The following is a 55297-nucleotide window of genomic DNA, read 5'->3' on the forward strand; positions in this document are numbered from 1 at the left end:
CGCCGCCGCGCCGCCCGCTTCGGGCGTGCCGCAGGCCGCGGCCCAGCTGGGCAGCCCGGCGCCGGCTGCGCCGGGGGGCGCCACCGCACCCGCGGCGGCCGTGTCCGCGCAGGGCGAAGTGGTGCAGATCGACACCGACCTCGTGAGCGCCAGCTTCGACACCCTGGGCGGCAGCCTGGTGGAGCTGAAGCTGCTGAAGCACGGCGACGACACGCCCGAGCGCGCCCCGATGAAGGTGCTGGAGCGCCAGCGCTTCTACGCGGCGCAATCCGGCCTGGTGGACGTGCCGGGCGCGCCCAATCACACCACGGTGATGCGCCTGGTCTCGGCCGAGCGCAAGCTGGCCGATGGCGCGCAGCAGCTGAACGTGCGCTTCGAGTCGCCCGAGCTGGCGGGCCTGAAGCTCATCAAGACCTACACCTTCGAGCGCGGCAGCTACGCGATCAAGGTGCGCCATGAGGTGCAGAACGTCGGCACGGCGCCGGCAAAGCCGCAGCTCTACCTGCAGCTGCAACGCGACGGCAGCCAGCTGCAAGGCGGTGGCCCGGCCGCTTTCGGCACCGGCACCTTCACCGGCGGCGCGATCTATCACGACAAGATCAAGTACACCAAGGTCGCCTACACCGATCTGGACAAGAAGCCTTTCGAGGGCGAGCGCGTGGCCCAGGACGGCTGGGTGGCGATGGTGCAGCATTACTTCGCCAGCGCCTGGCTGCGCACGGCCGATGGCCCGCGCGAGTTCTATGCGCGCCGCATCGCGCCGCATCTGTACACCGTCGGCGTGGTGCATCCGCTCGCCCAGGTGGCGCCGGGCGCCAATGTGGTGGCCGATGACGTGCTGTTCGTCGGCCCGCAGGAAGAGAAGAACCTCGCCGCGCTGGCCAAGGGCCTGGACCTGCTGAAGGACTACGGCTGGTTCCACATCCTTGCCAAGCCGCTGTTCTGGCTGCTGGACCAGATCCATGCGCTGATCGGCAACTGGGGCTGGGCCATCGTCATCCTGGTGCTGCTGCTGAAGGTCGCCTTCTACAGCCTGAACGCGAGCGCCTACCGCTCGATGGCCAAGATGAAGAAGGTCAATCCGCGCATCATGGAAATGCGCGAGCGCCTGAAGGACAAGCCGCAGCAGATGCAGCAGGAAATGATGCGTCTGTACAAGGAAGAGAAGGTCAACCCGCTGGGTTCCTGCCTGCCCATCGTGCTGCAGATCCCCTTCTTCATCGCGCTGTACTGGGTGCTGCTGTCCACCGTCGAGATGCGCCACGCGCCCTGGATCGGCTGGATCACCGACCTTTCCGCCAAGGACCCCTGGTTCGTGCTGCCCGCGCTGATGACGCTCTCCAGCCTGCTGCAGGTCTGGCTGCAGCCGGCCCCGCCGGACCCCATGCAGGCCAAGCTGATGTGGATCATGCCGCTGATGTTCAGCGTGATGTTCTTCTTCTTCCCCGCTGGCCTGGTGCTGTACTGGCTGGTCAACAACCTGCTGTCGATCGCCCAGCAATGGATGATCAACAAGCAGCTCGGGGTGCAGAACTAGTTCACGCATTCGCGGGGTGAACCCGCGCTCGGGGGGTAGAGGCGCGGGCCCGCTGCGCCTTTAATCCACCCCATGCGGGGCGTGCCACCGCAGGACGCCCGAAGAAAGGCGGTCCGCAGCGGTCGCCAGGTGCTTGCAGGGTTCCACGAGGAACAGCTGCGGACCTTCCCCCGCGCCAACACTCCAACGCCGTGCCCACCCCGGGCACGGCGTTTTTCATTCCGGACAATCGCGCGATGCTCGCCCGTCATCAGGATCCCATCGTCGCCATTGCCACCGCCCCCGGCCGCGGGGCGGTGGGCATCGTGCGCGTCTCGGCGCGTGCGCCGCTGGAGGCGCTGATCCACGCGCTCTGCGGCCAGGCACTCAAGCCGCGCCATGCCCATTACCTGCCGCTGCGCGCGGCCGATGGCACGGTGCTGGACCACGGCCTCGCCCTGCATTTCCCAGCGCCGCACAGCTACACCGGCGAGCAGGTGCTGGAGCTGCAGGCGCACGGCGGCCCGGTGCTGTTGCAGCTGCTGCTCGCGCGCTGCCTGGAAGCCTTGCCGGGCGCGCGCCTGGCCGAGCCCGGCGAGTTCACCCAGCGCGCCTTCCTCAACGGCAAGCTGGACCTGGCCCAGGCCGAGGCCGTCGCCGACCTGATCGACGCCAGCACCGAAACCGCCGCGCGCAGCGCCGCGCGTGCGCTCGATGGCGCGCTCTCCACCGAGGTCAACGCGCTGCGCGATGCGCTGATACATCTGCGCATGTTTGTCGAGGCCACGCTGGACTTCCCCGAGGAAGAGGACGTCGAGTTCGTCGAGCAGGAGAACGTGCTCGGCCAGCTGGGCGGCCTGCAGCAGCGCCTGGCGCAGATCCTCGCGCGCACGCGCCAGGGCGCGCTGTTGCGCGACGGCCTGCAGGTGGTGCTGGCCGGCCAGCCCAATGTGGGCAAGAGCTCGCTGCTGAATGCGCTGGCGGGGGCCGAGCTGGCCATCGTCACGCCCATCCCCGGCACCACGCGCGACCGCGTGAGCGAGCAGATCCAGATCGAGGGCGTGCCCCTGCACATCGTCGACACCGCCGGCCTGCGCGAGGCCAGCGACGAGGTCGAGCGCATCGGCGTGGCGCGCAGCTGGGAGTCCATCGCCAGGGCCGACGTGGTGCTGTTCCTGCACGACCTGACGCGCCTGCACGAGCCCGAGTACCAGCGCGAGGACGAGCGCATCCGCGCCCAGCTGGCCGCGCATGACGACGCCGCGCACCTGGAGGCGCGGCTCCTGCACGTCTACAACAAGGCCGATGCCGCGGCCGCGCCGGCAGGGGGCCTGAGCCTTTCGGCCAAGAGCGGCGCGGGGCTGGACGCCCTGCGCCGCGAGCTGCTGCAGCGGGCCGGCTGGCAATCGGTGCCGGAGGGTCTGTTCATCGCCCGCGAGCGCCATGTGCGCGCGCTGCGCGCCACGCTGGAGCATGTGCAGCAGGCTGAAGCGCAGGTGCGCCTGCCGGCGCTGGACCTGGTAGCCGAAGAACTGCGCCTGGCGCACGAGGCGCTGAGTGCCATCACCGGTCAGTTCACGGCCGATGACTTGCTCGGGGAAATCTTCGGGCGCTTCTGCATTGGAAAGTAGCGCTCCCGCTGCGGGAGCAAAGGCCCGCTGACCCCAGGGTGTGTCTGGAGCGTGTGCCTGCCGGGCTTTGGCAAGATCGGCGCCATGCAAGAACCCCACTTAGCCGCTGCGCCGGAGTCCTGGGGGCGCACACAGTGGCTGCTGCGCCTGCGTCACGCCTGGTTCTGGATCGCCGCGGGTGGGGTGGTGGTGGCGGCCTCGGGGGCGGCTTGGATGCAGCAGGCGTTCGATGCGCGCGCCCGTGCAGGGTTCGAACGCAAAGCGGAACGCACGGCCGAAGACATTCTGGAGCGCTTCAATCGCGTGGAGGCCGGTCTGCGGGCGGTGACCTCCTTGCAGAGTGCCGGCCAGTCCGTCCAGCAAGACAGTTTCCAGATCTTGGTGGAGGGCCTGCGCCTGCAGCAGGAGCTGCCGGGCGTGCGGGAACTGGGTTGGATCGCTCCACAGCCTGCGGACCATGGGCCCGCCAGCGCGCCCACGCCGGCCCAGGCGGCACTGCAGGCGATGGCGGCCCTGAACGCCGGGGCCGTGCGCTGGCGGGCGGTGCAGGCCAGCCCGGGTCTGGATACCGCGGTGGCTCAGGGCCTGGATCTCTCGGCGCAGCCTGGGTGGGACCAAGCCATGGCGCGGGCGGCGGAAGTGGGGCTGGCCACGCTGAGCGGCCGTTTGCCTGGCCCCCCGCAGGACGCCCAAGACCGCACCCAGCAGGGCGCCCCGGCGCCGATGCTGGCGATGGTGCTGGCGCAGCGTCGCAAGGAGGGTGGGCGCGAGGTGGTGGTGGGCATGGCGTTTGCCACCCTGGCGCTGGATGAGTTGCTCGACCGCCTGCGCGATGTGGACGACGGCTGGGTGGCGGTGGAACTGCGGGATCTGGGCGAGCGCGGCCGCTCGGCGGCGCGCGGCGAGCGACTGCTGAGCTTGGGGGCGAGCCGCCCGGCGGGTGAGGAGGCGATGAGCAGCGAACTGCAACTGGCCCTGCAAGGGCGCGAGGCCCAACTCGTGGTGCGCAGCACGGCGCAAGAGGACGCCGAGCATCGCACCTGGGTGCCAGAGCTGTTTTTCCTGGCCACCAGTTTTGCCAGTTGCATCCTGGGGCTGCTCTTGCGGGTCCAGGGCAGCCAGCGCCAGCGGGCGGAAGAACGGGCCGCCAGCCTGACCGACGAGCTGCAGCGCCTGGCGCTGGTGGCGCGGCGCACCACCAATGGCGTGCACATCACGGACGCGCAGCGCCGCATCGTCTGGATCAACGAAAGCTTCAGTCGCCTGACCGGCTATGAGCCTGCGGCGGCTCTGGGCCAGGCGGCCCGGCAGCTGCTGCAGGTGACCGCCGCCCCGCACCTGTTGCAGCGCCTGGATGCGGCCATGGGGGCGGGGGAGTCCTTCAGCGGCGAGCTGCAGATCCGCAGTCGCGCCGGCGCGCAGTTGTGGGTCGAGGTGGACATCCAGGCGGTGCGCGATGCCGAGGGGATGCTGCAAGGATTCATCACCGTGCAGACCGATGTGACGGCGCGCAAGCATGCCGAGCTGGCACTGGCGCGCGAGCGCCTGAACCTGGCCCAGATCATTGAAGGCACTGCCGTAGGAACCTGGCGGCTGGACCTGGACAGCGGCCGACTGGAGGTGAACGAGCGCTGGGCCGAACTGGTCGGTGAAGACTTGGAGACGCTGGGGCCATTGGGCCTGGACGTGTGGCGGGAGCGCGTGCACCCGGACGATGCGCCGGCCTTCGAGGCCGCCCTCCAGCCCTGGCTGGCGGGGCGACAGCACGAGCTGGATCGCGAGCTACGGCTTCGTCATAGCGATGGACACTGGGTGTGGGTGCTTCTGCGCGGCCAGCGCTTCGCGGCCGAATCCGGCCAAGAGGGCGGCAGGGCCACCGGCACGCTGCTGGACATCAGCCAACGCCATGCCCTGGAAGACGAGCTGCGCCGCCAGACCACGCTGCTGAACACGGTGCTGGAGCACTTGCCCGCCGGCCTGAGCGTGTTCGACGCCGAGCTGCGTCTGGTGATCCACAACCATGCGTACCAGACCCTGCTGGGCTTCCCGGACGAACTCTTCACGCCCGAGAGACCGGATTTCGCGTCCTTCATCCGCTTCAACGCCTTGCGCGGTGAGTACGGCGAGGGCGATGTGGACACGATCGTGCAAGGCATCGTGGCGCGTGCGCAGGGCGTGGTGACTCCGCACCAATTCGAGCGCCGCCGCGCCAACGGCATGGTGCTGGACGTGCGTGGCGGCCCGCTGCCGGGTGGCGGCTTTGTCACCACCTACACCGATGTCACGGCGCAGCGGGTGGCCGAAGAAAAGGCGCAGCAGACTGTGGAGTTGATGCGTCACGCGATCGACGCGCTGGACGAGGCCTTTGTGCTGTTCGACCCCGACGACCGGCTGGTGTTCTGCAACGAGCGCTACCGTCAGGCCTACCCCATGGTCGCAGACCTCATTCAGCCTGGGGTCCAGTTCGAAAAGCTGGTGCGCACGGGGGCCGAGCGGGGCGAATACCAAGCGGCCTTGGGGCGGGTGGATGCCTGGGTGGACGAGCGCATGGCCGTGCATCGTGCGGCCAACACCACGCTGCTGCAGACCCTGACCGATGGCCGCACGCTGCGCATCGTCGAGCGCCGCCTGCCCGATGGGCACACGGTGGGCTTCCGCATCGACCTGACCGAGTTGGTGCAGGCCACCGCTGCAGCCGAGCAGGCCTCGCGGGCCAAGAGCCAGTTCGTGGCCAACATGAGCCACGAAATCCGCACGCCGATGAACGCGGTGCTGGGCATGCTGGCCTTGCTGGAGCGCAGCCCCTTGTCGGCACGCCAGCAGGAGTACGCCCACAAGGCCGTCGGCGCCGCGCGTGCGCTCCTGCGATTGCTGGACGACGTGCTGGATTTCTCCAAGGTCGAGGCCGGCAAGCTGGAGCTGGACCCGCAGCCTTTTTTGCTGGACCACATGCTGCGCGACGTGGCACTGGTGCTGGCCCAGAACCTGGGGCCCAAGCCAGTTGAATTGGTGGTGGATGTCGACCCCGCGCTGCCCCGCCGACTGGTGGGCGACGCCCTGCGCCTCCAGCAGATCCTGATCAACCTCGGAGGCAATGCCGTGAAGTTCACAGCGGCCGGACAGGTTGTGCTCGCCTTCGACGTGGTGGCGGGCACGGGGCCCGGCTTGTGCCTGCGGGTGCGTGTGGAGGACACCGGCATCGGTATCCCGGCCGAGCAGCACCAGCGCATCTTTGCCGGTTTCACACAGGCCGAAGCGTCAACCACGCGGCGCTTTGGCGGCACCGGCCTGGGCGTGGCCATCAGCCAGCGGCTGGTGCAGCTGATGGGCGGCGAACTGCAGCTGCAAAGCGCGCCAGGCCAGGGCACCTGCTTCACCTTCGAGATCGAACTGCGACGCGACGAACGGCCCGCTCCGGTAGAGGCGTTGGGAGCGGCACCAGCCCTGGGCCTGCAGGTGGTGAACCCACGTCTGCGCACTGCCCTGCAGCGTGCCGCCCAAGAGCTGGGTTGGCCGCTGGTGGCGCCGGGGGGGGAGGGAGCTGATGCGGCTGAGTCGACTGACTCGGCTGGGGGGCGGCCATCTGCCGGAAGTGCGCAGCCCGCGGCACCGGAGGGGCTCTGGCTGGTGGACGAAGCGTTGGAGGACGCCTGGGGTGTGGCCCGCGCCCTGCGTGCGGCCCATCCCAAGGCCCGGCTATGGCTGCTCGCCGCCCTGGCCGGGCGCGAGCGCTGGGAGCAACTGAGCGAAGCCAACCCGGGTGTGCTTGACCTGGTGCTGCCCAAGCCCGTGCTGGCTGCCGGCCTGCGCGAGGCTTGGCTGGGGCGCCACGACAGCGCGGATGCCGCCCACGAGCCCCGCCTGGCTGGGCTGCGACTGCTGGTGGTGGAGGACAACGCCACCAACCGGCAGGTCATCGAAGAGCTGCTGGAGCAGGAGGGGGCGGCGGTGGAACTGGCCGAAGACGGCGCGGTGGCCGTCGCTGCGCTGCGCGAGCAGCCCGAGCGCTTTGCTGCGGTCCTGATGGACATGCAGATGCCGGTCATGGATGGTCTGGATGCCACGCGCACCATCCGCCAGGAGCTGGGGCTGCGCACCCTGCCCATCATTGCCATGACCGCCAACGCCATGGCCAGCGACCGCGAGCAGTGCTTGGCCGCCGGCATGGACGACCATGTGGGCAAGCCCTTCGACCTGGATCACCTGGTGTCCATGCTGTGCCAGCGGTGCCGCCCGCCCGAGCTCGATGCGCGTTCGGGCGCAGCGGCAGCGGGCCCAACGGGTCGTGGAGCAGGGAGCGAACGCGTGGCGGCTGCCGTGGCCGCGGTGCAGGTGCCCGCCGGTTGGTTGGCCCAGGGGCAGGCGCTGGGGGTGGACTTGCAGGTGGCTCTGGAACGCTACCTGGGCCGTGTGCCGCTCTATTCGCGCAGTTGCCAGGGGCTGCTCAAGGCGGCCCTGGGCCTGCGCGCGGTGCTGGAACGGGGTGAGCCGCTCGAACAGGCACAGGCCTTGCACAGCCTCAAGGGCCTGGCCGCCATGGTGGGCGCCACGCCCCTGGCCGCCCTGGCGCTGGCCGGGGAGCAGCGTGCCAAGGCGGGGGAAAGGCTGAGCCCGGAATCGCTGCCTGCGCTGTTGGAGTGTGCCGAGACCCTACCGCAGGCGCTCGTCGACCTGGTCAGCCGCGGCGAGTGAAGTCCGCCAGCAACTTCTCCATCGTGCTCAGGCGCTCCTGCGGGCGCAGCAGATCCTGCGCATTGAGGTTGACGGCACGCAGCAACGCGTCGCCAGGGCCGCCGAGGTCGACGATGTTGATGCAGGCCGGGTCCTGCTGCCAGCCCGGCAGCAGCAGGCGCTGGCCGCCGCTGACCCAGTGGCTGAGCAAGGCGGCGTTGACGACGCCGTGCAGCACCCACAGGGCGCAGTCCCAGGGTTCGGCCAGCAGGCGCTGCGTGGCGGGCAGGGCGCGCGCCCACAGCTCGCCCAGGCTCTCGCCGCCCAGGAAGCGGGTGTCGTCCGTGAGCGGGCCGCGCTGCAGCGTGGTGAAGACGGCGTCGAGCTCGGCCGGCGCGATGTCGCGCAGGCGGCCGCCGTGGATCTCGCGCAGGGCGGGCACTTCCTCGATGGCCGGCTGCGGGCCGGGCAGTTCAGCAAGCACGGCGGCGGCCGTCTGGCGCGTACGCGGCAGGCCGGAGCAAACGACGCGATCAAAGCGCACGTTCTGGGCTGCGAACAGCAGACCGGCCGCGCGCGCCTGATCCTGGCCAGCGGCCGTCAGCGGCACGGTCTCGGCCTGCAGCGGCGCGCCGCTGACGGGGTCGAAGTAGCTCACGGCGCCGTGGCGCATGAGGTAGAGGCGGCGGCGGGTCATCTCGGGCTCCCCAATCGTTCTAGTGGCCCGCAGATCGCATGAAACAGGCGCCACCAAGTGCCACCGCGGAACCGGCTTTGCCGGGCCGCTGGTGGCGCCCCCTGGGGGGAGGCACCGGAGGTGCTTCGAGGGGGACTCATTTCAGCAATCGTTCCTCGGCACGGCCCAGGCTCTCAGGCGTGCCGCTCAGCACCAAGGTGTCGCCGCCCTGCAGCAGGGTGCTGTCCTGCGCCGCCACCACCACGCCGTCGGCGCGGCGCAGCGACACCAGGGCCAGCCCTTGCGCTGGCAGCAGCAGGTCGGCCACGGTCTGGCCGGCCCATTCACTGGCCACGGGCAGGGTGAAGGGGCGCAGGCGCACCTGCTCGCGGTCGTCGCTGAGGTCGTCGTCGGCGCCGTGGAAGTAGCCGCGCAGCAGGCCGTAGCGGGCGTCGCGCGCCTGCTGGGTGATGCGCAGCACACGCCGCATCGGCACGCCCACCAGGGCCAGCGCGTGGTTGGCCAGCATCAGGCTGCCCTCGATGGCCTCGGGCACCACCTCGGTGGCGCCGGCGGCGCGCAGCTTGTCGAGGTCGGCGTCGTCCACGGTGCGCACCACCACCGGCACCTTGGGCGCATGCGCGCGGATCTGGCGCAGCACCTTCAGGGCTGAGGGGGTGTCGTGGTAGCTGATGACGACGGCGCTGGCGCGGTTCAGGCCGGCGGCCATCAGGGCCTGCGGACGGGCGGCGTCACCGAACACCACCGACTGGCCGGCTGCGGCGGCCTGGCGCACGCGGTCGGGGTCCAGGTCCAGCGCCATGTAGGGAATGCGCTCGGCCTCCAGCAGGCGCGCCAGATTCTGGCCGCTGCGCCCGAAGCCGCAGATGATGACGTGCGCGTCGCTCTTGAAGGCCTTCTTGGCGATGGTGGTGAGCTGCACCGACTGCAGCAGCCAGTCGCTGCTGGACAGCTTCATGACGATGCGGTTGCTGTACATCACGATCAGCGGCGTCACCAGCATCGAGAGCACCATCGCCGCCAGCACGGGCGATTCCCACTGCGGCGCCACCAGGCCCTTGTCGGCGCCCAGGCCCAGCAGCACGAAGCCGAACTCACCCGCCTGCGCCAGGTAGAGGCCGGTGCGCAGCGACACCCCCGAGGGCGCGCCCAGCAGCTTGGCCAGCGCCGCCACCAGCAGAAACTTGGCCAGCGTGGGGCCGAGTAGCAGCATCAGCACCAGGGGCCATTGCTGCACCACCGGCTGCCAATCGAGCTTCATGCCGATGGTGATGAAGAACAGGCCCAGCAACACGTCGTGGAAGGGCCGGATGTCGGTTTCCACCTGGTGCTTGAACTCGGTCTCGGAGATCAGCATGCCGGCCACGAAGGCGCCCAGGGCCAGGCTGAGGCCGGCGTGCTCGGTCAGCCAGGCCAGGCCCAGGGTGACGAGCAGCAGGTTGAGGATGAAGAGCTCGTCGCTCTTGCGCCGCGCCACCAGGGTCAGCCACCAGCGCATCCCCTTCTGGCCACCCCAGAGCAGCAGGCCGAGTACGACGACGGCCTTGAGTCCGGCCCAGCCGAGGTCCTGCGCCATGTCGCTGGCGCTCGCGCCCAGGGCGGGGATGAGCACCAGCAGCGGCACCACGGCCAGATCCTGGAACAGCAGCACGCCCATCACGCGCCGGCCATGCTCGCTTTCCAGCTCCAGGCGTTCGGCCATGAGTTTGACGAGGATGGCGGTGGAGCTCATGGCCATGGATGCCCCCAGCACCAGCGCGCCGGCCCAGCCCAGCTCCCACTGCACCCCCAGCCAGCCGAACACCAGGGCCAGCAGCTCATTGCCGATGACGGCGCCGAGCAGCGTCAGCAGCACCTGCAGCAGGCCCAGGCCAAACACCACGGCGCGCATGGCGCGCAGCTTGGGCAGGTTGAACTCCAGCCCGATGGCGAACATCAGGAACACCACGCCGAACTCGGCCAGGTAGCGCAGGCCGGCGGAATCCTTAGTCAGCGCCAGCGCGTTGGGGCCGATCAGCACCCCCACCGCCAGGTAACCCAGCATGGGCGGCAGCTTCAGGCTGCGGCAGGCCACCACGCCGAGCACGGCGGCCACGAGGTAGAGCAGGGCGAGGTCCAGGCTGGTCATGGGCGGGCCGATGGTATCGGGCCCGTCCGCCATAGCATCCCGCGGTGGACGAAGGGGGGCTTGGCATGGCAGGGCGAACCGGTCTGGGCATGTGGATGGCGGTGGGGCTGGCCTGCGGGTTGGCTGCGGCCCAGGCGCGCCCGCCCGCGCTGCAAGATGTGGATTCGCGCGGCTTCTCCCCCTGGCTGGCCCAGGCCCTGGCGAGCCCGCACATGGAAGACCTGGATTGGGCGGCCCACCTGCTGCTGTTCTGCGCCGAGCCCGAACGCTGGTTGGACAGGGTGCGCTCGGCCGACTGGGCGGCCTACGCCCGCCCTGGCGTGCGGGTGCGCGTCGTCAGCCTGAACGAACGCGCCGCCCGTCTGTGCCAGACCGTGGACGCGGATCAACTGGCGCAGCTACCCGAGTTGGCGACCCGCCTGGAACAGCGCGGACACCCGACCGACAGCCTGCGGGCGCTGGCCATGAGCCCCGCCGAGCGGCAGGCCGCCCGCGAGCGGGCCCAAGAACGCTCGCCCCAGCAGCGCCAGACCCTCTGGCATGGCGAGGATCGGAGCTACTGGGTGCTGTGGACCCTGCGCCTGTGTGCGCCTGATCGCGTCCAGGCGGACCCCGACTGGCAGGCGGTCTGGGAGCGTTTGGAGGCTACGCGCCAGGCGCAGCAGCTGCCCGCGCCGGCCGTGCCGCTGGATCGCACACGCCGTCCTCGCGTGTCGCCCCATGTCCTGGAAGACCTGCGCCTGTTGAGCGCCAGCCAGGAAAAGATGGAAAAACAGCTGCTCCAGCATTGCCCAGCGGCGCGAGACAGCGGCCGCTGAGCGGCTGGGCGCCTCAGCGAATCTCCAGCCCCGAGGCGTCCGGCAGGTCTCCGGAGGTCAGGCGCACGCGCAGCGAGAGGTCGGTGCGCGAGTCGGCGTTGTCCAGCGCCTCTTCCAGGCTGATCTTGCCGGCGCGGTAGAGCTGGTAGAGCGACTGATCGAAGGTCTGCATGCCGAGCTCGTTGCTGTGCGCCATGGCGTCCTTGAGCTCGTCCACATTGCCCTTGAGGATCAGGTCGGACACATGGGGCGACTGCAGCAGCACCTCGACGGCGGGCACGCGCCCGCCCTGCAGGCCGGGCAGCAGGCGCTGGGCGATGACGCCCTTGAGGTTGAGCGAGAGATCGAGCAGGGCCTGATGGCGCGCCGCCTCGGGGAAGAAGTTCAGCACCCGGTCGATGGCCTGGTTGGCGTTGTTGGCGTGCAGGGTGGAGAGGCACAGATGCCCGGTCTCGGCATAGGCCAGCGCGTGGCGCATGGTCTGCTCGTCGCGGATCTCGCCGATCAAGATCACGTCCGGGGCCTCGCGCATGGCGTGGCGCAGCGCCTCCTCGAAGCTGCGCGTGTCCAGCCCGACCTCGCGCTGGTCCACCACCGAGAGCTTGTGGTTGTGCACGAACTCGATCGGGTCTTCGACGGTGAGGATGTGCCCCGGCGTGCTGCGGTTGCGCCAGTCCACCAGCGCGGCCAGGGTGGTGCTCTTGCCCGAGCCGGCCGCGCCCACGCACAGCACCAGGCCGCGCTTGATCAGGGCCAGCTCCTTCAGGTGCGCGGGCAACTGCAGGTCTTCCAGCGACGGGATCTGTGCGCTGATGTAGCGCGCCACCAGCGAGACCTCGCCGCGCTGCATGAAGACATTGAAGCGAAAGCGCCCCAGGCCTTCGAAATTGGTGGCCAGATCGCACTCCAGCGTGGACTCGAACTCGCGGATCTGCGCCTCGCGCATCACCGAATAGGCCAGCGCCTTGGCCTGCATCGAGTTCAGCGGCGGCAGCTTGAGCGGTCGCACCACGCCCTGGATCTTCACCGCCGGCGGCGAGCCGACCGAGAGGAACAAGTCCGACGCCTGGTTCTGCACCATGAAGCGCAGATAGGGAGCCAGGTTGCGCGGGTCGCCGAACTCGTGTGTGTCCATGGGGCGGCTCAAGGCGGGGGTGACGGACCCAGTCTACGAGCCGGCCATCGACGCTCCCGCTTGACCTGGAACAAGCTTCGGGGCCCACGATGCGCGGCCCGCATGAGGGGATGCCCAAGCGGCGTCGGTTCACTTGTCCATACAAGGTTTCTTCGGGTTACCGTGCGCCCCACTAAAAATTCTTCGGAGGCGTCATGCCGAACCTGTCTTTTGTTTCGCCCACGCGCAACTCGCCTTGGGGCACCTATCTGAGCCAGATCGACGCGGTGGAGCCCTATCTGGGCAATCTGGCGCGCTGGGTCGAGACCCTGCGCCGCCCCAAGCGCGCGCTCATCGTGGACATCCCCATCGAGATGGACAACGGCAGCATCGGCCACTTCGAGGGCTACCGCGTGCAGCACAGCCTGACCCGCGGCCCCGGCAAGGGCGGCGTGCGCTACCACCCCGATGTGACGCTGGAAGAAGTGATGGCCCTGTCCGCCTGGATGACCATCAAGAACGCCGCAGTGAACCTGCCCTACGGCGGCGCCAAGGGCGGCATCCGCGTCGAGCCCAAGATGCTCAGCAACAAGGAGCTGGAGAAGCTGACGCGTCGCTACACCAGCGAGATCGGCATCATCATCGGCCCGCAGCAGGACATCCCCGCGCCGGACGTCAACACCAATGGCCAGATCATGGCCTGGATGATGGACACCTACTCGATGAACGTCGGCGCCACCGCCACCGGCGTCGTCACCGGCAAGCCGATCCCCCTGGGCGGCTCGCTGGGCCGCGTGGCCGCCACCGGCCGCGGCGTGTTCGTCGTCGGCCGTGAAGCCATGCGCCGCCTGAACATCAACATGGAAGGTGCGCGCGTGGCCGTGCAGGGCTTCGGCAACGTCGGCTCGATCGCCGCCAAGCTGTTCGCCGCCAACGGCGCCAAGATCGTCGCCGTGCAGGACCACACCGGCACCATCCAGAACGAGCATGGCGTCGACATGCAGGACCTGCTCGACCACGTGGCCAAGCGCGGTGGCGTGGAAGGCTTCAAAGGCGCCGACGCGATCGCCAACGAGAACTTCTGGGACGTCAAGACCGATGTGCTGATCCCGGCCGCGCTGGAAGGCCAGGTCAATGAAGAGCGCGCCCGCCGCATCCACACCCGTCTGATCCTGGAAGGCGCCAACGGCCCGACCACGCCGGACGGCGAGGCCGTGCTGGCCGACCGCGGCATCGTGGTGGTGCCTGATGTGATCGCCAACGCCGGCGGCGTGACGGTGTCCTACTTCGAGTGGGTGCAGGACTTCAGCTCGTTCTTCTGGACCGAGGACGAGATCAATCTGCGCCTCGACAAGATCCTGATCGGCGCCTTCAAGGGCATCTGGGAAACCAGCGAGCAGCACAAGATCCCGCTGCGCACGGCCGCGTTTACCGTGGCGTGTACGCGGGTCTTGCAGGCGCGTGAGGAGCGCGGTCTGTACCCCTGAGCCTTCGCTGCTTCCCCAACGGAAAGGGCCCGCTTCTGCGGGCCCTTTTTCATGGGGTGCGGCTGGCGCCATGGTTTCAGCCCCGCCGCCGGCGCAGCGCCGCAAGGCCGCCCAGGCCGGCGAGCATCAGCAGGGCAGAGGCGGGCTCCGGCACCGCCAGGGTGGGCACGGTGTCGATCAGCAGGCCGTTCAATCCGACGGTCTGGATCCCGCCGTCCTGATCGATGTTGAAGTGCACCGCGGTCACGTTGTGAAAGGCGAGGGCCTGGAAGCCGTTCTGGTCGAGCGTCAGGGTCTGGCCGTTCGAGCCCCGCAGGGTCATGGAGCGGGCCTCATTGGCAAAGGCGGCAATGTCGACGCCCAGCAGATCGAAGGCGGCGCCACCGAAGCTCAGCGTCCAGCCGATGTCGTCCAGATTGGTGGGGCCGTTGTGAAAGCCCAGATCACCGATGAAGCCCCGGTCGAAGTGGTTGCCGGCCTGCGCCATCTGCAGGCGAAAACCGTCCTCGTCGTAGGTGTCCCTCAAACTGGGATTGGCGACGGCCACATTGCTGTCCAGGCCGCTGGTCAGGTCCAGCGTCACCGGCGCGGCGAGCGGGGCCAGGCTGGCGCAGCCCAAGGCCAGGCCGGCAAGTTGTTTGCAGATGTTCATCGGATTTCCCGGGATGGGCTTGAAAGCGACGGACGAAGCAAGGTCTGCGCCACCGGGCCGAAAGCCCAACCGGCTCAAGACCTCAGCGCCCGCGCCCGGCCCCCGCTACCGAGGGGCCGTCAAGCGCGCCGACACTGGGTTCATCACCAGGCCGTGCTCAGGCTGATCGCCAGCAGCCGCCCCGGCCGTTCCGCATAGCTGCCGGCGCCGCGCAGCTCGAAGCTGCGCTGGTTCGTGGCGTTGGTCAGCAGCGCGCGCAGCGTCAGCGGCCGCGCGCCGATCTGCAGCGGCCAGCGCAGGCCCAGGTCCAGTTCGGTCAGGGCCGGCAGCTCCACCGCGTTGTCGCGCGTGGCGGCCATCGCTCCGGTGTGCGAAAGGCCAGCGTCGAAGCTCGGGCCGCCGAGCGACTTCGGGGTCCAGACGGCGTTGAGCTTGAGCACGCGCTCGGCCTGGCCCACCGGGCGCTCGCCCACGCGGCCCAGGCGCACGGCCTCGCCGCGCACCTCGGGCTGCATCAGCACGGCGCCGGCCACCACGCGCACTTCGGCGCTGACCTGGCCGGCCAGCGAAAGCTCCAGGCCGCGGTGCCGCACATCGCCCAGCTGGGTGTAGAGCTGGGCGGCGTCCAGATTGAAGTAGGGCTTGCGCACATCGAAGAGCCCGGCCACCAGGCGCAGGCGCGGCGCGATCTGCCAGCGCAGCCCGGCGTCGAACTGGCGCGTCAGGATGGCGGGCAGGGCCTGATTGCGGTTGCTGGCATTGCCGGGGGCGATGCCGCTCTCTTCCAGCCCGCGCGTGAAGCCGCCGTAGGCCACCAGGCCGGGGGCCAGATGCCATGCGCCGCTGAGGTTGTAGAGCCAGGGTTGGGCGCGGTCTTCCACTTCCGGCTGGCCGGGGCGGGCGAAGCGCTTGCGGTAGCTGCTGCGCTGCAGGCCGGCGTTGGCCTCGAAGCTGCGGCCGTGGCGCAGTTCGTAGGCCAGGCCCAACCAGTGCTGGTCCACCTCGTCGCGCGTGCGCGGCCCGAATTGGAACTGCGGCTGCGCCAGCGTGACGGGGTCGCCCATGCGGCTGGGGCCCAGGTCCAGGGTCTGCGAGCCGCCGTTGCGGCGCTCGCGCAGGCGGCCGGCCGCCTGGGCATGCAGGCGCTGGCGCCAGTCGCCCTCGCCGAAGGTCCAGGAAAGGCGCAGCTCGCCGCTGTCGGCCGCGGTGCGGCTCGGCGGGTCGACGATCAGCAGGCGCCGGCCGCGGCCATCGGGCTGCACGTCCAGCAGCAGATGCGTCACCGACTGCCGGTCGTCGAACTCCGAATGGAACAGGCCGGCACGCAGCTCCCAGGCGGGGCTGAAGCGGTGGCGCAGCAGGCCGCCCCGGTTCAGGCCGACGCCCGAGTAATACGCCCAGTTCGGGCCATCGAACTGGCGCGGCGTGCTCAGCGGCGGCAGGCCCGGCGTGGCGGTGGAGAGCTGCGGGCCGATCTGGTCGTGCGTGGTGTCGTGGCGCGAGAAAAAGGCCATGGCCTCCGTGTCGGCGCCGGGCCGCCACCACAGGGCCAGGCTCGCGTTCCAGGCATTGCTGTCGGTGCCGTTGCCGTACTCGGTGTGGATCAGCGAGGTGCCGCCGCTGAGCGCGAACTGGCCGTTCAGCGGCTGCGTGAAATCGACATCCAGCACGCGCCCGCCCCAGTGGTCCACGGTGCCCACCACCAGGCCATGGCCTTCTTCGCCGGGCCGGCGCAGCTGATGGTCCACGATGCCGGTGGGCGCCGGGAACACGAAGCCCTGCGCGGTGAGCCCCACGCGCACCACGCTGGCACTGCGCAGGCGCGCGCTCAGGTTCCAGACCTGATCGAAGTACAGGCCATCGATGCGCACATTGCCCGCCGCCGTGGGCGAGAAGCCGCGCACGCTGCTGCTGTTGTACAGACCAATGGTTTCCCGGCCCACGCTGGTGCCGAAGGCATCGCCGGCGGCTTGCACCGCGCTGCCACTGGTGTTCGCGAGGGCGGCACTGGCGCCGAGAAGGGTGGCGCTACAGGCCAGCACACGCAGAGACAACAAGGGGGGGCTCCAGATGAGGGGCGCGCAGTGTAGGCAGGGGGCGGTGGGCAGTCGGCAGTCATGACTACACTCCGCGTCCGCTCCGGGGTGCCCTGCATGGGCTGAGATGGTGCTGTTGAGACCAAACCCGAGAACTTGATCCGGTTCGTACCGGCGTAAGGAGAGTCGTGAATCCGCCCTGCGTGCATCCGTGCGCCGGGCGGGGCGCCTTCCGGAGCACTCACCGCTGAAGGACGCCTCTGATGAGCACCACGCCCCCGGATTTCGACGCCCTGCTGGCCTCCACCTGCCAGCCCTTTCCCGCCTCGCGCAAGATCTACCTCGAAGGCTCGCGGCCCGACCTGCGTGTGCCGCTGCGCGAGGTGCTGCTGACGAACGGCGAGCGCGTCTCGCTCTACGACTGCTCGGGCCCCTACACCGACCCGGCCGTGCGCATCGACCTGCAGCGCGGCCTGCCGGCCCTGCGGGCGCCCTGGATCGAGGAGCGCGCGGATACCGAGTCCTATGCCGGCCGCATCGTGCAGGCGGCGGACGACGGGGCGCGCCGCGACGCGAGCCGGCTCGACCCGCTGCACGCCGCGGCGCGCAAGCTGCAGCGCCAGCCGCGCCGCGCCAAGGCCGGTGGCAATGTGACCCAGATGCACTACGCGCGCCGCGGCATCGTCACGCCCGAGATGGAGTTCGTGGCCCTGCGCGAACAGGGCCGGCGCGAGTGGATGGCGGCTTACCTGGGCGATGCCGCGCGCGAGGCGCGCCTGGCCGGCAACCCGCTGGGCGCGCAGATCCCGCGCGAGATCACGCCCGAGTGGGTGCGCCAGGAGGTGGCGCGTGGCCGCGCGGTGATCCCCGCCAACATCAACCACCCCGAGCTGGAGCCGATGGCGATTGGCCGCAACTTCCTCGTCAAGGTCAACGCCAACATCGGCAACTCGGCGGTCAGCTCAGGGATCGCGGAGGAGGTCGAAAAGCTGGTGTGGGCGACGCGCTGGGGCGCCGACACGGTGATGGACCTCAGCACCGGCAAGCAGATCCACACCACGCGCGACTGGATCCTGCGCAACTCGCCGGTGCCCATCGGCACCGTGCCGATCTACCAGGCTCTGGAGAAGGTCGGCGGCATTGCCGAAGAGTTGAACTGGGAAGTCTTCCGCGACACCCTGATCGAGCAGGCCGAGCAGGGCGTGGACTACTTCACCCTCCATGCGGGCGTGCGTCTGCCCTTTGTGCCGATGACGGCGCGCCGGCGCACCGGCATCGTCTCGCGCGGCGGCTCCATCCTGGCCAAGTGGTGCATTGCCCACCACCGCGAGAACTTCCTGTACGAACACTTCGAGGAGATCTGCGACATCATGAAGGCCTATGACGTGGCCTTCTCGCTGGGCGACGGCCTGCGCCCCGGCAGCCTGGCCGATGCGAACGATGAGGCCCAGTTCGCCGAGCTGCGCACGCTGGGTGAGCTGACGCAGCGGGCCTGGCAGCACGACGTGCAGGTCATGATCGAAGGCCCCGGCCATGTGCCCATGCACCTGGTGCAGGCGAACATGGGCGAGCAGCTGCGCCATTGCTACGAGGCGCCGTTCTACACGCTGGGCCCGCTGCTGATCGACTGCTCGCCCGGCTACGACCACATCGCCAGCGCCATCGGCGCGGCGCAGATCGCCTGGGGCGGCACGGCCATGCTGTGCTACGTCACGCCCAAGGAGCATCTGGGCCTGCCGAACCGCGAGGATGTCAAGCAAGGGCTCATCGCCTACAAGATCGCGGCGCACGCCGCCGATGTGGCCAAGGGCTTCCCGGGGGCGCGGGCGCGCGACGAGGCCATCAGCCAGGCGCGCTTCGAGTTCCGCTGGGAAGACCAGTTCAATCTGGCCCTGGACCCCGACACCGCGCGCGCCTTTCACGACGAGACCCTGCCCAAGGACAGCGCCAAGGTGGCGCATTTCTGCTCGATGTGCGGGCCCAAGTTCTGCTCGATGAAGATCAGCCAGGACGTGCGCGAGTACGAGGCGGCGCAGCGCGGCATGGCCGAAAAGAGCGCCGAGTTCCGGCGTGCCGGCTCCGAGGTCTATGTGCCGCTGGTGAAGGCATGAGGATCGGCATTGCCGGTGCCGGCCTGCTGGGCCGGCTGGCGGCCTGGCGCCTGGCGCGCGCCGGCCATGAGGTCGAAGTCTTCGACCCCGCGGAAAGTCCCGAGCCGCGCTTCGACGGCCAGGGCGCAGCCGGCTTCACGGCGGCGGGCATGCTCAGCCCGCTGGCCGAGCTGGATGCCTGCGACGCCGACACCGCGCGCCTGGGCTGGCATTCGATCGCGGCCTGGGCGCAGATCGTGCGCCAGCTTGGGCGCGGCCCGGGCAAGGCGCCGCACTTCGAGGCCGAGGGCAGCCTGCTGGTGGCCCATGCGCAGGACCAGGGCGCGGCGCGGCGCGTGCTGGCGCGCATCCAGGCCGGCGCACAAAGCTGGCCGCAGCAGCCGCAGGCCTTGGACGAAGCGCGCCTGCGCGAACTGGAGCCCGCCCTGCACGCCCCCGGCCTGCAGGCCTGGCTGCTGCCGGGCGAGGCCAGCATCTGCACCATCCGCACCCTCATCGCGTTGCGCGTGCAGGCGCCGGGCGTGTGCTGGCACTGGGGCACGCCGGTGCTGGACCTGAAGCCCGGGCGGCTGCAGCTTCCATCCGGCTGGCGTGATTTCGACTGGGTCTGCGATCTGCGCGGCCTGGGCGCCCGCCCTGAGCTGCCGCTGCGTGGCGTGCGCGGCGAAGTGATCTGGCTGCACGCGCCCGAGGTGGCGCTGCGCCGCCCCCTGCGGCTGCTGCACCCGCGCCACCGGCTCTACCTGGTGCCGCGCCCGGGCGGGCTGCTGCTGCTGGGGGCCAGCGAGATCGAGAGCGAAGACCGCTCGCCGGTGTCGCTGCGCAGCGCGCTGGAGCTGATGAGCGCGGCCCAGGGCCTGCTGCCCGCGCTGGCCGAGGCGCGCATCCTGCGCCTGGACCGCAACCTGCGCCCCGCCTTGCCCGACAACCGCCCGCGCGTCGAGGCCGAGCCCGGCCTGCTGCGCATCAACGGCCTGTACCGCCACGGCTGGCTGCTGGCGCCTGCGCTGCTGGACCAGGCCCTGGCCGACACCGCGTTGGAGGCCGCATGAAAGTCACCGTGCTGACCGATCAAGGGCCGCTGCAACTGGATGCGCCCGCCACCCTGCAGCAGGCGCTGCAGGCCCTGCTGCACGGGCGCGATCCCGAGCTGGTGGCCAGCGCCGTCAACGGCCGCTTCGTGCCGCGCGGGCAGCGCGCCGGGTTCGCCTTGAAGGACGGTGACTGCGTGCAGGTCTTTTCTCCAATCACGGGGGGGTGAATCCATGTCACTTCACATTGGCGCCACGGCGCTCTGCAGCCGCTTCCTGCTCGGCACCGCCGGCTACCCCTCGCCCGAGACCCTGCGCCAGGCCATCGCCGCCAGCGGCGCCCAGGTGCTCACCCTGGGCCTGAAGCGCACGCTCGGCACCGGCCAGCCGGACAACGGCTTCGTGCAGATCATTCGCCACGCCGCGCAGCAGCAGGGGGCGCGCCTGCTGCCCAACACCGCCGGCTGCCGCACGGCGCATGAGGCCGTGCAACTGGCGCTGATGGCGCGCGAGCTCTTCGGTACCGACTGGATCAAGCTCGAAGTGGTGGGCGACGAGCAGTTGCTGGCCCCCGACCCCTTCGAGCTGCTGAGCGCTGCGCGTGAGCTCTGCGCACAAGGCTTCACCGTGCTGCCCTATTGCACCGACGACCTCGTGCTGAGCCAGCGCCTGCTGGACGCTGGCTGCGCCGCGCTGATGCCCTGGGGCGCCCCGATCGGCTCCGGCCAGGGCCTGCTCAACCCCTTTGCGCTGCGTGCGCTGCGGGCGCGTTTCCCGCGCGCCACCCTGATCGTCGACGCCGGCCTGGGCGCGCCCTCGCAGGCCGCACAGGCCATGGAGCTGGGCTTCGACGGCGTGCTGCTCAACTCCGCCGTGGCCCAGGCCGCCGACCCGGTGCGCATGGCGGCCGCGTTTGCCGCCGCCATCGAAGCCGGCCGCCAGGCCTACGCGGCCGGGCTGATCGCGCCGCAGGACCTCGCCATTCCCTCCACCCCCGTGTGGGACCGCGCCGCATGAACGCCGCCCTCGAAACCCGCCCCATCGTCTGGAGCGTGGCCGGCAGCGACAGCGGCGGCGGCGCCGGCATCGCCGCCGATCTGCGCGCCTTCGACGCCCTGCGCGTGCACGGCTGCACGGCGCTGGCCGCGCTGACCGCGCAGAACTCCGTGGCCGTGCAGCGCGTGCAGGCGGTGGACCCCGACCTGCTCGATGCCCAGCTCGCCGCGCTGGCGGCCGACCTGCCGCCGGCCGCCATCAAGACCGGCATGCTGGGCAGCGCCGCCAACGTGCGCGTGCTGGCGCGCTGGCTCAAGCGCTTGCGCGAGCAAGCGCCCGTGGCCCTGGTGATCGACCCCGTCTGGCGCGCCAGCAGCGACGGCGGCAGCCTGGCCGACGCCGAGCTGCGCCGCGCCCTGCGCAGCGAGCTGCTGCCGCTGGCCACGGTCTGCACGCCCAACCGCCGCGAGGCCGCCTGGCTGCTCGATCTGCCCGCCTTCGCCAGCGATGGCCACCTGCTTGCCGCCGTGCCGGCGCTGCAGTCCCTGAGCGGCTGCAGCTGGGTCGTCACCGGCGGCGATGAAGGCGGCGAGCGCGCACGCGACCTGTTGCTCAGCCCGCAGTTCCAGGGCTGGCTCAGCAGCCCGCGCCTGGACACGCCGCACCACCACGGCAGCGGCTGCACCTTTGCCTCGGCACTGGCCGGCGCGCTGGCGCAGGGCTTCTGCGCGGCCGATGCCGCCGTGTTGGCCAAGATGGCGACGACCCAGGCGCTGCGCGCCGGCGGCCCGGCCGGCCAGGGCGCCGGCCCGGTGCGCGCCGAGCCCGGCTTTGCGCACCGGCTCGACAACCTGCCGGCTGCCGAGCCCCTGCAGGGCCTGCCCACGCTGCCCGCCTTCGCCCCCTGCGAGCTGCAGGGCCTGTACGCGGTGGTGGACAGCGCGGCCTGGGTCGAGCGCCTGCTCGCCGCCGGCGTGCGCACCCTGCAGCTGCGCATCAAGCGCGCGCCCGCTGTCGTGTCGGATGCGGCACTCGAAGCCGAGCTGCAGCGCGCCGTGCAGGCCGCGCGCGCGGCGGGGGCGCGGCTCTACGTCAACGACCATTGGCGGCTGGCGCTGCGCCATGGCGCCTACGGTGTGCACCTGGGCCAGGAAGACTTGCAGGCGCCGGACCTGGATCTGCCCGCCCTGCAGGCCGCCGGGCTGCGTCTGGGCCTGTCCAGCCATTCGCTCTGGGAGCTGGCGCGCGCGGTGGCACTGCAGCCCAGCTATCTCGCCTGCGGCCCGGTCTACCCGACGACGACCAAGGCCATGCCCTGGCGACCCCAGGGCGCGCACAACCTGGCTTGGTGGGCCGGCCTGCTGGCGCCGCTGCCGGTGGTGGCCATCGGCGGGCTCACACCCGAGCGCGCCGTCAACGCCGCGCGTGCGGGGGCAGGGACCGTCGCCATCGCTTCCGGGCTGACGGCGGCGGCGGACCCCGAGGGGGCGGTGGCGGCCTATCAGGCGGCGTGGCAGGCCGGGCGGGCAGGGGTGGGGCTGGCGATGCCGGAGTTGCCGCGGCCGAGCATATGAGGCAGCCGATTCCCAGCGGGCTCTAATGGCACGCCAAGGAGCAGCGATGCCGAATCGATCAATATGGTGGGTCCTTGCTCTCTGGCTCTGGGCTGGCTGGATTGGCATGGCCGACGCAGCGTCACATCAACCGCTGCAGCCGGGCACCTTCATTCGCATCGGTGAAACCGGGACCTTGATGCTCCGGCGCGCCGGCACGGGTGCACTCGAGTTCGAGCTGGAAAGCTTTGGCGCCAACGGCAATATCTGCACGGCCAAAGGGCGGGTGTCTGGTCGCGTTGCCACTGCTGTCGCGGACGACGAAGAGCAGGCGCAGGACCCTTGTCGTCTGGAACTGCAGCCGCGGGGCGACCGTTTGCGCGTGAACGTGCTCACCGGGGCTTGTGCAGCGCACTGTGGCTTGCGAGTGACCTTGGATGGCGACTTTCGAAGCCCCGCGGCGGGTTGCAAGCGCGCCGCCATCGCGCAACGCCGTGGCCAGTTCCTGAAGCAGTACCGCGCCCAGCAGCATGCCGAAGCGGTGCGCACCGCTCAGGCACTGCTGACTGAGTGCGAGGACTTCCTGTTCTGGATCACGCAGGACGCCATCCGTAGCGATCTGGCCTTGGCCCAGCTTCGGGCCGGGCACCCACAGGCCTGCCTCAGCACCCTGGCCCAAACCGCCGCGGGAAAGGTGGACGATGAGGCCGGGCTGCGGCGCGCCCTTTCCCCCAATGCTTACGAAAGCTATGAGTGGGCCCACGCGATCTGGCACAACCGCCGGCTGTGTCAGCAGGCCATTGGCGGGGGCGTCGGATCGCAGGCGCCGGTCAAAGAGCGGCCTGAACCTGACGTCGCGCCGCAATAGGTTGCGAGGGTGTGGTGTGCACTGCGCGCCTCGGGTTCGACAGAGAGGCGCTGGAGTCTGCGCTGCACACCGGGTGGCGCACCTTGCGGAAGTTCGATGCGGACTGCTTGCACCTGAGCCTGCTCAGTTCCCCGCATTTGGAGTTGGCGCGCGCCGACACCACGCCCCCGTTTGCATCGCCACCGCAGTGGACGCTCGGGCCTCTAATGATGAGCCCAAGGAGATGGAAATGCTTGCCGTCATGAGACTGCTGATCTGGGCCATGTTGCTTTGGACCGTGCCGCTGGCCGTGGCCGGCGCGGCGCCGGATAAGGCTCTGGAGTCAGGTACCTACATCCGCACCGGCGATACCGGGACGCTGACGCTGCGCCGTGCGCGCACGGGCGCGCTTGAGTTCGAGCTCGACACACTGGGGGCCAATGCCCATGAGTGTTCGGCCGCCGGGCAGGTGAGCGGCCGCATCGCCACGACTCTCGCGCTGAGCGATGAGCGCCCCAATGAGGTCTGCCGACTTGATTTCCAGATCCAGGGCCCGCACATTCGGGTGCGTGTGCTCACCTCGGACAATTGCTCCAGACACTGCGGGGCGCGAGCCGCGTTCGAAGGCGACTACAGCAAGCCGCCGGCGAACTGCACGACCACGGCCGTCGCGCAACGGCGGGCCCAGTTTCTGAAGCAGTACCACGCCAAGCAGCATGCCCTGGCGGCGCAGTCCGCCGAGGCGCTGCTAAAGGATTGCTCTGACTTTCTGTTCTGGTTCACCCAGGACAGCATCCGCAGCGATCTGGCCCTGGCCCAGCTGCGGGCCGGCCAGCCGAAAGCCTGCCTGGCCACGCTGGAACAGACCGCAGCGGGCAAGGTGGCAGACCAGGAGGGCTTGCGCGCTGCCCTGCCGCCAGTTGAGTACGACAGCTATGAGTGGGCCAACGCGATCTGGCACAACCGCCGCCTGTGTCAGCAGGCCATCAGCAGCAGCGTCGTGCGGCAGGACCAGGGGAGAAACGGACCCGGCGCCGCGCGGCCGTAGGCCTCGCGAGGGGAGCAAGTGCCCGGCGCACGGTGCGCGAAGGCGCTGCCGCCCGGCTCCCCGGCGAGCCTCGATCGCTTCGCCGTGCTCACGCTCAGCCGCTCAACCGCCGCACCACCTGCTCAGCCTCGTTGGGAATCTCGTTCAGGTGCCGCCCGAGCTCGCCCTGGAAGTCCTCAAAGCGCCAGTGCATGGCCTCTTCGCACAGGGCGTCGAAGCGCGCGCCCAGCAGCCTGGAGTGCGGGTCCAGGCGGGTGACGACGGTCAGGCCGCTGGGGTAGGTGGGCAGGGTGAAGACCTGCAGATCGGGCCGATGCCGCTGCAGCAGCACGATGGCCTTCCAGGTGTCGCCGCACCAGAAGATCGACTCGCGCTGCCGGCTCGCGGTCAGCGGGGCGAGGGGAAAGGTGTCATGGAACAGCACGATGGTGTGGCGCTGGGCGTGCTGCTCGATGTGGCGGAAATCGATCAGCGCCTGGTCGAAGGTGTGCAGGCCGTCGATGAAGGCCAGTTCGATGCCCCGCCCTTCGAACACGGCGTCCAGGTCCGGCTGCGCAAAGAAGGCGCCGCTGGTGAGTTGGAACAGCTTGCTGCGGGCCCGCAGGGCGTACTGGATGTCCAGCTGCGGGTCCACGCCCACTGCCAGCGTGGGCGCTTGGGCGAAGGCGAACGAGGCGCCGGTTTCCACGCCGATTTCCAGGTAGCTCGCCGGTGCAGCGAATTGCTGGAAGAACTGCAGCCACTCCAGATAGCCCGGCCCAGGAAACCGCGCCCGGGCCTGCGCGAAGTGCTGGCGCAGCAGCGACTGCTCCGCGCCATCGGGCTCGAAGCGGCCCGCGCACGCGGGCGCTGCGAAGAGCCTGCGGTCCTGCAGGGGCGCGCGGGCCAGCGGCTGCGGGCCCTGCAGCCAGCGCCACGGCAGGGCGGGTGGGGGCAGGCCCGGAACGGGCGGCCTGCGAAGGAAGAAGCGTGTCAGCGGCATCGCGAAGGGCCGGTCGAAGGACCGGCGCGCGCAGTCTAGGAGGCTCTCAGCGCTCGGGCGGCAGAGCGGCTCTGCGCGCCAAGCCCAAGGCCCCGCCCAGCTCCACCTTGTTGCGCACCTGCAGGGCCAGATAGGCGTCGCGCAGATAGGTGCGCACGGTGGCCGGCGTCAGGCCCAGTTGGCGGGCGATCTCCTTGTTCGACTGACCCTGGGCGAACAGTTGCGCCACCTGGCGACGGCGTGGGGACAGCGGGACTTCTTGCGCGCCTTCCTCGTCCAGCAGCAGCCAGAGCTGGCCCCCCTGCAGGCTGCAGCGCAGGCCGGCGGCCGCCGCGGGCAGGGCGCCGCCTTGCAGGGCGGCGCTGAAGTCGGGCGGCAGGCGCAGGCCGTCCCAGCCCGGCCAGCGCGCCAGCAACCACTCTCCCAGCCGCGTGCCGACGTAGACCAAGCGGCCGCTGCGATCGGCGCAGGCGGCCCGCGCGGGTGCGCCACCCGGCCCGGCGCGCAGCGCGTCCTGCAGCGCGAACTGCCAGAGCTGCAGCAGATGGCGGGCCCACACGCCGAAGCAGCGTGCGTCGGTGTCGCTGAAGGGCTCGTCCGCCGGGCCGCGGTAGAGGCAGATGAAGAAGCCATGGCCGGTCGCGGCGTCTTCCAGCGCCAGGCCCATCGCGTGCTCGATGCCGTGGCGGCGGTCGAAGGCGCGCACCGCCTCGGGCAGGGGCAGGCCGGCGTCACTGCCGCGCTGCACCTGGCCCGGCTGCGCGCGAATCGCGTCGCCGAAGTGGTCCTCGGCCGCAATCGACAGCCAGTCGGCCGCGAAGTGCTCCGGCAGGCCCAGGCTCTGGCTTTGGTAGATGGCGGGCGGCCCGCTGCGGTCGGCGTCCAGGGCCAGGCCCCACCAGCCGCTGCGAAAGCGCAGCAGCGTCTGCAGCGTGTGCAGGGCCTCGCCCAGGAATGCGCCCGCCGGCGGGCGCCGCGCCAGGCCACCCAGCGCCAGCAGCTGCTCGCTCAGCTGTTCGAGGGTCGGTGCGGGGCAGGGCATCGAAGGCGTTCCGAGAAGGGGCGGCGGCCGATGCTAGGCCTGGGCCCAGCGTGCCCGCCAGTCTGCATTTGCGGATCTGGTGGTGCGTGGCCGCCCTCCCTAGGCTTGCGGCCCTTCATCCACCCCTGCGAGCACCCGCCATGCGCCACCCGACGACGAGACGACACCTGATCCAGCTGCTGGGCGGCGGCGCAATGGGCAGCCTGCTGGCCGGCTGTGGCGGCGGCGCCGATGAGCCGCTGGCGCCGCCCGATCCCGCCGAAACCCTGGCCACCAACCTGCTGCTCACCACCCCCGCGAACCAGGCCGCCACCTACCGCAACGTCGACCGCATCGCCCCCACCCGGCGGGTGCGCCGCGGCGGCGCGGTGCGGGCGCTGCCGGTTCATGCGCGCTCGCTCGGCGGGCTGAAGTTTGACTTCGCTGGCCAGCAGGTTGGCCTGGACGACTACCTGGCGCGCAACCGCGTGGCCGGCCTGCTGATCCTGAAGGACGGCGCGGTGGCGCTGGAGCGCTATGGCCTGGGCAACACGCCGGCTTCGCTGTGGACGAGCTTCTCGGTCACCAAGTCCATCACCGCCACCCTGGTGGGGGCGGCGCTGCGCGAGGGCCATCTCGCCAGCCTGGACGAAGGCGTGGCACAGCGCCTGCCCGCGCTGCGCGGCACGGCCTACGCGGCCAACACCGTGCGCCAGCTGCTGCGCATGAGCTCGGGCGTGGCCTGGAACGAGGACTACGCGCTGGGCGCCGGCTCGGACATCGGCCGCCTGGTGCAGGCCGTGCAGGCGAACCGGCGCGGCGCCGTGCTGGAGCTCATGGCCAGCCGCCCACGCGCCGCCGCGCCCGGCACGGTCTTCAACTACAGCACCGGCGAATCCTTCGTGCTCGGCGCGCTGGTGGCCGCCGCGACCGGCCGCTCGCTCAGCGACTACCTGTCGGATCGGATCTGGAGCCGCGCCGGCATGGAGGCCGACGCCTACTGGATGCTGGAAGCCGCCGATGGCCTGGAGATGGGCGGCGACAACCTCAGCGCCACCTTGCGCGACTACGGCCGCCTGGGTCTGTTCCTGCTGCAGGAGGACGGCAGTCGGCTGCCGCCGGGCTGGCTGCGCCAGGCCAGCCAGCCCGAGGGCACCCCCACCGCCTGCGGCAGCCTCTACTCCGGTTACCCGCTCGGCTACGGCTACCAATGGTGGGCCTTCCCCAGCGGCGCCGAAGCCCTGCCGGGCCACGACGGCGCCTTCGCGGCCATGGGCATCTTTGGCCAATTCCTCTACCTGAACCCGCGCGAGAACCTGGTCGCCGTGGTCTGCAGTGCCTGGCCTGCGCCCTGGGTGGATGCGGCCGAGCTGGAGACCTTTGCGCTGCTCGGTACCGCCGTGGCGGACCTTGGGCAACGCTGAACAAGTCCCTCGTGCGTTGCGCATCCCTGTCTTGGGCGGGCTGCGGCGTTGCAAATGCTCGCCATAGCTGCGGCTATGGCTGTGCTTTGCGCCTTGCATCCCATCCCAAGCCAGGGCGCGCGCCGGCACGGGGACTCATTCAGCCTTGCCCTTGCGCTGAACCGGGCTTAGGCCGCCAGCGGCCAGGCCAGCCCCAGCGGCAGCTCGGCCGGCCCGAACAGCAGATGCAGCACGCGCCGCCGGCTGCTGCCGCGCGCCTTGGACGAGGCATGCAGCAGCAGCGGGCGCAGCAGCAGCCCATCGCCCGGTGCGGCCGGGCAGGGTTTCAGCGCGCGCGGCAGTGCGGCAATCTGGGCGTCGCTCAGCACCCCGCTGCGGTGCGTGCCCGGCAGCACCTGCAGCGGCCCGTCCGCCACTCCGCAGGGGTCCAGGTGCAGGCGCAGGGCCAGCAGTTCGGCCAGCAGCGCGGCCGGGGGCTGCACGAACAGCAGGCCTTCCTTCTCCGACCAGGGCCCCAGGCCCGCGGCCGCCACGCGGTGGGCCACCGGGATGCTCAGGTCCTGGTGCAGCGGCACCAGCCAGTTGCGCTGGCCAGACTTTTCAAACAGCGTGCATTGCACGGCGCGGTGCGCGGGAGGCAGCAGGCCCTGCAGCGCCGGGTGTGCGCGCAGGCGCGCCACGAGCTGCTGGCACCAGGGCTGGCTCAGCAGGGTGCGGCTGCCCGCGGCACACGCGGGCAGCGCGGCGCAGGCGGCGGTCAGTTCGGCGCAGGCGGAGGTGTCGAGCAGGCCGGGCAGCGCCAGATGGCCGTCGCGTTCGAGCGTCATCAGGCCGGACGTTGGGGTGGGCGAAGGCTCCATCGTCGCTCAGGCCTGCAGCCTGAGCTTCAGCAGTCGCTGGCCCGGCAGCAGTACCTGGGCCTTGTCCTGGCCGATGGCGCGCCATTCCAGCAGGCCGATGGGCGACACCAGCGCGGCGCGTGCCAGGCCGGGGGCCAGGGCCAGCACGCGCAGGCGTTCGCGGCGCGGCTGCGGTGGGGCATGCAGGCGCGTGGCCAGGGCCTCGGGCAGCTCCAGCTCGCCCTGGCAGTGGCCCGCCACGCGCACAAAGCGCAGCCGGCCTTCGAAGGCCTCGTCTTGCAGCTCGGCCTGGAAGCGTGTGTGCCCGGTCGGGCAGTCGGCCGCCACCAGGTCCTTCGGCAGCGGGCGGAAGGGCGCGCTGAGCAGTTCGGCCGTGCGCTCGATGGCGGAAGTCCACAGCGCGTTCGACAGCAGGCTGACGCTGAGCTGCTGCTCGGGCCACAGCAGCAAGACGCTGCGCGCGCCGCTGGTGACGCCGGCATGGTGGCGCAGCGCCTGGCCTTCCAGGTCCTGCCCCAGGCGCCAGCCAAAGCCCATTTGGAAGTCGCGCTCGCCGGACGGTTCGCCGCTGTTCAAGCGCTGGGGTGTCCACATCCAGTCGCGCGTGGCGGCATCCACCACGCGGCCCTGCAGCACCCGGCCGCCCCATTCGGCCAGCGCGCCCGGCGTGGCCGCCAGGCCGCCGCCGCCCCAGGTGTAGCTGTAGTCGTGCGGCGCGGCGGGCTGAGGGCCTTGCGGCGTCAGCGTGTAGGGGCGGCTCATCGTCCGGTCCTGCGCGTCGTCGCTGCGGTCCACGCCGATGGCCAGGCCGGGCGTGGTGTGGCGGGCCAGGAAGTCCAGGTAGTTCAGGCCGCTGCGCGCCTCCACCACGGCGCTGAGCACGGTGTAGCCCCAGGAGGAATAGTGGAAGCGCGCGCCGGGTGCGCCGACGAGTTGGCGCGCCTGCAGATGTGTGGCGGTGGCCTCGCGCGCGCTGGCATGGGCCTGGTGGCCGCGCCCGCTGTCCTGCGCCTGGTAATGCGGCACGCCGGCGCTGTGCGCAGCCAGCTGCGCGCTGCTCAGCGGCGGCCAGTCGGGCGGCAGGGCCTCGCCCAGCAGCGGCTGCACCGGGGCCTCGGGGTCCAGCTGGCCCTGCTGCACCAGCTGCGCGGCGGCGGTGGCGGCAAAGAGCTTGGACACGCTGGCCAGGCGAAAGCGTGTGTCCGCCTGCACGGGCAGCTGCTGCGCCAGGTCGCGCAGCCCGCTGCTGCCCTGCCACACCAAGCGCCCCTGCTGCCACACGGCCGCGCCCAGGCCGGGCACGCCGCTGCTCTCGCGCAGGGCGTCGAGCAGGGCCTGGGACTGCAGCTGCGGCGCGGGCGCGCTGAGGGCGGTGGCCAGCGTCAGCAAGGTGGGGGCCAGCAAGAAGCTCATGGGCGAGGGGCGGAGCGAAAAGCGTGCAGTCTGCGGGCTGGCGGCTCGGGGCCCATCCGTCATGCCCGGGCGGCCGCGCGTACGCTGGCGGGCCTGCTGAACCCGAGCACCGCATGAACCCGACCGATCTGCTGACCCCCCGCCTGCGCTTGTGCCCGCCGCGCGCCGAACAGGCCGAGGCCGTGGCCGCCTTTCTGGCCCGCAACACCGCCCATTTCGAACCCTGGGACCCGCCGCGGCCCGAGGGCCTGGCCACCGCGGCCTACCAGCGCGATTCCTTGCCGCGCCAGGCCGAGGCCTTCGAGCAGGGCAGCTGCTACCGCTGGTACGTCGAGCCGCTGCAGCAGCCGGGCACGGTGATCGGCAAGCTGGAGGTCAGCGGCGTCTCGCGCGGCCCGCACCAGAGCGCCTTCTTCGGCTTCGCCATCGACCACGCGCACGAGGGCCAGGGCCTGATGCGCGAGGCCGCTGAGGCCGTCATCGCCGCCGCCTTCGGCCCCGGCATCCAGCTGCACCGCCTGCAGGCCGCGCACCAGCCGCAGAACCGGCGCAGCGCTGGCTTGCTGCAGCGCCTCGGCTTCACGCCCATCGGTCTGGCGCGGGGGTATCTGTTCATCCACGGCGAGTGGCGGGACCACCAGTTGGTGGAGCTGCTGAATCCGGCGTTCAGCTGGTAAGGCTCAAACCATGGGTCCGGCGGGCCGCCAGCGCTGGCGCAGCAGGGCCCACAGCTGTGGCGCTAGCGCGGCCACCATGCCGGTCAGCAGCAGGGGCATCAGGACGCCCGCCAGGCTGAACGGGGCGGCGTACAGGATGGCCCATGCCAGGCCTGCCGCAGCGGCCTGTGCCAGCAGGGTGCGCCCGATGTGGAGCTCTTCCCGGTGCAGCCGGCGAAAGAAGCCTGCGGTGCCATGCACCCAAAGCAGCAAGGCAGGTAGGGCACCGGCTGCGCTCAGCCCATCCTCCACCCAGACTGCGCGACGCGCGGCTCGGGCCCTGTCTTCGATCTCCTGGCGCAGGGCTGCCAGGCCTTGCTGCGTGGGCTCCAGGTTCAGACGGTGCAGCCGGGGAGCAGCACTGCGGAACACAGGCCTCCAGTCCAATCCGTCCACGCGTTCGAGCTTGTCCAGCAATGCGTCTGGAGTTACTTCGGACGACTGCAGCTCCAAGCTGACCCGCAGCTGCTCCATGAAGGCCTGGGTCGTCGGTTCCATCGGCTCCCAATAGCCCTGCGAGATGCTCAGCACATAAAGACCGGGCTCGCCCTGCAGGCCTGCCCGTGCGGCGAAGCGGGCCGTGAACGCGGCTTGCGCCGGCTCGACCGGCAATAGCGTCAGCAGCCGCCTGCAGCCTCGATCCGCTTGCTCCAGCACCTGGAACTCCGTGCTGCATGCCTGGTGCTGGCCGGCGCAGTGCAGCACCGTGAGGCGCCGAAGCGCCGAGCAAGACAGGGCCTGCGCCGCGCCGGTACCGATCAGCAACAGGGTGACCAACAGGGTCCGCAACGAGCGGGCAAGCGGGGCGGCTTGGGCATGGGGCATGGCCCCGATGGTGCCCGAACCAAAGCCCCGGCATTTCCGCCGGAGGCTCGACCCTGGCAAGCTGCCACCCCATGAGCCTCTCCCTGCCCTTCGACAACAGCTACGCCCGCGAACTCCCTGGCCTGTACGTGGACTGGCCGCCGGCTGCCGCGCCGGCGCCGCGCCTGCTGTTCCTGAACCAAGCCCTGGGTGCCGAACTGGGCCTGCCGCCGCTGGCCGAAGACCAGGCCGCCGCCCTGTTCGCCGGCAACGCGCTGCCCGCCGGTGCCCAGCCGATTGCGCAGGCCTATGCCGGCCACCAGTTCGGCGGCTTCTCGCCCAGCCTGGGCGATGGGCGCGCGCTGCTGATCGGCGAGCTGATCGATGCGAGCGGCCAGCGCCGCGACCTCGCCTTCAAGGGCTCGGGCCGCACGCCCTTCTCGCGCGGGGGCGATGGCAAGGCGGCGGTGGGGCCGATGCTGCGCGAGGTGCTGATCGGCGAGGCCATGCATGCCTTGGGCGTGCCGACCACGCGTGCGCTGGCCGTGGTGGCCACGGGCGAGTCGGTCTACCGCGAAGAGGCCCTGCCCGGCGCGGTGCTGACGCGCGTGGCCGCCAGCCATCTGCGCGTGGGCACCTTCCAGTACTTCGCCGCGCGCGGCGAATTCGAGCAACTGGCGCGCCTGGCCGATTACGCGATCGCCCGCCACGACCCCGGCTTGAGCGCGCACCCCGAGCGCCTGATCGAGTTCCTGCGTGCCGTGAGCGCGCGCCAGGCCCGCCTGATCGCGCAGTGGATGAACCTCGGCTTCATCCATGGCGTGATGAACACCGACAACATGACGATTTCGGGCGAGACCATCGACTACGGCCCCTGCGCCTTCATGGAGGCCTACGACCCCGCCACCAAGTTCAGCTCGATCGACCAGCGCGGCCGCTATGCCTACGGCAACCAGCCGCCCATCGCGCAATGGAACCTGGCCCGCCTGGCCGAGGCGCTGCTGCCCCTGCTGGCCGACCCCGAAGGCCCCGAGAGCGCGATGGACGCCGCCGTGGCCCAGGTCACCGCGGTGCTGGACGGCTTTCCGGCCCTGTACGAGGCCGCGCTGCGCGCCGGCCAGGCGCGCAAGCTGGGGAGCGCAGACGCCGCACTCAGCGATGACTGGCTGGCCCTGCTGCAGCAGGGCAAGGCCGACTTCACCGCCAGCCACCGCGCGCTGGCCGCGGCGCTGGAGGGCGACGAAACCCCGCTGCGCCGCCGCTTTGAAAGCACGGAAGGCCTGGACGCCTGGCTGGCACGCTGGCGCGCCGCCTGCGCGGCCACGCCGGCTGAATTGCGGGCCGCCAACCCGGCGGTGATTCCGCGCAACCACCGCGTCGAAGAGGCGCTGGCTGCCGCGTCCGAAGCAGACGATCTCACCCTCTTCGAGGCGCTGCTGGTCGCGCTGCGCCGGCCCTTTGACGAGGACCCCGCGCGGGCCCGCTTCACCGAGCCCGCACCGCCCGCGCAGGCGGCCTGCTACCGCACCTTCTGCGGCACCTGAAGCGGCACCTGAAGCGGCCTATGCTGGCCTCGAAAAGGAGGCCGGAGCGATGTTGAAGTGGATGCTGATCACCCTTGCCGCGGCCCTGCTGCCGCTGGCCGCCTGGGTGACGCAGCGCTTCCGCGCCGACATGGCCGAGGCCTACGCCCGCCTGCAGACGGGTTCGCAGCTGCTGACCACGCCGCAGGAGGCCATCGAGTACCGCGTGCAGGGCCAGGGCGCAGCGGTGCTGGTGGTGCATGGCAGCGGGGGCGGCTTCGACCAGGGCGAGCTGCTGGCCGAGGCCACGCTGGGCTCGGGCTGGCGGCTCGTCATTCCCTCGCGCTTCGGCTACCTGCGCTCCAGCCTGCCGGCGCAGGCGAGCTTCGAGGCCCAGGCCCACGCCTATGCCCGCCTGCTGGACCACCTGGGCCTGCCGCGGGTGGCGGTGCTGGCCTTCTCGCAGGGCGGGCCCTCGGCGCTTTGGTTCGCGCGCCTCTACCCGCAGCGCGTGTCGGCGCTGGTGCTGCTGTCGGCCGGTGTGGCGCGGTCCGCCGAGGCCGCGCAGCAGCAGGCCGATGCCAAGGGCGCGGCGCTGATGCGCCTGTTCCAGCACGACTTCGCCTACTGGGCGCTGACGAAGGCCTTGCCGGATCGCTTTCTGGACCTGATGGGCGTGGACGCCGCGGTGCGCGCCGCCCTGCAGCCGGCGCAGCGCCGCCTGGCCGACGCACTGCTGCAGCGCATGAACCCGGTGGCCCCGCGCGCGGCCGGGGCGCGCCTGGACAACCAGGCCGAACTGCCCGGTGCCGAGACCCTCGCCGCCATTCGCGCCCCCACCCTGGTGCTGCATGCGCGCGATGACGGCCTGCAGCGCTTCCACAACGCCGAATCCGCCGCCCGCCACATCCCCGGCGCCCGCCTGCTGGCCTTTGATCGCGGCGGGCATTTGCTGCTGGCCGTGGAAAACGCGGCCGTGCGCCGCGCCGTGGCCGAGCACTTGCAAGCGCACCCTAGCGTGGCGCCACCCGCCGAGTAGGCCGGCGCGCCGAGGCGATGCGCAGGGCCAGCTGCATCGGTTCGGCCTGCGCCAGGTTGCACAGCACGATCACCGTCAGCTCCGGCGCGGCCGCATGCAGGTAGGCGATCTTGAAGCCCTGCCAGGCGCCTTCGTGGCGGTAGCCGGCCAGCGGGTCGGGTGGGCCGGGCAGCTCCCAGCCCAGGCCGTAGGGGTGGGTGCTGCCGTCGTTCAGGCGCACGGGCGTGAACACCTGCTGCCAGCTGGCCGCGCTCAGCAGCGCGCGGCGGCACACGGTGCTCCAGGTTCGCCCAGCCATAGCCCCGGGCGTGCAGCAGCTGCCCGCGCTGCACCACGGCCACGGCCGCGCCGGGGATGCGGCGCTCGCGCAGGTCCGCTTGCACCAGCGCGTCGATGCTGCGCGCTGCATCGGGTTTGGCCGCCGCGCCCGGCGCCAGCGTGGCCGCGGTCCAGCCCAGCAGCATGCGACGCTGCAGCCGGGGGGCGTTCACCAGCCCTCCGGCCGTGCCTCGGCGCGCATGCGCTTGATCCAGCGCTTGGCCTTGTCGCGTTCGCGCAGTGCGTCCAGGTCGCGCCCGGCCAGGAAGACCTCGCCGCGCCAGGCGGCCTGGGCCTGCGTCAGCAGCGGGGCCAGGCGTGCCGGTTCGGGCTCGCGCTCGGGGTTCAGCTCGAACTGCGCGCAGAACTGCGCGGCGCGCTGCTTGAGCTCGGCGCGCAGCTCGTCCAGCTGCTCCTGCAGCACGGCGTTGAAGTGCTGGATCTGCGCCTCGCTCGCGCGGCGCAGGTGCTGGGCATCGATCTGCTCCACCTCCAGCTGCAGGCCCAAGAGCGCGAGCAGGTCCTCGGCCGCGTAGGCGGCGTTCACGCGCTGCATCAGCGCGGTGCGGCGGGCGGCTTCCTCGGCATCGGGGGCGCGGTCGGGGTGCAGGGCGCTGGCCAGCTTGCGGAACACCTCGCGCAGGGTCTGCTGTGTCTGGGCCTGGGCGGCTTCCTGCTGTGCCTGTCGGCGCAGCTGCGCGGCCGTGGGCTTGCGGCGCGCCTTGCGCGCGGCGGCCTCGGCTTCGGCATCGGCCTGCTGCTGGTCCAGCTGGGCGCGCACGTGGCGGAACAGCTCGTCGGGGCTGGCGAAGTCTTCGTCCTCCAGGTCCAACCCGGTGTGCGCGGCCAGCGCGGCTTTCAGGCGCTGCAGCTCCAGGGCCTGGGCGCGGTCCAGCGCCAGGTCGGCATGGCGGTCGTGCAGGGCCTTCCAGTGCGCGCGCTCGGCGGTGCTCAGCGCCGCGTCGGCCAGGGCCTCCTGAGCCAGATTGCAGGCGATGTCGCGCATCACCGCGCGCTCGCCCGCCGTCCAGCCCTTGGGCTCGGCCAGCCAGGCGTCCAGCTGCGTGGCCACGGCACGGCGCAGCGCCAGGGCTTCGGCGCGCAGCGGCGCCACCTGCTGGGCAAAGGCGGCGGCGAAGGGCGGCAGGGCGTCGTCCCAGGCCTGCAGCTTCTGGCGTGCGCCGTCCAGCTGCTTTTGCAGCTGGTTGAACTTGCGCTGCGCGGGGCCGAGCGCGGCGTCCGGGGGCTGAGGGATGGTGAGCAGGCGGGCCATGGGGCGCGGATTGTCCGGCCCGCCCCGGCCCACTCACTGCCAGCCCCTACTTGGCCTGGATGCGGTGCACGTACTCGATCAGCGTCAGGATGCGGGCGCGCACATAGGCTTCGGGGTCATAGGGCAGCTCGCCGTAGTACTCGCCCGCCTGCAGTCGGTACTCGCGGCCCCAGACCGGCATGTCGCGCGTGCCATGCGCGGGCAGATTGCCGGCCTCGATGGCTTCGTACATGCGGGCGATCGGCAGCACGCCGCCGTTCTGCTTGGCCAGCAGCGTCAGATCCGGCGTGCGCCGTGTCAGCAGCTCGGCCAAGGGGCCATTGCCCTTGCCCGACACCCCATGACAGGCCGCGCACTTGGATTCGAACTCCCGCTTGCCGAAGTCGACCCGCTCGCGCGGGGTCTGGGCTCCGGCGGCCACGGCCAGGGCCGCGCAGGCCAGACCGGAAAGAAGATGTGCGACTTGAACCATGACACCCTCCTGAAAGCATCCCAGCATGGCCCCGGCGCTGGCGGCCGGCTTTGACTTGGCGCAAGGCCAGGAGGGCGTGGCCGGGGCGGCAGGCCGCCCGCTGCCTCAGCGCGGGGCCGCGGGCGCCGGCAGCTGCAGCTGCTGCGCCACCGCCAGGCATTGGCGAATGTGCTGCTCGCACACCCACTTCAGCGCGGAATAGGTGAGCAGGGCCGACACCGCCTGCCCCGCCACCGGCACGAACTTCGCCGCCTGCTGGGTGGTCAGGCGCACGCCCACGGCGGCCAGCGCCTTCAGGATGAGATCGCGCGTGATGAGCCGCCCGATCAGCAGGCTGCCGCCAGCGCTCACCGCCTTCAGCACCGCCACCTTGCGCTCGGGCGCCAGGTGCTCGATCTGCTCGGGCGTGAGCCCGAAGGCGAGGTTGATCTGCGGGATCAGGCGCAGCAGGATGCCGACATCGGTGGCCCAATCCAGCATCGGCACCGGCACCGCCGCTACTCCCGCGGCCAGCAGGGCGCGCTTGCGCACCAGGTTGCGGCAGTGCCGCACGGCGGCTTCCAGGTGGGGCGGGATGGGTTCAGGCAAACGCATGGCGGCCATGGTGCCAGTCTGCCGCGGGCGGCTCAGGCGATGGGCGGATAGTCCCCACAACCCTCCGGCCAGGGTGTCAGCACTTCGAAGCCCTGCGGCGTCACCGCCACCATGTGCTCCCATTGGGCCGATAGCGACCCATCGGCCGTCACCACCGTCCAGCCGTCCTTCAGCAGCTTCACCTTGCGCCCACCCGCATTGATCATGGGCTCCACCGTGAAGATCATGCCGGCCTGCAGGCGCAGACCCTGGCCGCGCTGGCCGTAGCTCAGCACATCGGGCTCGGTGTGGTACGCGGTGCCGATGCCATGGCCGCCGTAGTCGCGCACATCGGTGTAGCCACCCTGCTTCGTCACGGCCTGGATGGCATGCCCGACATCGCCCAGCGTGGCGCCGGGCCGCACCTGCAGGATGCCGGCGCGCATCGCCAGGTAGGCGCTGTCCACCAGCTGGCGCGCCGCGGGGCTCACCGTGCCCACGCAGTACATCCGGCTGGTGTCGCCAAACCAGCCCTCGTGCACCAGGGCCACATCCAGGTTGACGATGTCCCCGTCCTTCAGCACGTCCCGAGCCGAGGGCACGCCGTGGCAGACCGTGGCGTTCACCGAGGTGCACAAGGTGTGCTTGAAACCGTGGTAACCCACATTGGCGGGCCGGCAGCGCAGCTCCTGCACGATGAAATCATGGCAGCGCTGGTCCAGCTCCAGCGTGCTGACGCCCGCCTTCACATGGGGCGCAATCATCTGCAGCACCGCCGCCGCGCGCTCGCCGGCGGCCCGGGCGCGGGCGATCTCGTCGGGCGAGCGCAGGGCGATGGCGGCCTTCATGCTCGCGCCCGCGTGTTGGGCTTCTTGGCCGGGGCCAACTCATCCGCCAGCCGCGCCAGGTCCAGCCCACCATCCCGCTCGGCGCGGATCAGCAGCTGGCCCAGCTGGGCATGCGTCAGCTGTGGGTGCAGCTCGGCCAGCAGGCCCACGCGCATCCAGTGCTCGGCCTGCGCATTGATGGAACGCGAGAAGGCCGCGCTGGCGATGCGCAGGTTCTCGTGCATGGAGTCGGAGAGTTTGACGATGCCCATGGCGGCGCATGATATGCGCTTTGTATATGTTTCGAATAATCGACCGGGGCGCATCCGCGCCGGGCTCAGGCCCGGCAGAACTCGGCGATCGCCCGCCAGGCGCGCTGGCTCTCGGCCAGCTTGGGCAGGGCCAGCGGGTAGTCGTGCAGCATGCCCGCGCCGATCAGCTCTTGCACCGCCACGCCGGCGGCGCGGGCCTTGGCAACGCAGCGCCTCGTGTCGTCCAGGATGACCTCATGCCCACCGACGACGAAGAGCAGCGGCGGCAGGCCCTCGAAGCGCCCGAACAGCGGCGAGATGCGCGGGTCCGTGGCGTCGGCGCCGGCCAGGATCTGCGGCACCCAGGCCTCCGCATGCTGGCGGCCGAACCAGTCCAGGCGCCGGTTGGTCTCGACCGAGGTGCCGCTGCAGCTCAGGTCCGTCCAGGGCGAAATGACGAAGCAGCGCTCGGGCAGGGGGCCGCCCTCGTCGCGCATCGCCATCATCAGCGCCAGTGCCAGGCCGCCCCCGGCCGAATCGCCGGACAGCGTCAGCGCCGCCCCGGGGTGGAGCGCAGCGAGAGCCCGCCAGGCCCGCTTGACGTCCTCGAAGGCGGCCGGGAAGGGGTGCTCGGGCGCCAGCCGGTACTCGGGCATGAAGACCTGGGCCCGGCAGCGAAAGCTCAGGTTGTTGGCGCGTGCCCGGAAGGAGGCCGCCGAGCCGAAGAAGTAGACGCCGCCATGCAGGTGCATCAGCAGGCGCTGGGGCTCGGCCAGCGAGCAGGTGGACTCGGCGGGCACGCCGCCGAGGTCGTGGTCGGCAAAGCTGATGGCCGGATAGCGCGCCTTCAGCTTGGCGCGTGACACCGTCGACAGGCGCTCGTACTGCGCCCGGATGTCCTGCATCGGCCGGCTGGGCCGGAACACCCAGCGGCCGATCTGGGTCTGCAGCCAGACCGTGGCGCGCTCGCGCACCGAGCTCATCGGCGGCACCTGGCCAGCGACGGCGCAGAAAGCTTGCGGACAGATCCAGCGAGCCATGCCATGGCAGCCTCCTAGCCCGGGACGGGCCGGCCAGCCTAGCACCGCCACCCCCAGGGCTGTCGGCCCGGATCGGCGCTGGATGCGGCCCCCCAATCCCGTTCCGGGCCGCGGCCATAAAATCCGCCCCCTTTTTTCGCAGGGCAGCATGCAGGCAAGGCAACAGCAGGTGAATCCGCTGGTCAGCAGCAGCGGGGCGCCGGGCTGGAGCAGCATCCGCACTGCAGGCCCGGCGCTGCCGCATGTGCTCAAGGCCTGGGGCCTGCCGCTGGCGGCGGCGGCCCAGGGGCCGGTGAGCGAGCGCCTGGCCCAGAGCCTGTCCTGGCTGGACGCGGTGGCCCTGGCCGAGGTGCTGAACGGCGCCTTACCCGCACCTGCGCCGGACGCCACCCAGCGCCTGCAGGCCACCCGCGCCTGGGCCCGCAGCGCGCTGCAGCGCCTGCAGGCCGAGTTGCAGGCCGGCTTCGCCGACCCTGTACTGGTGCGCGAAGGCCCCACCACCACCAGCCTGCGCCGCCCACCGGCACGCGCCAGCGCGGCGCCCAAGCCGGCGGGCGCGCTGGATGCCGTGGCCCCCTACCGCCTGCACCACAGCACGCAGCAGCGCAGCCTCGCCATCCGCGCGACGACCCTGCGCGGGCAGCTGCGCAGCCAGCTCAGCAGCACCACCCCGCGCCTGGCCCGCTTGGCCGCGCTGGACGCCGTGTTCGAGCGCGCGCTGCAGGCGCGCGAGGAGCAGGCCCTGGCCAGCCTGCCCTCGATGACGGCGCAGCGCGGCATCAGCCTGCGCGCGGCCGACCCGGAACCGGACCCCGAGGATCGCAGCGCCTGGCCCGCCCCCGGCTGGCGCGGCCAGCTGTGGGACGAACTGCAGCAGGTGCTGCAGGCCGAGCTGGACCTGCGCCTGCAGCCGGTGCTCGGCCTGATCGAAGCCCTGCACGACGACGACACGAATTGACGACCGGAAGACGAACCGCCTGATGAACCGCTTCACCGCCCTCCTGTCGAACACCGCCCTTGTGGCCGGCGCCCTGGCCCTGGCCTGGGCGGCCTGGGCCACCGCCCAGCACCACCCGCTGGCCCTGGGCATGACGGCCCTGATCGCCGCCTTCTACGCCCTGGGCGCCTGGGAGCTGCGCGCCTACCGCCGCGCCAGCCTCAGCTTCCAGTACGCGCTGGATGGTCTGCAAGCCGCCGCGCCGGCCAGCGCCGAGGCCTGGGTGCAAGTCCTCCCGGCACCGCTGCGCGCGGCCGTGCGCCTGCGCCTGCAGGGCCTGCCCGCGGCCTGGCAAGCCCCCGCGCTGGCCCCGGCCCTGGCCGCGCTGCTGGTGCTGCTGGGCATGCTGGGCACCTTCATCGGTCTGGTGCAGACCCTGGGCGGCACCGCGCAGGCGCTGCGCGCCACGGCCGATCTGGCCGCCATGCGCGCCGCCCTCACCACGCCCGTGCAGGGCCTGGGCCTGGCCTTCGGTTGCTCGGTGGCCGGTGTGGCCGGCTCGGCCATGCTGGGCCTGATGAGCGCGCTGGCGCGCCGCGAACGCGCCACCACCGCCCAGGGCCTGGAGGCCGCCCTGGCCGGCCCGCTGCAGCCCTGGACGGCCGCCGCCCGCCAGCAGGCCACCCAGGCCGCGCTGGAGCAGCAGGCGCAGGCGCTGCCGCAGCTGGTGAGCGCCCTCGGCGCCCTGAGCACCCAGCTGAGCCAGCAGCAGCAGCAGTTCCATGAGCAGACCGCGCAGCGCTTCAGCGCGCTGGCCGAGTCCGTCGACGCCAGCCTGCGCCAGGCCCTGAGCGCCAGCGCCCAGCAGGCCGCCGACACCCTGCGCCCGGCCGTGCAAAGCACGCTCGACGCCCTGGCCACCCAGGCCGGCCAGCTGCAGCAAGGCCTGGCGAACGATCTGCGCCAGCAGCTCGAACCCCTGAACCACAGCCTGCAAGGCATGGCCCAGCGCGTCGAGCAGGCGCTGATGGCCCAGGCCGAGCGCCAGGCCCAGACCCAGGCCACCCAGACCGACACCCTGCAGCAGGCCCTGGCCGAGACCGCCAGCGCGGTGCGCAGCAGCGCTGAGCAGCTGCACAGCCGCCTGGCCGCGCAGGCCGAACAGCAGCTCGGCCAGGCCGCCAGCGCGTTGCGTGCCGACAGCCAGGCCGTGGCCGAGCGCCTGCAGGCCGCCCTGCAAGCCCAGGGCGAAGCTGCCACCCAGCAGGCCCAGGCCCTGCAGCAGGCCCTGGCCGCCAGCGCCGCCCAGGCCGCGCAGGCGCTGCAAGCCAGCGTGCAGGAAAGCTGCGCGGCCCTGCAGGTCCACAGCCAAACCAGCCAGCAGGCCCAGCAGCAGAACGCTGAGCACACCCAGGCCGCGCTGCAAGCCAGCGCCGGCCACATTCAGCAGGCCCTGGAGGCCAGCGCCGCCCGCGTGCAAACCACGCTGGAAGCCAGCGCCGAGCGCGTGGCCCAGGCCCTGCAACAGGGCGCACAGGAAAGCCAGCAGGCCCTGCAGCTGGGCGCGCAGGCCAGCCAGCACGCACTGCAGGCCACCACCGAGCGCCTGCAAACCCTGCTGGAACAACACAGCCACACCCAGCGCGAAGCCCTGGCCGAGAGCCTGGCCCAGGCCGGTGCCACCCTGCAGCAGGTGGCCCAGCACACCCAGCAGGCGCTGGACGAGGGCGCCGCCCAGCAGCAGGCGCGTGCCAGCGGCCTGGCCGAAGACTTCAGCCAGCGCAGCGAGCAGCTGCTGGCCCATCTGCGTGAGGCGCAGCACGGCCTGCAGCAGCGCCTGGCGCAAGACGACGCCGAGCGCCTGGCCGCTTGGCGCGAGGCCCTGGCCGCCCAGGCCGCCGCCTTGCAGCAGGGCTGGCAGCAGGCCGCCGCCGCGCACGCCGCGCAGCAGGCCGAGCAGGCGCAGGCCCTGGCCCACACCGCCCAGGCCGTGGTGGCCCAGGCCGAGGCCCAGGCCCGCCACACCGTGCAGGAAGTGACCACCCTGCTGCAGCAAGCCGCCGAGGCCCCGCGCGCCGCCGCCGAGGTGGTGGCCTCGCTGCGCGAGCAGCTCTCGCGCAGCCTGGCGCAGGACAACGCGGCGCTGCAGGAACGCGCCGAGCTGATGCAGACCCTGCACCAGCTGCTGGCCACACTGCAGCAGGCCGCCGGCGAGCAGCGCCACGCCATCGACACCCTGGTGCAGGGCAGCGGCGAACAACTGGCCCAGCTGGGCGAACGCCTGGCCACCGAACTGGCCAGCGCGCGCAGCGGCCTCAGCGAGGCTTCGGTGCAGCTGGCCGCCAGCGCCGCCGAAATGGGCAGCCTGGGCGAAGGCTTTGGCGCCGCCGTGGCGCAGTTCCACAGCGGCAGCGAGCGTCTGGTCGGCCATCTGGAGCGCCTGGACGAAGGCCTGAGCCGCGCCCAGACCCGCAGCGACGAACAGCTCGCCTACACCGTGGCCCAGGCGCGCGAGCTCATCGAGCTCTGCACCCTGGCGCAGAAGCAGGTGCTGGACGCGCTGCGTGAGCGCGCCCCGGCCCTGGCATGAGCGGCATGGACCTCGACCACGAACTCGGCAACCACGCCGACACCAGCGTCTGGGCCGCCTTCGGCGATCTGATGGTCGGCGTGCTCGGCGCCTTCGTGCTCATCCTGGCCCTGGCCCTGGTGACGCAGATGGACCTGGCCAGCCGCCTGGAAGAAGAGACCCGCCAGCGCCAGCTTGAAGCGCTGCGGCGCGAGGCGCTGGAGCGCGCCCTCGCCGGCCCGCTGGCCAGTGGCCTGATCAGCCTGAACGAGGGCCGCATCGGCATCAGCGGCAGCGTGCTCTTCGCCACCGGCTCCGACCAGCTGCACGCCGAAGGCCGCGCCCTGCTGCACAGCCTGGCCGCCCCGCTGGCGAATTACCTGGCCGCGCGCGACGAGGTGCTGATGGTCAGCGGCTTCACCGACGACAAACCGGTGCGCGGCGGCAACGCGCGCTTTGCCGACAACTGGGAACTCTCGGCCCTGCGCGCGCTCACGGTGACGCGCACGCTGATGGCCGAGGGCTTGCCCGCCGGCTCGGTGTTCGCCGCCGCCTTCGGCCCGCAGCAGCCGGTGGCCAGCAACGAAGACGCCGCCGGCCGCGCGCTGAACCGCCGCGTCGAGCTTTCGCCCATGCCGCGCCGCGCGCGTGCGGCCGAGGGCGCCGCATCCGCGGCTTCCGCCCCCTGAACCATGGACGCGCAGGCCCTGCACCAGGACCCGGAGGCCGCGCTGCAGGCCCACCCCCTGCGCGCCCACACCGCGCCGGCCCGCTGGGCCGTGCTGCAAGGCCTGGCGCGCCGCGCCGCGCAGCAGCAGGGGGCTTTGCGCGCGGCCTTGCTGCACAAGCTGGCGCAGCGCCTGCAGGCGCTACCCGTCGCGGCTGATGGTGCCGCTGCGGCCACTGCGGACGCTCAGCCCGCAGCGTCCAGCCCGCTTCAGGCGCTGGCGGCCCTGGTCCCCAGTCGGCCCGACGAACTGCAGGCCCTGCAGTTCGACCGCCGCGACTGGACCCGATTGCGCCTGAGCCAGCGCCTCAGCGAGCCTAGCGCCGCACCCGAAACCCCGGCCAGCCAGCTCGGCCCCCTGCACACCCAGGTGCTGGTGCCGCAGGCGCTGGCCCAGCTGCGCGAGCTCTCGCCCGAGTACCTGCAGCGCCTGCTGACGCAGCTGGATCAGCTGCTGGCGCTGGCGCCGGCCAGTCCGGCGAGTGCCGGTGCCCCCAGGCGCGGGCGCCGCAAAAGCTGAAGCCTCGTTGGCGCGGTTGCCGGCTCGCAACGTGTCGTACTACCTGCTGTCTGCCCGAGGCTTGCGCGTGATCACTTCGATCGCCACCGGAGGTAGGGCTGGAGGGGGCGGCGGCCTCAGGCACCAGCTGCGATCGGCCTTACGCCCATGCGGAATCAGGGGGCTCCTGCGCATATCGACCGTGCGCATGCTTTCGACCCGGCCCTGTTGCACCTCCAGCTGAACATGCCACTCCCAGATCTCGTTGGCATACGGGTTGCCGCAGAGCTTGCGTCCTTTTGGGAACCAGAGCCTGCCGCTGATCCATTGGGCCGGTATGGGCGCGCCAGGTGATCCATAGGCCTGGAGCAGGCTGAGAGGCTCAGGGCCGCAGCGGCCGAAATCGATCAGCAGCAGCTGGCGTCCTTCGAGTGCCAGATTTTGAACCGGTGCGCCAGTGGCGGTGCAGTTGAAGCCCTGCCGTTCCGCCTCGCGTAGCGCGGCGCTCCAGGGAAACGCTCGCATGTCATCCGTGATGCCGAAGAGCCGCTGCGTTTCAGAGTGGATGCGAAGCGTTTCCTGCATTGGCGGCGTGGCCCGGGCCATGGGGAGATTCATGATCAGTGCGCACAGCACGGGCCACTTTGGGGCAAGCCAGCGAGGGCAAGGCGGTTTGGGCAATTCGGGGGCGCTCCTTGCGCGTGGAGTTTGGGGTCAGTATGTTCAATGGGGCGCCGGCACGCAGACTTCGTGAGACCCAGTCCCGCCGCCTTGCGCTTGGTCTGGCGCCGCCGGCCTCGAACGCCTGCGGGAGCAGACCTCCATCGATCTCAACCGGGGTTCGCATGTGCGCTGTCCTCGAAGGCGATCTGCAGGGTTGGGCTAGTCGCGGCAGAGGTGAGCGGCCCATCCCCGACAAGCCGCCCGCTTCACCCGCACACCTCAGCGCGCCACCTTCGGCCGGAACAGAGCGCACAGCTTGTTGCCGTCCGGGTCGCGCACATAGGCCAGCTCCAGCGTGATGGCGCCGCCCTGGCGCGGGCCGGGTGGGTCTTCGATCGAGACGCCACCGTGGGCCACCGCGGCATCGTGGAAGGCCTTTACCTGCTCGGCCGAATCGCACTTGAAGCCGATGGTGCCGCCGTTCGCGGCGGTGGCGGGTTCGTCGTTGATGGGTTCGCTGACGCAGAAGGTGGCGCCGGCGTGGCGGTAAAACAGGCGCTGGTGGCCGGTCTTGGCGGTGTCGCGGATCGCCTCGCCGCCGCCCAGCACCTTCAGCACCGCGTCGTAGAAGCGCTTGGCGCGCTCGATGTCGTTGGTTCCGACCATCACATGGCTGAACATGGATTGACTCCTCGTTGCTTGGGGAGGGCGCAGCCTAACGGCCCCGCGGCCCCCCCGCGTTGCGCGCCGGCCCCATGACGATTGACCCGCTGCCGCGTCCGCCGCACACTCGCGGCCTTCCTTCCTCAACACCCACTTCAAGGAGATGACCATGAATGCAGCAGATCGTGTCGCCCTTCTGAAGTCGGCCGCTTGCCTGGCGCTCTGAGCGCCCTGCGCTCCTGAAGAAGACCCGGCGCCCCGCCCGGGTTCATTGACCCAAGGCCGCAGCTCTGCGGCCGGCTTCCCCTCCCAGCCTGTTCTGCGCACCTGCCGGTGCGCAGTGGGTCCGCTTAGGGCCTGTTAACACTACGCGAAGCCACCGCGTTGCCAGCCAGAAAAGGCGCCAACGAGGCGCGAAATGAAGCCGGGGTAGGCCCCCGGCGAGGCTTCGCAACGAAGTGGGCGCCTTTTTCTGGTGGCAACCCGAAGGGAATGGGGCTGCCCGGCCGCCATGCGTCGTTGCAACGCTCGCCCAGACGCGGGTCTGGGCGTCGCGCTGCGCCTAGCCTGGCGGCTGGGCGGCCCCATTCGCGGGGCTCCGCGTAGTGTTAACAGGCCCTGGTCGCGGACGAAGCTTGAGCTCAATGGACCCCCATGATCGACATCGCTTTCGAAGCCCTGCGCCCGCTCGGCCTCAGCCCCACCATCGCCCTGCGCGCCGCGCAGATGCATGAACCCAGCGCCAGCCGCCTGAGCCTGGCCCGCGTCACCGAAGTGCAGCGCGACTGCGTGACCCTGCACGACGGCATGGCTGAGCACAGCGCCCGCCTCTTGCCCCGGCTGCTGCAGCAGCTGCAATCGGAAGCCACCCAGCTGACCATCGGCGACTGGGTTGGCATGACCGTCGACGCCCATGCCCAGGCCTGGGCCGTCGAGCGCGTCGCCCCCATCACCCAGATCGCCCGCCGTGCCAACGACGGGCGGCGCCAGCTGCTGGCCAGCAATGTCGACGTGGCCCTGCTGGTGATGGGCCTGGACGCCGACTTCAACGCCCGTCGCATGGAGCGCTACCTGGCCATGGTGCGCAGCTGCGAGGTCACGCCCGTCGTCGTGCTCACCAAGCAGGACATCGCGCCGGCCGCGCCCGAGCGCATCCAGGAGATGTACCGCCGCCTGCCCGCCACCGTGCCGGTGCTGCCGGTGAATGGCTTGTCCCACGAGGCCCGCACCGCCATCGGCCCCTGGCTGCACCCGGGCCAGACCCTGGTGCTGCTGGGCTCATCCGGTGCGGGCAAGTCCACGCTCATCAACACCCTGGCGGGCGCCGACCAGGCCACTGGCGGCGTGCGCAGCAGCGACGGCCGCGGCCGCCACACCACCACCGCGCGCTCGCTGCACCGCTGCGCGCAGGGCGCTTGCATCATCGACACCCCAGGCCTGCGCACCTTCCGCCCCGACGCCGACGCCCAACAGCTCGCCGCCACCTTCGAAGACGTGCAGGCCCTGGCTCAGCAATGCCGCTTCCGCGACTGCCGCCACGAGAACGAGCCCGGCTGCGTGGTGCGCGCCAGCGTCGACGCCGACCGGCTGCAGAACTACCAGAAGCTGTTGCGCGATGCCCAGCGCGTCGAGATGACGGCGCTGGATCGCATCGAGCAACGCAACAAGTGGAAGGCGATCGGCAAGGCCGGCAGCCAGCGGGCGCGGGAGAAGCGGGCGTGAGCGTGCCAGGCTGCGCCCCTCCGTGCAGGACGCCGGGGCGCGGCGCCGGCCCTGGCGTTCCGGGCCACGCCCACCCAACGAACCCTTTCGAGCGGAGTCCTCATGATTGATCACCTGAGCCTCGTCGTCAGCGACTACGAGAAGAGCAAGGCCTTCTATGCGCAGGCCCTCGCGCCGACCGGGCATTCACGCCTGGTCGAGCTGCCCCCGAGGCCGGGTGCGCACGCGGGCAGCGCCGGCTTCTGCCACGAGGACGGATCCGATTTCTGGATCGGCCCCGGCGTGGCGCTCACCCCGCCGCTGCACATCGCCTTCCGCGTGCCCTCGCGCGCCGCGGTGGACGACTTTCACCGGGCGGCTCTCGCCGCCGGTGGCCGGGACCACGGCGCGCCCGGCTTGCGGCCGCAATACCACCCGAACTACTACGGCGCCTATGTGCTGGATCCGGACGGGCACAACATCGAAGCCGTCTGCCACGAGCCGGTGTGAGCGCGACCGGCCAGGCCCTCAGCTCTCGGGGTCGTCCCCGAACTCGCGCAGTTCCTGCGCGCAGCGGCAGGCCTGGGCGATCCGCGCCGCCCACCGCACGGCGACCTCGCGCGAGGGCAGGCGCAGCACACAGAAGCCGCCGTCGAACTCCCGCGTCTGCGGATAGGTGGCCTGGCGAACCGTGCTGTCGGCCTCCACCATGAGGGGGGCGACTGCCGTGTGGATGCCGCCCGCGAACGCATAGACCCCTGCCGCCTTGGCCTCGCGAATGACCTGGCGCGCCGCCTCGCCCACGGCGGCCAGTTCCTCGGCGGGGACGTTCATCGCACTGGCGGGGAAGGAGATGAGGTAGTTCGGCATCGTGGGGTCCTTGCGTTGAGCTCGGGGCTGTTTGTAAGGCCTGGGGCCTTGGGTAGGTGGGCGACGACGCGGCTGGGCTGCCGCAGCAGGCGGACAAGGATCTGCAGCGAAGGCGTCGCGGGCCCATGCACAGCGGGTTCGGGAACCTGGCGCGGCGCGCAGCTTGGATTGGCCGGGTTGGCCGGAGCAGCTCATCGCGGCCACGAGGCGCTCGGCCATTCCACAAGCGCAAGCGCCCCCGGCCGAATGGCACGAGGGCGCAGTTCCTGGATCAGCTCAGGCGAGACGCACGAGGCAGTCGGGCCGCGAGCCACTGATGCACGTCGGCCCGGATGTTCCGGCCCTTGAGCAGGAAGTCCTCGTGGCGGTTCGGCACATAGGGCAGGTAGAGCAGGGGCATGCCCGCCTGCTCGGGCGTGCGGTCGGCCTTGGTGGCATTGCAGGCGCGGCAGGCGGCCACGGTGTTCATCCAGCTCAGGGCGCCGCCGCGGCTTTCCGGCACGATGTGGTCGATCGTCAGCTCCCGTTCCGGGGCCTGTTCGCCGCAGTACGCACAGGTGTGCCGGTCGCGCCGCAGCACCTTGGACTTGGCGTAGCAGGGCAGCTGATTGAACAGATTGACCCGCGAGGCACCGCGCAAGGCCACGATGGCCGGCACTTCCAGGGTGGATTGCCGGCCGGTGGCGGCATTCATGCCGCCGCGCAGCACCGCCATGGGCTCGTCCCCCAGCGACCACACCACGGCCCGGCTGGCCACGTGGCTGGCCGCGTCTTGCACGGAAATCCAGGCCTGCGGCATTCCCGTGATGTCCAGCTGGAGCACTTCCATGGTCTCTCCTTGGTTTGAAGGGCAGCTGCACGCCAGCTGGGTCGGTGCAGGCCGGTTGATGGCCGGCCCTTCTGAGGGGGCGGCAGGTGGCGCGGCAACGCGCGTGGTGACACAAGGGTCTGGCAGGGGCGCGCGACTCGAACGCGCAACACACGGCTTCAAAGGCCGTTGTTCTACCGATTGAGCGACGCCCCATCCGAACAAGTTGGCTCCGTAGGCAGGCTTCGAACCCGCGCACTCCCGGTTAACAGCCGGGCGCTCTACCTGCTGAGCTACTACGGAATGGGTTGGTTGGGGTGGCGCCTCCGGCACGAGTCGAACGTGCAGCCTTCGGGTTCGGAACCCGGTGCTCATCCATTGAGCTTCGGAGGCGAGATGGCGGATGCACTCGGATTCGAACCGAGGCGCCGGTGTGGACCGGCGACGGCTTAGCAAGCCGCTCCCTTAGACCGCTCGGGCATGCATCCTGGGTTGGTGCCGACGCTCAGGTTCGAACTGAGACGCCCTCGCGGGCGACGGCTTCTGAGGCCGCTGCGTCTTCCGTGGTTCCGCCACGTCGGCAGGGGAAGGGGGGCCATGTCCTTTGGGGTGACCGGCCGGATTCGAACCGGCGATGCAAGGGTCACAACCTTGAGCCTTGGGCCGCTAGGCGACGGTCACACCAAAGGACACGGCAAGACTGGCGCCACCAGCGGGTTTCGATCCCGCGGCCTCCGGTTCGACAGACCGGCGCTCTCCCAGCTGAGCTATGGCGGCATAAAGGGATGGGAAGGGTTGGTCGGGGTGACACGGTTCGAACGTGCGACAGCTCGCTCCCAAAGCGAGGGCTCTACCTGGCTGAGCTACACCCCGATGTTGTTTTGGTTGGATGTGAAGGGAAAGGATGTCGGTGACGGGTTCCGACGCCACCCCAATCGTTGGTGGCCGGTTTCCGCCCCCGAAGCGTGAGCTCGACGGGGGCTTCTGAAGCGTGATGCAAGCCTGCGCAGACCTGGTGCCCCGTGTGGAAATCGAATCCACCTCTTCGGCTTGAAGGGCCGAGAACCTCACCAGAGGTCCAACGGGGCCGGTCTTCCATCTGGGCTGTCTCCGCACGCGACGAGCGGCAGCGCATCGCTGCATGCCAGCGCGGCCGCGCTGGCACACATGCACACCGGACCGGTCCGGTGCTTGTGCACGGGGACACCCCAGATGGAGCAGACGGAGGGGATCGAACCCTCGACCTCAACGGTGGAAGCGTTGCGCGCTACCGACTGCGCCACGTCTGCAAGGCTTGTGAGGCAGCACCGCCCTATGCGGGCTCGCCTCACGGCAAGTTGTTAAAGAGCGGCCCCCCAGGCCAGGCCCAAGGGCGCCAACGCACGCGCTGCGTCAGTCAACAGAGGTGGCAGCACGAGGCTGAAAACAAAGAGGCCCGGATCCTTGGGGGAGTCCGGGCCTCTTGCGAGCTTGGAAGATGTGCGCCTACGCGCCATCCTCTCCCGGTGGTTCCTGGTCCTCCTGATTCACCAACCCAGCATGGGCGTGGTGCCGGGGCGACCGGACCTGCGACGGCAGGGCATCAAGGCCACTCACGCACGCACCCAGACTGGCGCTGCCCGGCAGGGGCGGCACTTGGGTGGCGGGGCGGTAGGTGCGGTTCACGATGCGTCCGTTGCGGTTGAAGAGGTTTTGGGAATTCTGCGGTGGTCAGGTTGGACAAGAAGCCCTTCGGCTCCTTGTGTCGATGGATTGAAGTGTGAAGAACGTTCACAATCCTGTCAAGCGCAACCGTGAAAAACCTTCACGCCTACAATTTGCGTGAAGGTTTTTCACAACACAAACCCGGCGCTCGACGTGGCTTCCAGCATCACCACCATCCGCAGGCAGAACGTCCTGAGCCTCTTCCAGACCTTTGCGGAGGAGCGCATCGCCGCCGGCGATCAGCCCAAGGGCCTGGAGGCCACGTTCGCAGCCCATCTGGGTGTGAGCGGTGCCACCTGGAGCATGGCCAAGTCCGGCAGCCGCCCCATCGGGGACAAGCTCGCCCGGCAGATCGAGCACAGCTGCGGCAAGGAGGCCGGCTGGCTGGACGAGGAGCGCGAACCCCAGGGCCTGACCGCCGCAGAGCAGCAGTTTCTGGCCATGGCCCTGCAGGCCTGGCGCGCCACCAACAGCGACGGCAGGAAGCAGCTGCGCGCGCTGATGAAGCAGTTCCGGTCCGCCTGAGCGTCCGGGCCGGTGCGCCGCCCTTCAGCTCTCGGGGTCGTCAAAGAACTCGCGCAGTTCCTGCGCGCACCGGCAGGCTTTGGCGATCTTGGCTGCCCACAGCTCGGCCGCTTCACGCGAGGGCAGACGCAGCACACAGAAGCCGCCGTCGAAGTCCTTCGTCTGCGGATAGGTTCCCTGGCTGAGCGTGCCGTCCCCGTCCACCCGCTGCGGCGGCATCGCCGCGTTGATGCCACCGGCGAACCTGTACACGCCGGCCGCCTTCGCCTCGCGAATGACCTGGCGCGCGGCTTCGCCCACGACGGGAAGCTCCTCGGCGGGGACGTTCATGGCGCTGGCGGGGAAAGAGATGAGGTAGTGGGGCATCGGGAGTCCTTCAATGGGAGACGGTGTTGTTGTCCAAGCCGGGGCCTTGGCGCTTGAGTTGCAGGAATCGCACTTCAGATGCCCTCGGCCCCCAAGGGGCGGGGCCCCGTGCTTTGGCCTGTCGTTCAACCGGACTCGGCCCGCCGGCGATCAAGCATCTTTTCGTGTGTCGCGTTGATGTGCCGCCAGGGACTCCAGCAACCACGCGCGCGCCGCCCCCGGCAGCGCCACGAATGTCATTGCAAGAGCCCCCAGCGTGAACACCAGGCTCAGCCCTGGATGAACGACCGCGAGGTCGATGGCTACGAAGACGGCGCTCAGCACGCTGGACATTGCAAAGTACAGCAGCCATTCGCCTGCCGTCTGCGGCCCACCGTGCTTTCCGAAGAGGTCGCCGTGCCATGCCGAGATGGCCATCGGAGCCGTGAGCATGGAACCCCCGATGGCGACAAGCCAGAAATCCTTGCCGGAAAAGAAGATGGCCGCACACGCGCTAACCAATGCCAGGAGCAATGCCAAGCCCAGCGCTGAGGCAATGACAGCATGCTTGCGGGATGCGGCAGCCCTGACCATTTGAGCGAAGTCTATGCAGGGGCCTGAGTCTGCGCATAGCCACCTGGCTGGGGGGCAGGCATTCGACTCGGTTGGGGCTGCCGCCAGTCGCCAATTGGGCGGCCAGCTTGGTACCAGGGCGGTCGGAGCTTGTCGAATACCGACGGATTCGATCGTCGTCTTGCCGGAGCCCGCAGCCCCGCAAGAGGCTGTTTCGGCATCCCCTCGGCCAGCTCGGAGCACGCACATGACCAAGACGATCTTCATCACCCTCCCCGTCACCGACCTCACTGCCTCCACTGCCTTCTACAAGGCCCTGGGCTTCGAACCCAATCCGCAATTCAGCGACGACAGCGTCAGCGCCCTGGCTTGGAGTGAAGCGATCCACCTGATGCTGATGACTCACGCCAAATGGCGCGGCTTCACCGACCGGCCCTTCCCGCCGGCCGGCAGCGCCGGGCACATGCTGAACCTGGGGCTGGACGGCCGTGCGGCCGTGGACCGCATGAACGAGGCTGCGGCGGCTCACGGAGGGCGGGCCGACGTGAACCCGGTGCAGGACCTGGGCTTCATGTACGCCCGCGACCTGGCCGATCCCGACGGCCATCTCTGGGGTGCGTTCTGGATGGACCCCGCGGCGGCGGGCGCTTCACAGGGCTGAGCGGCGCCGTCCACCGCAGCCACGGCTATCGTCGTGGCCCCCGCCGCCCCACCCGCGCCCCCAATGCACCAGCTCCGCGCCCACCTCCTGGCCAGCCTGCCCCTCGTCGCGGTGTTCGTGCTGCTGCAGGTGGCGCTGCCGGACCCGACCCTGCTCTGGGTCAACGCCCTCGCGCAGGCCCTGCTCTTCGTGGGCGTGGCGCTGCTGCCGGCCTGGCGCACCGGGCGCATGTCGTATGTGGACATCGCCTGGCCGCTGGGCCTGGCCTTGATCGGGCTGCAGGTCCTGCTGCTGGGCGACCCTTCAAACCTGCGCACCTTGGTGATCGGCCTGCTCTACCTGATCGCCGGCGGGCGCATGGGCGTGATGGCCCTGGTGGGCTGGCGCCATGGCCACTTTCAGCGCGAGCTGCCGCGCTATGAGTACCAGCGCCTGCGTTGGCAGCGCCGCGGCTGGAACGAGCGGGCGGCGCTGCTGTTCGAGACGGCCTCGCAGGGCCTGGCCAACATGAGCGTGCTGGCGCTGCCGGCGCTGCTGCAGGCGGCCAATCCGGCGCCGGGCCTTTCCGCGCTGGAGCTTGCCGGCCATGCGCTGTGGCTGGCGGCCCTGGTGTTCGAAAACGTGGCCGATACGCAGAAGGCGCGCTTCGGTGCGCGCATGCGCAGCGCCGGGCAAAAGAATGCGCATTGCGACGTCGGCCTGTGGCGCTACAGCCGCCACCCGAACTACTTCGGTGAATGGATGGTGTGGAACGCGCTGGCGCTGAGCAGCCTGCCCTCGGTGCTGGTGCTCGCCGCGGCCGGCCCGGTGTGGCGGGGCCCGCTGCTGGCGGCGGCGCTGGCCTACATGAGCTGGGTGATGTACGGGGTGCTGACGCATTACTCGGGCGCCAAGCCGGCCGAGCATTACAGCGTGCTGAAGCGCCCCGGCTATGCCGAGTACCAGCGCCGCACCTCGATGTTCTTCCCGCGCCGGCCGCTGGACTAAGGCCGCCTGCCCCCGGACTTGCCGGCGCTCCCTGGTGACAACCCGAAGGGAATGGCCCCGAGCTCCCCGGGTGGGATCCGGGCCTAACCTCGGCCCCAACGATCGAAGAAGGCAATCCGATGTTGACCCCCACCCAACAGCAGCAGTACCAGCAGGATGGCTACCTGGTGCTGCCGAACTTCAAGACCGCCGCCGAGATCGCCGCGCTGCGCGAGCGCGCCGAGGCCATCGTCGAGGCCTTTGATCCGGGCGAGAGCCGGACGATCTTCACGACGAATGAGCAATCGCGGCATACCGACGACTACTTCATGGGCTCGGCGGACACCATCCGCTGCTTCTTCGAGGAAGAGGCCTTCGACGCCCAGGGCCAGCTGAAGCAAGCCAAGGCGCTGTCGATCAACAAGATCGGCCACGCGATGCACGACCTGGACCCGGTGTTCGAGCGCTTCTCGCGCGGGCCGGCGCTGGCCGAGCTGGCGCGGGACCTGGCCTTAAGAGCGCCGCAGATCTGGCAGTCGATGTACATCTTCAAGCAGCCCGGCATCGGCGGCGAAGTGGGCTGGCACCAGGACGCCACCTTCTTCGACACCACGCCGATCACCGTCACCACTTTCTGGTTCGCGCTGGAAGACGCGACGCTGAACAACGGCTGCCTGTGGACGGAGCCGGGCGGCCACCGCGGCCCGCTGCGCGAGCGCTTCGTCAAGCAGGGCGCGGGCGCGGGGATGGAAAAGCTGGACGCCACGCCCTGGCCCGATGGCAGCCGCGCGGTGCCGCTGGAGTGCGGGGCGGGCACGCTGGTGGTGTTCCACGGCCTGCTGCCGCACTACAGCGCGGCGAACCGCTCGGCGCAGTCACGCCACGCCTACACCTTGCACGTGACGGATGCGGGCAGCGCCTACTCGCCGCGCAACTGGCTGCAGCGCGGCGCGAACCTGCCGGTGCGCGGTTTTATCTAGCTTTCCAGCAGCGCCGCAAACAGGGCTTCGTTCTCGCTGTCGATCGCCTGCAGCAGCCGCGCCCGCCAGGCCTGGATGCCCGCGCTGGCCGGGAAGTCCTCGCGGTCCAGGATGCGGCGCAGGTCCGAGTAGCGGTAGATCGGGATCGGGCGCAGCGCCGCCACGATGGGCGCCAACAGCGCGCGCTCGCTGGCATCGAGTTCGGGCACGGAAAGGTCGGTCTGGCTGGCCTGCGTGCGCACGGGCTCAAGGGCTGCGCCCGGCGCGGCATCGGTGGTCGCAAGCGGCAGCGTGAACCAGAAGGTCGAGCCTTGGCCCACTTCGGAAGCCACGCCGATCTGCCCGCCATGGGCCTCCACCGCCAGCTTGCAGAAGTTCAGCCCCAGTCCGGTGGAGCGCACCAGGCCGGAATCCCGCGCCTGGTATTGACCGAACTTGGCGAACACCGCCTCCAGGCGCTCGGCCGGGATGCCCTCGCCGCTGTCCTGCACCTGCACGCGCACCTGCGCCTCGCCCTCGGCCGCGGCATGGATCACGATGCGGCCATTGGTCGGCGTGTACTTCACGGCATTGGTCAGCAGATTGACGAGCACGCGCTCCAGCATCTCGCCGTCGCCGCGCACGCTCAAACCCGCGGGCACTTCCAGCTCCACCGTCTGGTTCTTGCGCTCCACCAGGAAGCGCACCTGCTCCACCGCCTGGGCCGCCAGCGCGGCCAGGGCCACGGGGCGGGTGTCCAGCACCACCTGGGTGTCCTCGAACTTCTGCACGTCCAGGATGTTCAGCACCAGGGTCAGCATCTGCCGCGAGGATTGCTTCAGCTGTTCCAGGCGCGAAAGCAGCGCAGGTGAATCCAGCGTGCTCAGGATGGCGCCCAGCGGGTTCTTCAGGTCGTGGACGATCATGCCCAGCATCCCGCGCTTGAACTGGTCCAGCGCCACCAGGCGCTCGTTGGCGCTCCGCAGCGCCTCGGTGCGCTCGGTCACCGTGGCTTCCAGCGCGGCCTTTTGCGCCAGCAGGCGGTGAAGCCGCCAGCGCAGCAGGCCCCAGCCCAGCGCGGCCAGCAGCAGCGCATAGCCCAGGTAGGCCCAGGGGCTGCGGTACCAGGGCGGCAGCACCGCAAAGCTGTAGCGGGCTTCGCCGCCCACCGTGTCGTACAGGTCCTTGGCGCGCACGCGGAACACGTAGCGGCCTTCGAGCAGGTTGTTGTAGTCCTTGTAGCTCTCGGCGCTCC

General features: G+C 70.8%; 50 protein-coding genes, 10 tRNA genes, 1 pseudogene and 1 riboswitch (1 of these 62 cut by a window edge). Of the genes and pseudogenes, 26 read left to right on the plus strand and 35 right to left on the minus strand.

Going from position 1 to position 55297, the window contains the following annotated elements:
* From yidC to I7X39_RS09840, 3 genes are all read left to right on the plus strand, one after another.
* On the plus strand, nt 1-1537 hold a 1537-nt coding region (gene yidC, locus I7X39_RS09830; RefSeq protein ID WP_198110986.1), incomplete at its 5' end, for a membrane protein insertase YidC.
* Between the two features lie 236 nt (nt 1538-1773).
* On the plus strand, nt 1774-3147 hold the full coding sequence (gene mnmE, locus I7X39_RS09835) for a tRNA uridine-5-carboxymethylaminomethyl(34) synthesis GTPase MnmE (protein ID WP_198110987.1): 1374 nt from the start codon (nt 1774-1776) through the stop codon (nt 3145-3147).
* A gap of 84 nt (nt 3148-3231) precedes the next feature.
* Nucleotides 3232-7839, plus strand: a complete 4608-nt coding sequence (locus tag I7X39_RS09840) for a PAS-domain containing protein (RefSeq protein ID WP_198110988.1) — start codon at nt 3232-3234, stop codon at nt 7837-7839.
* On the opposite strand, the gene I7X39_RS09845 is transcribed toward I7X39_RS09840, so the two are convergent.
* Both I7X39_RS09845 and I7X39_RS09850 read right to left on the minus strand, forming a co-directional pair.
* A complete protein-coding gene (locus tag I7X39_RS09845) occupies nt 7823-8515 on the minus strand; it encodes a histidine phosphatase family protein (protein WP_198110989.1) in 693 nt (230 codons plus the stop codon). The genes I7X39_RS09840 and I7X39_RS09845 overlap by 17 nt on opposite strands.
* 136 nt (nt 8516-8651) lie before the next feature.
* Nucleotides 8652-10643, minus strand: coding sequence for a monovalent cation:proton antiporter family protein (locus I7X39_RS09850; RefSeq protein WP_198110990.1), 1992 nt, complete (start codon nt 10641-10643; stop codon nt 8652-8654).
* Nucleotides 10644-10708: 65 nt separating this feature from the next.
* On the opposite strand from I7X39_RS09850, the gene I7X39_RS09855 reads away from it, so the two are divergent.
* The gene (locus I7X39_RS09855) at nt 10709-11461 is read left to right on the plus strand and encodes a hypothetical protein (RefSeq protein WP_198110991.1); all 753 of its coding nucleotides are present in this window, start codon (nt 10709-10711) and stop codon (nt 11459-11461) included.
* Between the two features lie 13 nt (nt 11462-11474).
* Here the strand turns inward: I7X39_RS09855 and I7X39_RS09860 are convergent, their stop codons facing one another.
* Nucleotides 11475-12596 carry a PilT/PilU family type 4a pilus ATPase gene (locus I7X39_RS09860; RefSeq protein WP_198110992.1) on the minus strand — a complete coding sequence of 374 codons (1122 nt, stop codon included), beginning with the start codon at nt 12594-12596 and terminating at the stop codon, nt 11475-11477.
* A gap of 194 nt (nt 12597-12790) precedes the next feature.
* Between I7X39_RS09860 and I7X39_RS09865 the strand changes: the two genes are divergently transcribed.
* Nucleotides 12791-14062: a Glu/Leu/Phe/Val family dehydrogenase gene (locus tag I7X39_RS09865; protein WP_198110993.1), complete on the plus strand. Its 1272-nt coding sequence runs from the start codon at nt 12791-12793 to the stop codon at nt 14060-14062.
* A 76-nt stretch (nt 14063-14138) separates the two neighbouring features.
* Here the strand turns inward: I7X39_RS09865 and I7X39_RS09870 are convergent, their stop codons facing one another.
* Together I7X39_RS09870 and I7X39_RS09875 are read right to left on the minus strand one after the other, a co-directional pair.
* Nucleotides 14139-14714 carry a VPLPA-CTERM sorting domain-containing protein gene (locus I7X39_RS09870; protein WP_198110994.1) on the minus strand — a complete coding sequence of 192 codons (576 nt, stop codon included), beginning with the start codon at nt 14712-14714 and terminating at the stop codon, nt 14139-14141.
* 143 nt (nt 14715-14857) lie between these two features.
* Nucleotides 14858-16771, minus strand: coding sequence for a TonB-dependent receptor domain-containing protein (locus tag I7X39_RS09875; protein WP_198110995.1), 1914 nt, complete (start codon nt 16769-16771; stop codon nt 14858-14860).
* A gap of 73 nt (nt 16772-16844) precedes the next feature.
* Nucleotides 16845-16950: riboswitch (TPP riboswitch) on the plus strand.
* Between the two features lie 63 nt (nt 16951-17013).
* Between I7X39_RS09875 and thiC the strand changes: the two genes are divergently transcribed.
* From thiC to I7X39_RS09910, 7 genes are all read left to right on the plus strand, one after another.
* The gene (thiC, locus tag I7X39_RS09880) at nt 17014-18861 is read left to right on the plus strand and encodes a phosphomethylpyrimidine synthase ThiC (protein ID WP_198110996.1); all 1848 of its coding nucleotides are present in this window, start codon (nt 17014-17016) and stop codon (nt 18859-18861) included.
* Nucleotides 18858-19913, plus strand: coding sequence for an FAD-dependent oxidoreductase (locus I7X39_RS09885; protein WP_198110997.1), 1056 nt, complete (start codon nt 18858-18860; stop codon nt 19911-19913). Before thiC ends, I7X39_RS09885 begins: the two co-directional genes overlap by 4 nt.
* Entirely contained in the window at nt 19910-20122 is a 213-nt protein-coding gene (gene thiS / locus I7X39_RS09890) for a sulfur carrier protein ThiS (protein WP_198110998.1), read from the plus strand. The genes I7X39_RS09885 and thiS overlap by 4 nt, the downstream gene beginning before the upstream one ends.
* Before the next feature lie 4 nt (nt 20123-20126).
* On the plus strand, nt 20127-20909 hold the full coding sequence (locus I7X39_RS09895; protein WP_198110999.1) for a thiazole synthase: 783 nt from the start codon (nt 20127-20129) through the stop codon (nt 20907-20909).
* Nucleotides 20906-22462 (plus strand): bifunctional hydroxymethylpyrimidine kinase/phosphomethylpyrimidine kinase, encoded by a 1557-nt coding sequence (gene thiD, locus I7X39_RS23230; RefSeq protein ID WP_232351870.1) that lies wholly within the window; start codon nt 20906-20908, stop codon nt 22460-22462. The genes I7X39_RS09895 and thiD overlap by 4 nt, the downstream gene beginning before the upstream one ends.
* A 46-nt stretch (nt 22463-22508) precedes the next feature.
* Nucleotides 22509-23309: a hypothetical protein gene (locus I7X39_RS09905; RefSeq protein WP_198111000.1), complete on the plus strand. Its 801-nt coding sequence runs from the start codon at nt 22509-22511 to the stop codon at nt 23307-23309.
* Nucleotides 23310-23538: 229 nt separating this feature from the next.
* A complete protein-coding gene (locus tag I7X39_RS09910; protein WP_198111001.1) occupies nt 23539-24336 on the plus strand; it encodes a hypothetical protein in 798 nt (265 codons plus the stop codon).
* A gap of 94 nt (nt 24337-24430) precedes the next feature.
* Here I7X39_RS09910 and I7X39_RS09915 read toward each other — a convergent pair whose 3' ends face one another.
* Entirely contained in the window at nt 24431-25318 is an 888-nt protein-coding gene (locus tag I7X39_RS09915; RefSeq protein WP_198111002.1) for a class I SAM-dependent methyltransferase, read from the minus strand.
* A gap of 46 nt (nt 25319-25364) precedes the next feature.
* Nucleotides 25365-26360 (minus strand): helix-turn-helix transcriptional regulator, encoded by a 996-nt coding sequence (locus tag I7X39_RS09920; RefSeq protein WP_198111003.1) that lies wholly within the window; start codon nt 26358-26360, stop codon nt 25365-25367.
* A gap of 140 nt (nt 26361-26500) precedes the next feature.
* On the opposite strand from I7X39_RS09920, the gene I7X39_RS09925 reads away from it, so the two are divergent.
* Complete coding sequence (locus I7X39_RS09925; protein WP_198111004.1) at nt 26501-27763, plus strand: serine hydrolase domain-containing protein; 1263 nt, start codon at nt 26501-26503, stop codon at nt 27761-27763.
* A 167-nt stretch (nt 27764-27930) separates the two neighbouring features.
* Here the strand turns inward: I7X39_RS09925 and I7X39_RS09930 are convergent, their stop codons facing one another.
* On the minus strand, nt 27931-28590 hold the full coding sequence (locus I7X39_RS09930; protein ID WP_198111005.1) for a phytanoyl-CoA dioxygenase family protein: 660 nt from the start codon (nt 28588-28590) through the stop codon (nt 27931-27933).
* Between the two features lie 39 nt (nt 28591-28629).
* Nucleotides 28630-30036 (minus strand): serine hydrolase domain-containing protein, encoded by a 1407-nt coding sequence (locus I7X39_RS09935; RefSeq protein ID WP_198111006.1) that lies wholly within the window; start codon nt 30034-30036, stop codon nt 28630-28632.
* A gap of 113 nt (nt 30037-30149) precedes the next feature.
* Here I7X39_RS09935 and I7X39_RS09940 point away from each other — a divergent pair, with 113 nt between their 5' ends.
* Nucleotides 30150-30713 carry a GNAT family N-acetyltransferase gene (locus tag I7X39_RS09940; protein WP_198111007.1) on the plus strand — a complete coding sequence of 188 codons (564 nt, stop codon included), beginning with the start codon at nt 30150-30152 and terminating at the stop codon, nt 30711-30713.
* A 3-nt stretch (nt 30714-30716) separates the two neighbouring features.
* Here the strand turns inward: I7X39_RS09940 and I7X39_RS09945 are convergent, their stop codons facing one another.
* On the minus strand, nt 30717-31577 hold the full coding sequence (locus I7X39_RS09945; RefSeq protein ID WP_198111008.1) for a hypothetical protein: 861 nt from the start codon (nt 31575-31577) through the stop codon (nt 30717-30719).
* Nucleotides 31578-31648: 71 nt separating this feature from the next.
* Here I7X39_RS09945 and I7X39_RS09950 point away from each other — a divergent pair, with 71 nt between their 5' ends.
* Both I7X39_RS09950 and I7X39_RS09955 read left to right on the plus strand, forming a co-directional pair.
* Nucleotides 31649-33100: a protein adenylyltransferase SelO gene (locus I7X39_RS09950; protein ID WP_198111009.1), complete on the plus strand. Its 1452-nt coding sequence runs from the start codon at nt 31649-31651 to the stop codon at nt 33098-33100.
* A gap of 49 nt (nt 33101-33149) precedes the next feature.
* Complete coding sequence (locus I7X39_RS09955; protein ID WP_198111010.1) at nt 33150-34118, plus strand: alpha/beta fold hydrolase; 969 nt, start codon at nt 33150-33152, stop codon at nt 34116-34118.
* Here I7X39_RS09955 and I7X39_RS09960 read toward each other — a convergent pair.
* The 8 genes and pseudogenes from I7X39_RS09960 to I7X39_RS09995 all read right to left on the minus strand — a co-directional run bounded on the left by I7X39_RS09960 (nt 34093) and on the right by I7X39_RS09995 (nt 38872).
* Nucleotides 34093-34416: a serine hydrolase domain-containing protein gene (locus tag I7X39_RS09960; RefSeq protein WP_198111011.1), complete on the minus strand. Its 324-nt coding sequence runs from the start codon at nt 34414-34416 to the stop codon at nt 34093-34095. The genes I7X39_RS09955 and I7X39_RS09960 overlap by 26 nt on opposite strands.
* A gap of 10 nt (nt 34417-34426) precedes the next feature.
* Nucleotides 34427-34582 (minus strand): annotated as a pseudogene (locus I7X39_RS23810) (hypothetical protein); the annotation flags it as partial.
* A 23-nt stretch (nt 34583-34605) separates the two neighbouring features.
* Nucleotides 34606-35709 (minus strand): J domain-containing protein, encoded by a 1104-nt coding sequence (locus I7X39_RS09970; RefSeq protein ID WP_198111012.1) that lies wholly within the window; start codon nt 35707-35709, stop codon nt 34606-34608.
* Between the two features lie 46 nt (nt 35710-35755).
* Entirely contained in the window at nt 35756-36181 is a 426-nt protein-coding gene (locus I7X39_RS09975) for a c-type cytochrome (RefSeq protein ID WP_198111013.1), read from the minus strand.
* A gap of 105 nt (nt 36182-36286) precedes the next feature.
* On the minus strand, nt 36287-36784 hold the full coding sequence (locus I7X39_RS09980; RefSeq protein ID WP_198111014.1) for a hypothetical protein: 498 nt from the start codon (nt 36782-36784) through the stop codon (nt 36287-36289).
* A gap of 23 nt (nt 36785-36807) precedes the next feature.
* A complete protein-coding gene (gene map, locus I7X39_RS09985; protein WP_198111015.1) occupies nt 36808-37602 on the minus strand; it encodes a type I methionyl aminopeptidase in 795 nt (264 codons plus the stop codon).
* Nucleotides 37599-37853 (minus strand): ParD-like family protein, encoded by a 255-nt coding sequence (locus tag I7X39_RS09990; RefSeq protein WP_198111016.1) that lies wholly within the window; start codon nt 37851-37853, stop codon nt 37599-37601. Before I7X39_RS09990 ends, map begins: the two co-directional genes overlap by 4 nt.
* Nucleotides 37854-37918: 65 nt before the next feature.
* Nucleotides 37919-38872, minus strand: coding sequence for an alpha/beta hydrolase (locus tag I7X39_RS09995; RefSeq protein WP_198111017.1), 954 nt, complete (start codon nt 38870-38872; stop codon nt 37919-37921).
* Between the two features lie 148 nt (nt 38873-39020).
* Between I7X39_RS09995 and I7X39_RS10000 the strand changes: the two genes are divergently transcribed.
* From I7X39_RS10000 to I7X39_RS10015, 4 genes are read left to right on the plus strand one after another with little or no spacing between them, the layout of a single operon-like run.
* A complete protein-coding gene (locus I7X39_RS10000; RefSeq protein ID WP_198111018.1) occupies nt 39021-39830 on the plus strand; it encodes a DUF3348 family protein in 810 nt (269 codons plus the stop codon).
* A 22-nt stretch (nt 39831-39852) separates the two neighbouring features.
* The gene (locus I7X39_RS10005; RefSeq protein ID WP_198111019.1) at nt 39853-42399 is read left to right on the plus strand and encodes a coiled-coil domain-containing protein; all 2547 of its coding nucleotides are present in this window, start codon (nt 39853-39855) and stop codon (nt 42397-42399) included.
* A gap of 5 nt (nt 42400-42404) precedes the next feature.
* A complete protein-coding gene (locus I7X39_RS10010) occupies nt 42405-43067 on the plus strand; it encodes an OmpA family protein (protein WP_198111020.1) in 663 nt (220 codons plus the stop codon).
* Between the two features lie 3 nt (nt 43068-43070).
* Nucleotides 43071-43625, plus strand: a complete 555-nt coding sequence (locus I7X39_RS10015; protein WP_198111021.1) for a DUF2894 domain-containing protein — start codon at nt 43071-43073, stop codon at nt 43623-43625.
* A gap of 39 nt (nt 43626-43664) precedes the next feature.
* On the opposite strand, the gene I7X39_RS10020 is transcribed toward I7X39_RS10015, so the two are convergent.
* Nucleotides 43665-44210: a hypothetical protein gene (locus I7X39_RS10020; protein ID WP_198111022.1), complete on the minus strand. Its 546-nt coding sequence runs from the start codon at nt 44208-44210 to the stop codon at nt 43665-43667.
* A 336-nt stretch (nt 44211-44546) separates the two neighbouring features.
* A complete protein-coding gene (locus I7X39_RS10025; protein ID WP_198111023.1) occupies nt 44547-44948 on the minus strand; it encodes a VOC family protein in 402 nt (133 codons plus the stop codon).
* Nucleotides 44949-45584: 636 nt separating this feature from the next.
* Here I7X39_RS10025 and rsgA point away from each other — a divergent pair.
* Together rsgA and I7X39_RS10035 are read left to right on the plus strand one after the other, a co-directional pair.
* Nucleotides 45585-46652 carry a ribosome small subunit-dependent GTPase A gene (rsgA, locus tag I7X39_RS10030; RefSeq protein WP_198111024.1) on the plus strand — a complete coding sequence of 356 codons (1068 nt, stop codon included), beginning with the start codon at nt 45585-45587 and terminating at the stop codon, nt 46650-46652.
* A 102-nt stretch (nt 46653-46754) separates the two neighbouring features.
* A complete protein-coding gene (locus I7X39_RS10035; protein ID WP_198111025.1) occupies nt 46755-47141 on the plus strand; it encodes a VOC family protein in 387 nt (128 codons plus the stop codon).
* A gap of 18 nt (nt 47142-47159) precedes the next feature.
* Here I7X39_RS10035 and I7X39_RS10040 read toward each other — a convergent pair whose 3' ends face one another.
* The 12 genes from I7X39_RS10040 to I7X39_RS10095 form a co-directional block, all read right to left on the minus strand.
* Nucleotides 47160-47501 (minus strand): YciI family protein, encoded by a 342-nt coding sequence (locus I7X39_RS10040; RefSeq protein ID WP_232351871.1) that lies wholly within the window; start codon nt 47499-47501, stop codon nt 47160-47162.
* A 271-nt stretch (nt 47502-47772) separates the two neighbouring features.
* Complete coding sequence (locus I7X39_RS10045; protein WP_198111026.1) at nt 47773-48330, minus strand: HNH endonuclease; 558 nt, start codon at nt 48328-48330, stop codon at nt 47773-47775.
* Nucleotides 48331-48454: 124 nt separating this feature from the next.
* Nucleotides 48455-48524, minus strand: a tRNA-Gln gene (locus I7X39_RS10050).
* A gap of 12 nt (nt 48525-48536) precedes the next feature.
* Nucleotides 48537-48612 (minus strand) — tRNA-Asn (locus tag I7X39_RS10055).
* A 15-nt stretch (nt 48613-48627) separates the two neighbouring features.
* A tRNA-Arg gene (locus tag I7X39_RS10060) sits at nt 48628-48702 on the minus strand.
* Nucleotides 48703-48706: 4 nt separating this feature from the next.
* Nucleotides 48707-48797 (minus strand) — tRNA-Ser (locus I7X39_RS10065).
* A gap of 5 nt (nt 48798-48802) precedes the next feature.
* Nucleotides 48803-48891, minus strand: a tRNA-Leu gene (locus I7X39_RS10070).
* 23 nt (nt 48892-48914) lie between these two features.
* Nucleotides 48915-48990, minus strand: a tRNA-His gene (locus I7X39_RS10075).
* A gap of 20 nt (nt 48991-49010) precedes the next feature.
* A tRNA-Asp gene (locus I7X39_RS10080) sits at nt 49011-49086 on the minus strand.
* Nucleotides 49087-49105: 19 nt separating this feature from the next.
* A tRNA-Pro gene (locus tag I7X39_RS10085) sits at nt 49106-49182 on the minus strand.
* A 140-nt stretch (nt 49183-49322) separates the two neighbouring features.
* Nucleotides 49323-49397, minus strand: a tRNA-Glu gene (locus tag I7X39_RS10090).
* A 125-nt stretch (nt 49398-49522) separates the two neighbouring features.
* Nucleotides 49523-49598: transfer RNA gene (locus I7X39_RS10095), tRNA-Gly, on the minus strand.
* Between the two features lie 568 nt (nt 49599-50166).
* Here I7X39_RS10095 and I7X39_RS10100 point away from each other — a divergent pair.
* Nucleotides 50167-50538: a hypothetical protein gene (locus I7X39_RS10100; RefSeq protein ID WP_198111027.1), complete on the plus strand. Its 372-nt coding sequence runs from the start codon at nt 50167-50169 to the stop codon at nt 50536-50538.
* A gap of 24 nt (nt 50539-50562) precedes the next feature.
* On the opposite strand, the gene I7X39_RS10105 is transcribed toward I7X39_RS10100, so the two are convergent.
* Both I7X39_RS10105 and I7X39_RS10110 read right to left on the minus strand, forming a co-directional pair.
* On the minus strand, nt 50563-50904 hold the full coding sequence (locus I7X39_RS10105) for a YciI family protein (protein ID WP_232351872.1): 342 nt from the start codon (nt 50902-50904) through the stop codon (nt 50563-50565).
* A 150-nt stretch (nt 50905-51054) separates the two neighbouring features.
* A complete protein-coding gene (locus I7X39_RS10110) occupies nt 51055-51423 on the minus strand; it encodes a hypothetical protein (protein ID WP_198111028.1) in 369 nt (122 codons plus the stop codon).
* Nucleotides 51424-51703: 280 nt separating this feature from the next.
* Between I7X39_RS10110 and I7X39_RS10115 the strand changes: the two genes are divergently transcribed.
* From I7X39_RS10115 to I7X39_RS10125, 3 genes are all read left to right on the plus strand, one after another.
* A complete protein-coding gene (locus tag I7X39_RS10115) occupies nt 51704-52117 on the plus strand; it encodes a VOC family protein (RefSeq protein ID WP_198111029.1) in 414 nt (137 codons plus the stop codon).
* Nucleotides 52118-52180: 63 nt separating this feature from the next.
* A complete protein-coding gene (locus tag I7X39_RS10120; RefSeq protein ID WP_198111030.1) occupies nt 52181-53104 on the plus strand; it encodes a DUF1295 domain-containing protein in 924 nt (307 codons plus the stop codon).
* A gap of 119 nt (nt 53105-53223) precedes the next feature.
* On the plus strand, nt 53224-54063 hold the full coding sequence (locus tag I7X39_RS10125) for a phytanoyl-CoA dioxygenase family protein (RefSeq protein ID WP_198111031.1): 840 nt from the start codon (nt 53224-53226) through the stop codon (nt 54061-54063).
* On the opposite strand, the gene I7X39_RS10130 is transcribed toward I7X39_RS10125, so the two are convergent.
* On the minus strand, nt 54060-55297 hold the end of the coding sequence (locus tag I7X39_RS10130; protein ID WP_198111032.1) for a sensor histidine kinase. It continues 2176 nt past the right edge of the window; only the last 1238 of its 3414 coding nucleotides appear in the window; its start codon lies beyond the right edge, outside the window; its stop codon occupies nt 54060-54062. The genes I7X39_RS10125 and I7X39_RS10130 overlap by 4 nt on opposite strands.

Source organism: Inhella proteolytica, assembly GCF_016093275.1.
GTDB lineage: Bacteria > Pseudomonadota > Gammaproteobacteria > Burkholderiales > Burkholderiaceae_C > Inhella > Inhella proteolytica.

Coding starts and splice junctions, on each gene's coding strand:
- I7X39_RS09840 (WP_198110988.1), top strand. CDS start 3,232: ATGCAAGAACCCCACTTAGCCGCTGCGCCGGAGTCCTGGGGGCGCACA.
- I7X39_RS09920 (WP_198111003.1), bottom strand. CDS start 26,360: ATGCCCTGCCCCGCACCGACCCTCGAACAGCTGAGCGAGCAGCTGCTG.
- I7X39_RS09915 (WP_198111002.1), bottom strand. CDS start 25,318: ATGCCGCTGACACGCTTCTTCCTTCGCAGGCCGCCCGTTCCGGGCCTG.
- I7X39_RS09975 (WP_198111013.1), bottom strand. CDS start 36,181: ATGGTTCAAGTCGCACATCTTCTTTCCGGTCTGGCCTGCGCGGCCCTG.
- I7X39_RS10020 (WP_198111022.1), bottom strand. CDS start 44,210: ATGGCCCGGGCCACGCCGCCAATGCAGGAAACGCTTCGCATCCACTCT.
- map (WP_198111015.1), bottom strand. CDS start 37,602: ATGAAGGCCGCCATCGCCCTGCGCTCGCCCGACGAGATCGCCCGCGCC.
- I7X39_RS10125 (WP_198111031.1), top strand. CDS start 53,224: ATGTTGACCCCCACCCAACAGCAGCAGTACCAGCAGGATGGCTACCTG.
- I7X39_RS09980 (WP_198111014.1), bottom strand. CDS start 36,784: ATGGCCGCCATGCGTTTGCCTGAACCCATCCCGCCCCACCTGGAAGCC.
- I7X39_RS09925 (WP_198111004.1), top strand. CDS start 26,501: ATGCGCCACCCGACGACGAGACGACACCTGATCCAGCTGCTGGGCGGC.
- I7X39_RS09955 (WP_198111010.1), top strand. CDS start 33,150: ATGTTGAAGTGGATGCTGATCACCCTTGCCGCGGCCCTGCTGCCGCTG.
- I7X39_RS10120 (WP_198111030.1), top strand. CDS start 52,181: ATGCACCAGCTCCGCGCCCACCTCCTGGCCAGCCTGCCCCTCGTCGCG.
- I7X39_RS10000 (WP_198111018.1), top strand. CDS start 39,021: ATGCAGGCAAGGCAACAGCAGGTGAATCCGCTGGTCAGCAGCAGCGGG.
- I7X39_RS09905 (WP_198111000.1), top strand. CDS start 22,509: ATGCCGAATCGATCAATATGGTGGGTCCTTGCTCTCTGGCTCTGGGCT.
- I7X39_RS09885 (WP_198110997.1), top strand. CDS start 18,858: ATGAGGATCGGCATTGCCGGTGCCGGCCTGCTGGGCCGGCTGGCGGCC.
- I7X39_RS09960 (WP_198111011.1), bottom strand. CDS start 34,416: ATGGCTGGGCGAACCTGGAGCACCGTGTGCCGCCGCGCGCTGCTGAGC.
- mnmE (WP_198110987.1), top strand. CDS start 1,774: ATGCTCGCCCGTCATCAGGATCCCATCGTCGCCATTGCCACCGCCCCC.
- I7X39_RS10010 (WP_198111020.1), top strand. CDS start 42,405: ATGGACCTCGACCACGAACTCGGCAACCACGCCGACACCAGCGTCTGG.
- I7X39_RS10040 (WP_232351871.1), bottom strand. CDS start 47,501: ATGCCGAACTACCTCATCTCCTTCCCCGCCAGTGCGATGAACGTCCCC.
- I7X39_RS09870 (WP_198110994.1), bottom strand. CDS start 14,714: ATGAACATCTGCAAACAACTTGCCGGCCTGGCCTTGGGCTGCGCCAGC.
- I7X39_RS09940 (WP_198111007.1), top strand. CDS start 30,150: ATGAACCCGACCGATCTGCTGACCCCCCGCCTGCGCTTGTGCCCGCCG.
- I7X39_RS09935 (WP_198111006.1), bottom strand. CDS start 30,036: ATGAGCTTCTTGCTGGCCCCCACCTTGCTGACGCTGGCCACCGCCCTC.
- I7X39_RS09910 (WP_198111001.1), top strand. CDS start 23,539: ATGCTTGCCGTCATGAGACTGCTGATCTGGGCCATGTTGCTTTGGACC.
- I7X39_RS09970 (WP_198111012.1), bottom strand. CDS start 35,709: ATGGCCCGCCTGCTCACCATCCCTCAGCCCCCGGACGCCGCGCTCGGC.
- I7X39_RS10005 (WP_198111019.1), top strand. CDS start 39,853: ATGAACCGCTTCACCGCCCTCCTGTCGAACACCGCCCTTGTGGCCGGC.
- I7X39_RS10115 (WP_198111029.1), top strand. CDS start 51,704: ATGACCAAGACGATCTTCATCACCCTCCCCGTCACCGACCTCACTGCC.
- I7X39_RS09850 (WP_198110990.1), bottom strand. CDS start 10,643: ATGACCAGCCTGGACCTCGCCCTGCTCTACCTCGTGGCCGCCGTGCTC.
- I7X39_RS09865 (WP_198110993.1), top strand. CDS start 12,791: ATGCCGAACCTGTCTTTTGTTTCGCCCACGCGCAACTCGCCTTGGGGC.
- thiD (WP_232351870.1), top strand. CDS start 20,906: ATGAACGCCGCCCTCGAAACCCGCCCCATCGTCTGGAGCGTGGCCGGC.
- I7X39_RS10035 (WP_198111025.1), top strand. CDS start 46,755: ATGATTGATCACCTGAGCCTCGTCGTCAGCGACTACGAGAAGAGCAAG.
- thiS (WP_198110998.1), top strand. CDS start 19,910: ATGAAAGTCACCGTGCTGACCGATCAAGGGCCGCTGCAACTGGATGCG.
- I7X39_RS10105 (WP_232351872.1), bottom strand. CDS start 50,904: ATGCCCCACTACCTCATCTCTTTCCCCGCCAGCGCCATGAACGTCCCC.
- I7X39_RS10025 (WP_198111023.1), bottom strand. CDS start 44,948: ATGTTCAGCCATGTGATGGTCGGAACCAACGACATCGAGCGCGCCAAG.
- I7X39_RS09950 (WP_198111009.1), top strand. CDS start 31,649: ATGAGCCTCTCCCTGCCCTTCGACAACAGCTACGCCCGCGAACTCCCT.
- I7X39_RS10015 (WP_198111021.1), top strand. CDS start 43,071: ATGGACGCGCAGGCCCTGCACCAGGACCCGGAGGCCGCGCTGCAGGCC.
- I7X39_RS09855 (WP_198110991.1), top strand. CDS start 10,709: ATGGCAGGGCGAACCGGTCTGGGCATGTGGATGGCGGTGGGGCTGGCC.
- I7X39_RS09990 (WP_198111016.1), bottom strand. CDS start 37,853: ATGGGCATCGTCAAACTCTCCGACTCCATGCACGAGAACCTGCGCATC.
- I7X39_RS09845 (WP_198110989.1), bottom strand. CDS start 8,515: ATGACCCGCCGCCGCCTCTACCTCATGCGCCACGGCGCCGTGAGCTAC.
- I7X39_RS09930 (WP_198111005.1), bottom strand. CDS start 28,590: ATGACGCTCGAACGCGACGGCCATCTGGCGCTGCCCGGCCTGCTCGAC.
- I7X39_RS09895 (WP_198110999.1), top strand. CDS start 20,127: ATGTCACTTCACATTGGCGCCACGGCGCTCTGCAGCCGCTTCCTGCTC.
- I7X39_RS09860 (WP_198110992.1), bottom strand. CDS start 12,596: ATGGACACACACGAGTTCGGCGACCCGCGCAACCTGGCTCCCTATCTG.
- I7X39_RS10045 (WP_198111026.1), bottom strand. CDS start 48,330: ATGGAAGTGCTCCAGCTGGACATCACGGGAATGCCGCAGGCCTGGATT.
- I7X39_RS09945 (WP_198111008.1), bottom strand. CDS start 31,577: ATGCCCCATGCCCAAGCCGCCCCGCTTGCCCGCTCGTTGCGGACCCTG.
- I7X39_RS09995 (WP_198111017.1), bottom strand. CDS start 38,872: ATGGCTCGCTGGATCTGTCCGCAAGCTTTCTGCGCCGTCGCTGGCCAG.
- thiC (WP_198110996.1), top strand. CDS start 17,014: ATGAGCACCACGCCCCCGGATTTCGACGCCCTGCTGGCCTCCACCTGC.
- rsgA (WP_198111024.1), top strand. CDS start 45,585: ATGATCGACATCGCTTTCGAAGCCCTGCGCCCGCTCGGCCTCAGCCCC.